The organism is Thermosipho atlanticus DSM 15807 (assembly GCF_900129985.1).
Taxonomy (GTDB): domain Bacteria; phylum Thermotogota; class Thermotogae; order Thermotogales; family Fervidobacteriaceae; genus Thermosipho_A; species Thermosipho_A atlanticus.
On record NZ_FQXN01000006.1, the window covers coordinates 1 to 57671 of the forward strand.

At 31.0% G+C, this 57671-nt stretch carries 52 protein-coding genes and 2 tRNA genes (1 of these 54 running past the window's edge); 19 read left to right on the forward strand and 35 right to left on the reverse strand.

The genetic code is table 11. The annotated features are described in order from the left end of the window. Position 1 precedes the first annotated feature (1 nt). The 3 genes from BUB65_RS07285 to BUB65_RS07295 form a co-directional block, all read right to left on the reverse strand. Complete coding sequence (locus BUB65_RS07285; RefSeq protein WP_073073020.1) at positions 2-568, reverse strand: hypothetical protein; 567 nt, start codon at positions 566-568, stop codon at positions 2-4. A 408-nt stretch (positions 569-976) separates the two neighbouring features. Continuing rightward, complete coding sequence (locus tag BUB65_RS07290; protein ID WP_073073692.1) at positions 977-1732, reverse strand: pseudouridine synthase; 756 nt, start codon at positions 1730-1732, stop codon at positions 977-979. 68 nt (positions 1733-1800) lie between these two features. After that, a complete protein-coding gene (locus BUB65_RS07295) occupies positions 1801-4176 on the reverse strand; it encodes an ATP-dependent Clp protease ATP-binding subunit (RefSeq protein WP_073073693.1) in 2376 nt (791 codons plus the stop codon). Between the two features lie 198 nt (positions 4177-4374). Between BUB65_RS07295 and BUB65_RS07300 the strand changes: the two genes are divergently transcribed. The 14 genes from BUB65_RS07300 to BUB65_RS07365 all read left to right on the forward strand — a co-directional run bounded on the left by BUB65_RS07300 (position 4375) and on the right by BUB65_RS07365 (position 19372). Continuing rightward, entirely contained in the window at positions 4375-5811 is a 1437-nt protein-coding gene (locus BUB65_RS07300; RefSeq protein WP_073073694.1) for a sensor domain-containing diguanylate cyclase, read from the forward strand. 149 nt (positions 5812-5960) lie between these two features. After that, positions 5961-6036: transfer RNA gene (locus tag BUB65_RS07305), tRNA-Asn, on the forward strand. Between the two features lie 1267 nt (positions 6037-7303). Continuing rightward, positions 7304-7489 (forward strand): hypothetical protein, encoded by a 186-nt coding sequence (locus BUB65_RS07310; RefSeq protein WP_073073695.1) that lies wholly within the window; start codon positions 7304-7306, stop codon positions 7487-7489. Between the two features lie 92 nt (positions 7490-7581). Continuing rightward, complete coding sequence (locus BUB65_RS07315) at positions 7582-8559, forward strand: DNA-methyltransferase (RefSeq protein ID WP_073073696.1); 978 nt, start codon at positions 7582-7584, stop codon at positions 8557-8559. Continuing rightward, positions 8556-9419: an HpyAIV family type II restriction enzyme gene (locus tag BUB65_RS07320; protein ID WP_073073697.1), complete on the forward strand. Its 864-nt coding sequence runs from the start codon at positions 8556-8558 to the stop codon at positions 9417-9419. The genes BUB65_RS07315 and BUB65_RS07320 overlap by 4 nt, the downstream gene beginning before the upstream one ends. 188 nt (positions 9420-9607) lie before the next feature. After that, positions 9608-10228 (forward strand): cobalamin B12-binding domain-containing protein, encoded by a 621-nt coding sequence (locus tag BUB65_RS07325; RefSeq protein ID WP_159429139.1) that lies wholly within the window; start codon positions 9608-9610, stop codon positions 10226-10228. Beyond that, positions 10225-11277, forward strand: a complete 1053-nt coding sequence (locus BUB65_RS07330) for a uroporphyrinogen decarboxylase family protein (protein ID WP_073073699.1) — start codon at positions 10225-10227, stop codon at positions 11275-11277. Before BUB65_RS07325 ends, BUB65_RS07330 begins: the two co-directional genes overlap by 4 nt. After that, positions 11270-12064, forward strand: coding sequence for a DUF1638 domain-containing protein (locus tag BUB65_RS07335; RefSeq protein ID WP_073073700.1), 795 nt, complete (start codon positions 11270-11272; stop codon positions 12062-12064). Before BUB65_RS07330 ends, BUB65_RS07335 begins: the two co-directional genes overlap by 8 nt. 147 nt (positions 12065-12211) lie before the next feature. After that, positions 12212-12730, forward strand: a complete 519-nt coding sequence (locus tag BUB65_RS07340) for a GGDEF domain-containing protein (RefSeq protein WP_073073701.1) — start codon at positions 12212-12214, stop codon at positions 12728-12730. Between the two features lie 806 nt (positions 12731-13536). Then, positions 13537-14184: a pyroglutamyl-peptidase I gene (gene pcp / locus BUB65_RS07345; protein WP_073073702.1), complete on the forward strand. Its 648-nt coding sequence runs from the start codon at positions 13537-13539 to the stop codon at positions 14182-14184. Between the two features lie 42 nt (positions 14185-14226). Beyond that, entirely contained in the window at positions 14227-15390 is a 1164-nt protein-coding gene (locus BUB65_RS07350; protein WP_073073703.1) for a vWA domain-containing protein, read from the forward strand. A 17-nt stretch (positions 15391-15407) separates the two neighbouring features. Next, complete coding sequence (locus BUB65_RS07355) at positions 15408-16505, forward strand: ABC transporter permease (RefSeq protein WP_073073704.1); 1098 nt, start codon at positions 15408-15410, stop codon at positions 16503-16505. Positions 16506-17093: 588 nt separating this feature from the next. Then, positions 17094-18812: a DUF2207 domain-containing protein gene (locus BUB65_RS07360; RefSeq protein ID WP_073073705.1), complete on the forward strand. Its 1719-nt coding sequence runs from the start codon at positions 17094-17096 to the stop codon at positions 18810-18812. Positions 18813-18832: 20 nt separating this feature from the next. Continuing rightward, positions 18833-19372 carry a LemA family protein gene (locus BUB65_RS07365; protein ID WP_073073706.1) on the forward strand — a complete coding sequence of 180 codons (540 nt, stop codon included), beginning with the start codon at positions 18833-18835 and terminating at the stop codon, positions 19370-19372. Between the two features lie 115 nt (positions 19373-19487). On the opposite strand, the gene BUB65_RS07370 is transcribed toward BUB65_RS07365, so the two are convergent. From BUB65_RS07370 to BUB65_RS07390, 5 genes are read right to left on the reverse strand one after another with little or no spacing between them, the layout of a single operon-like run. Next, a complete protein-coding gene (locus tag BUB65_RS07370; RefSeq protein ID WP_073073707.1) occupies positions 19488-21008 on the reverse strand; it encodes an FGGY-family carbohydrate kinase in 1521 nt (506 codons plus the stop codon). Between the two features lie 16 nt (positions 21009-21024). After that, complete coding sequence (locus tag BUB65_RS07375; protein WP_073073708.1) at positions 21025-21930, reverse strand: dihydrodipicolinate synthase family protein; 906 nt, start codon at positions 21928-21930, stop codon at positions 21025-21027. Positions 21931-21974: 44 nt separating this feature from the next. Further along, entirely contained in the window at positions 21975-23270 is a 1296-nt protein-coding gene (locus tag BUB65_RS07380) for a TRAP transporter large permease (RefSeq protein ID WP_073073709.1), read from the reverse strand. Beyond that, complete coding sequence (locus BUB65_RS07385) at positions 23270-23755, reverse strand: TRAP transporter small permease (protein ID WP_073073710.1); 486 nt, start codon at positions 23753-23755, stop codon at positions 23270-23272. Before BUB65_RS07385 ends, BUB65_RS07380 begins: the two co-directional genes overlap by 1 nt. A 48-nt stretch (positions 23756-23803) precedes the next feature. Continuing rightward, entirely contained in the window at positions 23804-24793 is a 990-nt protein-coding gene (locus BUB65_RS07390) for a sialic acid TRAP transporter substrate-binding protein SiaP (RefSeq protein WP_073073711.1), read from the reverse strand. 224 nt (positions 24794-25017) lie between these two features. On the opposite strand from BUB65_RS07390, the gene BUB65_RS07395 reads away from it, so the two are divergent. Further along, entirely contained in the window at positions 25018-26025 is a 1008-nt protein-coding gene (locus BUB65_RS07395) for a LacI family DNA-binding transcriptional regulator (RefSeq protein ID WP_159429140.1), read from the forward strand. Here BUB65_RS07395 and BUB65_RS07400 read toward each other — a convergent pair. From BUB65_RS07400 to dapA, 11 genes are all read right to left on the reverse strand, one after another. Beyond that, complete coding sequence (locus tag BUB65_RS07400) at positions 26022-27389, reverse strand: rhamnulokinase (RefSeq protein WP_073073712.1); 1368 nt, start codon at positions 27387-27389, stop codon at positions 26022-26024. The genes BUB65_RS07395 and BUB65_RS07400 overlap by 4 nt on opposite strands. Positions 27390-27392: 3 nt before the next feature. Next, a complete protein-coding gene (locus tag BUB65_RS07405; protein ID WP_073073713.1) occupies positions 27393-27992 on the reverse strand; it encodes a class II aldolase/adducin family protein in 600 nt (199 codons plus the stop codon). 14 nt (positions 27993-28006) lie between these two features. Next, positions 28007-28936, reverse strand: coding sequence for a carbohydrate kinase family protein (locus tag BUB65_RS07410; protein WP_073073714.1), 930 nt, complete (start codon positions 28934-28936; stop codon positions 28007-28009). Positions 28937-28938: 2 nt separating this feature from the next. Next, positions 28939-29559, reverse strand: a complete 621-nt coding sequence (locus BUB65_RS07415) for a transaldolase family protein (protein ID WP_073073716.1) — start codon at positions 29557-29559, stop codon at positions 28939-28941. Then, on the reverse strand, positions 29556-29978 hold the full coding sequence (locus BUB65_RS07420; protein ID WP_073073718.1) for an RbsD/FucU family protein: 423 nt from the start codon (positions 29976-29978) through the stop codon (positions 29556-29558). Before BUB65_RS07420 ends, BUB65_RS07415 begins: the two co-directional genes overlap by 4 nt. Before the next feature lie 10 nt (positions 29979-29988). Then, positions 29989-30927, reverse strand: a complete 939-nt coding sequence (locus BUB65_RS07425; RefSeq protein ID WP_200773545.1) for an ABC transporter permease — start codon at positions 30925-30927, stop codon at positions 29989-29991. Continuing rightward, positions 30924-32438 (reverse strand): sugar ABC transporter ATP-binding protein, encoded by a 1515-nt coding sequence (locus tag BUB65_RS07430; protein ID WP_073073720.1) that lies wholly within the window; start codon positions 32436-32438, stop codon positions 30924-30926. Before BUB65_RS07430 ends, BUB65_RS07425 begins: the two co-directional genes overlap by 4 nt. A 58-nt stretch (positions 32439-32496) precedes the next feature. Next, the gene (locus BUB65_RS07435) at positions 32497-33489 is read right to left on the reverse strand and encodes an ABC transporter substrate-binding protein (RefSeq protein ID WP_073073722.1); all 993 of its coding nucleotides are present in this window, start codon (positions 33487-33489) and stop codon (positions 32497-32499) included. Positions 33490-33530: 41 nt separating this feature from the next. After that, positions 33531-34601: a LacI family DNA-binding transcriptional regulator gene (locus BUB65_RS07440; protein WP_073073724.1), complete on the reverse strand. Its 1071-nt coding sequence runs from the start codon at positions 34599-34601 to the stop codon at positions 33531-33533. After that, a complete protein-coding gene (locus BUB65_RS07445) occupies positions 34582-35994 on the reverse strand; it encodes an L-fucose/L-arabinose isomerase family protein (RefSeq protein WP_073073726.1) in 1413 nt (470 codons plus the stop codon). Before BUB65_RS07445 ends, BUB65_RS07440 begins: the two co-directional genes overlap by 20 nt. Before the next feature lie 272 nt (positions 35995-36266). Next, complete coding sequence (gene dapA, locus BUB65_RS07450) at positions 36267-37196, reverse strand: 4-hydroxy-tetrahydrodipicolinate synthase (RefSeq protein ID WP_073073728.1); 930 nt, start codon at positions 37194-37196, stop codon at positions 36267-36269. Between the two features lie 563 nt (positions 37197-37759). Here dapA and dctP point away from each other — a divergent pair. From dctP to BUB65_RS07470, 4 genes are all read left to right on the forward strand, one after another. Then, a complete protein-coding gene (gene dctP, locus BUB65_RS08510) occupies positions 37760-38071 on the forward strand; it encodes a TRAP transporter substrate-binding protein DctP (RefSeq protein ID WP_073073730.1) in 312 nt (103 codons plus the stop codon). Between the two features lie 4 nt (positions 38072-38075). Continuing rightward, positions 38076-38486 (forward strand): TRAP transporter substrate-binding protein, encoded by a 411-nt coding sequence (locus BUB65_RS08515; RefSeq protein ID WP_268807476.1) that lies wholly within the window; start codon positions 38076-38078, stop codon positions 38484-38486. A 212-nt stretch (positions 38487-38698) separates the two neighbouring features. After that, positions 38699-39112 carry a TRAP transporter large permease subunit gene (locus BUB65_RS07465; protein WP_073073736.1) on the forward strand — a complete coding sequence of 138 codons (414 nt, stop codon included), beginning with the start codon at positions 38699-38701 and terminating at the stop codon, positions 39110-39112. Further along, on the forward strand, positions 39045-39536 hold the full coding sequence (locus BUB65_RS07470) for a TRAP transporter large permease subunit (RefSeq protein WP_143606731.1): 492 nt from the start codon (positions 39045-39047) through the stop codon (positions 39534-39536). The genes BUB65_RS07465 and BUB65_RS07470 overlap by 68 nt, the downstream gene beginning before the upstream one ends. 225 nt (positions 39537-39761) lie before the next feature. Here BUB65_RS07470 and ndk read toward each other — a convergent pair whose 3' ends face one another. The 16 genes from ndk to iadA form a co-directional block, all read right to left on the reverse strand. Beyond that, on the reverse strand, positions 39762-40205 hold the full coding sequence (ndk, locus tag BUB65_RS07475; protein WP_073073741.1) for a nucleoside-diphosphate kinase: 444 nt from the start codon (positions 40203-40205) through the stop codon (positions 39762-39764). Beyond that, positions 40181-40723, reverse strand: a complete 543-nt coding sequence (locus BUB65_RS07480) for an enolase-like domain-containing protein (protein WP_073073744.1) — start codon at positions 40721-40723, stop codon at positions 40181-40183. Before BUB65_RS07480 ends, ndk begins: the two co-directional genes overlap by 25 nt. Beyond that, entirely contained in the window at positions 40723-42633 is a 1911-nt protein-coding gene (locus BUB65_RS07485; RefSeq protein WP_073073747.1) for a transglycosylase domain-containing protein, read from the reverse strand. Before BUB65_RS07485 ends, BUB65_RS07480 begins: the two co-directional genes overlap by 1 nt. Next, entirely contained in the window at positions 42630-43211 is a 582-nt protein-coding gene (locus BUB65_RS07490) for an MBL fold metallo-hydrolase (RefSeq protein WP_073073749.1), read from the reverse strand. Before BUB65_RS07490 ends, BUB65_RS07485 begins: the two co-directional genes overlap by 4 nt. Positions 43212-43267: 56 nt before the next feature. Next, positions 43268-44389: an aspartate aminotransferase gene (gene aspC, locus BUB65_RS07495; RefSeq protein WP_073073752.1), complete on the reverse strand. Its 1122-nt coding sequence runs from the start codon at positions 44387-44389 to the stop codon at positions 43268-43270. A 12-nt stretch (positions 44390-44401) separates the two neighbouring features. Beyond that, positions 44402-45391 carry a polysaccharide deacetylase family protein gene (locus BUB65_RS07500; RefSeq protein WP_073073755.1) on the reverse strand — a complete coding sequence of 330 codons (990 nt, stop codon included), beginning with the start codon at positions 45389-45391 and terminating at the stop codon, positions 44402-44404. 88 nt (positions 45392-45479) lie between these two features. Beyond that, complete coding sequence (locus BUB65_RS07505) at positions 45480-46373, reverse strand: tRNA dihydrouridine synthase (RefSeq protein WP_073073757.1); 894 nt, start codon at positions 46371-46373, stop codon at positions 45480-45482. Then, positions 46360-46986, reverse strand: coding sequence for a nicotinate (nicotinamide) nucleotide adenylyltransferase (gene nadD, locus BUB65_RS07510; RefSeq protein ID WP_073073759.1), 627 nt, complete (start codon positions 46984-46986; stop codon positions 46360-46362). Before nadD ends, BUB65_RS07505 begins: the two co-directional genes overlap by 14 nt. Next, on the reverse strand, positions 46937-48244 hold the full coding sequence (gene obgE, locus BUB65_RS07515; protein WP_073073761.1) for a GTPase ObgE: 1308 nt from the start codon (positions 48242-48244) through the stop codon (positions 46937-46939). Before obgE ends, nadD begins: the two co-directional genes overlap by 50 nt. A gap of 55 nt (positions 48245-48299) precedes the next feature. Next, positions 48300-48375, reverse strand: a tRNA-Thr gene (locus BUB65_RS07520). Positions 48376-48422: 47 nt separating this feature from the next. Continuing rightward, positions 48423-49565: an alkaline phosphatase family protein gene (locus BUB65_RS07525; protein WP_407701163.1), complete on the reverse strand. Its 1143-nt coding sequence runs from the start codon at positions 49563-49565 to the stop codon at positions 48423-48425. Between the two features lie 47 nt (positions 49566-49612). After that, on the reverse strand, positions 49613-52030 hold the full coding sequence (locus tag BUB65_RS07530; RefSeq protein WP_073073766.1) for an ABC transporter permease subunit: 2418 nt from the start codon (positions 52028-52030) through the stop codon (positions 49613-49615). Beyond that, positions 52030-53736: an ABC transporter permease subunit gene (locus BUB65_RS08570; RefSeq protein ID WP_073073769.1), complete on the reverse strand. Its 1707-nt coding sequence runs from the start codon at positions 53734-53736 to the stop codon at positions 52030-52032. The genes BUB65_RS07530 and BUB65_RS08570 overlap by 1 nt, the downstream gene beginning before the upstream one ends. A gap of 70 nt (positions 53737-53806) precedes the next feature. Further along, complete coding sequence (locus tag BUB65_RS07540; RefSeq protein WP_073073771.1) at positions 53807-54979, reverse strand: sugar ABC transporter substrate-binding protein; 1173 nt, start codon at positions 54977-54979, stop codon at positions 53807-53809. Positions 54980-55066: 87 nt separating this feature from the next. Then, positions 55067-57274 (reverse strand): ATP-dependent Clp protease ATP-binding subunit, encoded by a 2208-nt coding sequence (locus tag BUB65_RS07545; protein ID WP_073073773.1) that lies wholly within the window; start codon positions 57272-57274, stop codon positions 55067-55069. A 20-nt stretch (positions 57275-57294) separates the two neighbouring features. Then, positions 57295-57671 carry the 3' end of a beta-aspartyl-peptidase gene (iadA, locus tag BUB65_RS07550; protein ID WP_073073775.1) on the reverse strand. It continues 784 nt past the right edge of the window, so 377 of the gene's 1161 nt are visible here — the last part of the coding sequence; the start codon falls outside the window, past its right edge; it ends in the stop codon at positions 57295-57297.

Here is a 57671-nt window from a genome sequence, read left to right on the forward strand (position 1 = left end):
TTTAATCAGCGTCATATACACATGTTCCCATTCCATAACCATATGCATGTTCTCTAACTTTGTTTTGTGGTCTGTTCATCATTCTACCTCTTACATTCCTTCTTTCCATTTCTGTATATGTATTTCCTCTGTTATTTTCCATTCCTCTTCTTGCAAATACTGGAAATCCGTTTTCTCTTACCACTATTTCTTTTCCATCTATTACTGCTTTGTCTACTACAATGTATGTTTCATCTTCTGTTGAAATTATTCTACCACTGATTTCTATATTTACTCCTACTTCTAAGCCATCATACAACCAAATTGGTCCTGTGTGTACTTCATATTCTTCTCCTTCAGCATCAATGATTACTTCCATCCCTTCTCCTGGTATCATTTCAATTTCCTTTACTGTACCTGATATGGTTGTTTCAGAAACTGTTGCTCCTTCAGGTAAATTTTGATAAAGTGGTTGTGTTCGACTTGTTGTGTTTGTCTGTACATAATTGCTCCTCCATGGTCCTACTGCAAATATACTTGCTGTTAACACTAATACTGTTAATAAAACTACACTAATCTTTTTAAACATAATTCCACCTCCTGGTTTTTTTGAATTTGGTTTTTTGTTTCTACACTTCTTGTGTTACTCGCTTTTGCTTAATAAATCCTTATAACTTCCTTAGAGTTCCCTTAGAAAAAACCAATAAACAAAGCAAAAAAAAATAAAAAATTTTTTAAATTAACAAGAAAGGAGATTCTCCTTTAAGCTAATTTTTTAACATATATAAATTGACACATTAGGAATCTATTTAACTTTTTGTACAGATAGGAAGAAAAATTAGGGAGTCAAATTAAAAAAAAGAGGTTGCAAAAAAGGTAACAGAAGAAAAATGTCTCGCGATTTTTAAATTTTCTTTGTGCGTTAATCATTTTTCTACTATTTTCTAAAAGATTTACACAAGAATAAAAAAACACAATTACTGATATTTCGATTAATCTATGTTATTTTGTTTTTTGAATTCTTTTTAGGTTTTGTATTTTTCAATTCTAACAACTTCTCAAGTATTTTACCTTCAATTTTTTCAAGTTGTCCTGGTCTAGGAACAAGCGAAATGTCTATAGGACCATGAGAAATTCTTTTAAGTTCTAAAACTTTATGACCTATATGTTTAAAAAGTCTCTTTACTTCATGTTTTTTCCCTTTTATCATCACTATTTTTAAAATAGTATAATCAAAACCCTTTTCCAGGATAGAAACATCTTTACAAATTAAAAATTCCCCATTATCTTCGAATCCTCTTTTCAATTTCTTTAGTTCTTCTTTTTTTACACTTCCCTTTACTTTGACAATATATATTTTTTCAATTCCATACTTTGCACTAGTTAATACGTTAATCAAATCTCCATCATTTGTAAGAATCAGAACACCAGTAACATCTTTATCCAATCTTCCAGCAGGTTTGAGAGGCTCTTTAATATTTTTCAACAAATTTTTCAGTGTTTTTTTCTCCTTTGGGTCATAAAGGCTGCTTACATAACCCTTAGGTTTATTAAGCACACAATACACATATTTTTTTCTGAATTTTACTATTCGTGATTTTCCATTGATTTTTATCTCATCCTTTTCTTTGACATCATACCATGGTTCTTTAATAATTTTACCGTTTACTTCTACCTTCCCATCGAAAACCATTTCGTCTGCTTTTCTTCTTGAATATCCCAATTGCTGTAAATACTTTTGAATTTTGATAATATCATCTCCTTATCAATGAATTATACACCAAATATATTATAAAAAAATAAGGGGCTTTTAAAAGCCCCTTATTTTACATTAGATAATTCTTTCTCTTTTTCAATTACCATTTTTCCATTTCTCACATCAACTAAAATTCTGTCGCCTTCAGTTATTTCTCCAGCTATTATTTTCTTCGATAATGGAGTTTCAATCTCCCTTTCAATTAATCTTCTCAACGGACGAGCTCCAAACGCTGGATCATAACCTTGTTCAGCAAGAAATTCTTTCGCATTATCTGTCAATGTTATTTTCAATCGTTTTTCACTTAACCTTTTTTCAAGTCTAGCCACAAGTTTTTCAACTATTTCTTTCATATGTGCTTTTGTTAAAGGCTTGAAAATCACAACATGATCAATTCTGTTTATAAATTCAGGTCTAAAATAGTGCTTGAGATCTTCTCTTACCGATTCTTCTATTTTCTCAAATTCAATTCCCGCCTCTACTTTTCTTAAAATCTTATCACTTGCAAGGTTACTTGTCATTATAATAATTGTATTTCTAAAATCAACCGTATTACCCTTTCCATCAGTAAGTCTTCCATCATCAAATACTTGCAGCAAAATATTGAATACTTCTGGATGAGCTTTTTCTATTTCATCAAGTAATATAACGCTATAAGGTTTTCTTCGTACCGCTTCAGTTAATTGGCCCCCTTGATCATATCCAACGTATCCTGGTGGTGCACCAATCAACCTAGCAACAGAATGTTTTTCCATATATTCACTCATATCAATTCTAATCAAAGCATTCTCAGAACCGAATAAGAGTTCCGCAATTGTTTTTGCAAGTTCAGTTTTTCCAACTCCACTTGGTCCTAAGAACAAAAATGTTCCAATAGGTCTGTTTGGATCTTTTATACCTGCACGAGCTTTCCTTATGGCATCTGCAACAACTTTCACAGCTTCCTCTTGATCAACCATTCTTTGATGTACAAACTTTTCAAAATTTAATAACTTTTCTTTTTCAGATTCCATCATCTTACTAGCTGGAATCCCTGTCCAAGACTCTACAACTTTTGCTACAGTATCAGCTGTAACTTTATCAGTACCGTACTTTTTTTCAAGCTCTTCATATTGACTTTGAAGTTTATACATTTGTTGCTTCATTTCGGCAGCTTCTTTGTATTGAGAATTAATAGTAAGTTCATCTATTTTTTCACTTAAAGATTTAATTTTTTCTTTTAATTCTGTAATCCTTGGATCACTAGATTTTAGACTTACCTTTGCTGCCGCTTCATCAATTAAGTCTATTGCTTTGTCAGGTAAAAATCTATCTTGGATGTATTTTGAAGAAAGCTTTGCAGCTGCCTCAATGGCTTCATCTGTAATTTGAATATTGTGGTGTTTTTCATATGTTTCTTTTAAACCTTTAAGAATTTCAATTGTTTCATCAACTGACGGCTCATTCACTAAAACAGGTTGAAACCTTCTCGCTAAAGCTTTATCTTTTTCAATGTATTTTCTAAATTCTTCTAAAGTAGTTGCACCAATTGCATGGAGTTCTCCTCTTGCAAGTGCTGGTTTCAGCATATTTGATGCATCCATCGCGCCTTCTGCAGCACCAGCACCTACAATTGTGTGAAGTTCATCGATAAAGAGGATAACATTCTCTTTCATCTTTTTTATTTCTTCCATCAATTTCTTTAATCTTTCCTCAAACTCTCCACGATATTTACTACCTGCTATCATCTTACCAAGATCTAACATTAAAACTTTTTTGTTTTTCAACTTATCAGGAACTTTTCCTTCAACAATTCTTTGAGCTAAACCTTCTACAATTGCTGTTTTTCCAACTCCTGGATCACCAACAAGAACTGGATTGTTTTTAGTTTTTCTAACCAAAATTTCAATGACTCTTTCAAGTTCTTTATCTCTTCCAATTACCGGTGAAAGTTTCCCCTCTTTTGCAAGTTTTGTGAGATCAACTGTATACTTTGCTAATACGTTTTTATCGTCGTCCCCAAGCTCGCCTGACTCTGCCAAATCTTTTACTACATTTAGAACTGTTTCGTATGATACTCCATACTTTGACAAAATAGCGGCACATTGTGTAGAAGCATCTTTGAGAACAGCAAGTAGAAAATGGAGAGGCGAAACTTTTGTTGAACCTAAAAGCTTTGCTTCTTTTTTTGAAAGTTCAAAAATTCTTGAAAGTTCGTTAGACATATAAACTTGCGAACCAGAACCATAATATACCCCATATTGACTTTCAATTAATTCTTCAAGCCTATCAATAACTTCTTCAACGTTCACTTTTAACGTTTCAAAAATTTTCTGCACAGTCTCCTCTTGAAGAACTTCATACATAACATGCTCTGGTTTCAATAAATTTTGTCTTTTTTGAGATAAATGTTCAGCTGCTTGTTGTACAAGTTCGTTCATTCTTTCATCTAAATATCTCATATATACCACCTCCAACATATTTTTTTCTCAATTGTTATCACTCACATATTTAGACTGCTAACCATATTCAGAGTTCGAATTTATTAGTTAATAAAAATTTACAATTTAGTAACAAATTAATTTTTATACGAATATCTTCTGTGGTATAATTAAAATAAAATTAATGCAGTAACATGTGTTCAATAAGGAGTGGCTAATGTGATTTACATCCTCACATTTTTTATATTTGTTTTAGCTTTTGTTATTATACTTTTATATCTAAAGAATACTAAACTCCTAAAAATTTTAAGAATTTTATCTGAAAAAAACAAGCAAATTTCTTTTGGAATTTGGAAAAGTGATAAATTGTTCTATTACACTCCTACTTTTGAAGAAAGTGCTAAAAAATTAAATATTAATTTCAATGAATTCAAAAAGGTTTCAAAAAACAAATTAAAATCACTTCTTGAAAAATATCCTACTTTACAGGAAATATTAGAAACGATTATTTTAAATTATCACGATGAAAATATTTCATTTGATATTGAATTACCAATTGGAAATGAATTTTTCTTTGTTAAGTTCTTCAGAACAAAAATAAACAATATTAAATATTCATTCGTTTATGTAATAAACTTATCCACCAATATCAAAAACTTCGCTGAAGATCTTCTCAAGCCTCTTTTGAACACTCCAAGTGAAGTCTTTCAGTGTGTTCTAGATGGAAAGTCAACACACATATTGGGCGAAAAAATTTTCCAATACTTGAATAAAATCAATATGGTTGATTCTTTTGTTCTGGGGGTTAAACAAAATGATGGTTCAGTTAAAATTCACTATGCTAACGTTGATGGAGAAGAACTAATAGATTTTATTATTCCTCCAGAACAGAAGTCTATAACTTCATATATTATTGATTTCAAGGTCAAACAATACTTTAAAAATTCTTTTGATATCAAACTTCCACCAGGGTATAAAAAGATACACGTTGGCGAAAATATTCCAAATTCAATATATGGGGTACCTTTGTCTTTTGATAACCAAACTTTCGGAGCTGTTTTGTTTGAAAAAAGAGGAATAGATCAGTTTACTTTTAAAGATTTCTATCTCTTTGATTTATTTGCATATATTATTTCTATAAACTACAAATTAAAAAATACTATACGGGAATTGAGAATAGAAAAAGAAAAAAATTATTTAAATTCAATAGTTGATCCTCTAACAAAAGCATTTAATAGGACATTTTTAAACCATTTTCTCGAAAAAACAATTGCATATTCTAAAAGGAACAAACAAGAAAATACTTTGGTATTTATTGATTTAGATAACTTTAAACATATAAATGATCAACATGGACATTTCTATGGAGATGAAATATTAAAAAATTTTGTTTCAGTAGCTAAAAAAACTCTGAGAAAAATGGATGTTATTGCAAGATACGGCGGTGACGAATTTATAATTGTTTTACCAAATACAAATATTAAAACCTCAAAAAAAGTTATCAATAGACTTCAAAAAGAAGCTTCAAAGCTTCAAACACCTATACGATTTTCATATGGCTTAATCAACATAGATCCCGAAAAAGATTTAGAAGAGACTCTTAGAACGGTAGATGAAAAAATGTATGAAATGAAAAAAATGCAAAAAGACAGTTGACAATCTTTTTGTATAAAATTTGATTACAGTATTGACTTTTCCATAAGTTATGATAATATTTTATTTGGAGTTTGAAATCAGCTTGCAAAAACAAGGATTATTGACAAAAAATGGGAAATATGGTATAATATAATATGAAATTGATAAGTTCCGGCGTAGCTCAATAGGCAGAGCGGGTGGCTGTTAACCACTAGGTTGGGGGTTCGAGTCCCTCCGCCGGAGCCAGCTTAGTTTCTAAGGAGGGGTGTGAGTCGGAAGGTGCTCCCCTTTTTTGTTTATTTTGACAATTATTTTTGAATTTCTCCAAAAGCATTTTACACCTTCTCCCTCAAGAAAAAGCTAGAAAAAATTGAAATTCTCTCTTTTTTCTGTTCTAAGTTGACAATAAAGTCCATCATTCCTCCTAAAGGAGAAAAATTTTTTAAAAATGGACGGGGAACGTTCTAAAAATAATAGAAAAATAATAATAGGTAACCCAAAACAAACTCAAAAATATATATAAAAATAAAAGCAACTAATATATCTTCAAAAAATGGCCAAAATTATCTTTACATATAACTTACAATATAAAGAAACTTTAATAATCCCGATATTCTTGTCATGTCTTCTCTACATGCATAAACATATTTTCCAGGTTTTGTTTTTACAATTCTAAATAATTCCTCATTTTTCTACATTCTTCATTCAATGGCCTCTCGCAAAATGAATTCCTTCTTTTATTACTACTTTCATATCTTGTAATCTCAAATATTTCTCAAACTAAAACACATCAGATAATTTGTTTGCTATAAATATGGTACCTTTTAACTTTATTTTTTAAGATGTTTTCAAGTAGTTTTATCCCACTTGAATATGTTTTCCCAATTTCTACGTATTGGAAGGACTTATATTTTTCTTTCGTTAATACTATTTCATGCATTATATGTTTCTCACATGATGTATTCACATATTTCTTATCCAGCTTAAGAAGTATGTTTTTCTAAATCTAATCCTATACCAGATATCAAACACTATATATATATTTTCTTCACATCAGCTCATATATTCATGGATATAATTGATATAATTAATAAAAGAATTCTATAATTTCTTTAATTAAAGAAGCTTATAATGAAAGTTTCTAAGTGACAGGCCTTTATTAATGTATAATGTCCTCATTTTCAATGTTTCTCTAAACAAAAAAATAAGCAGTTTTTTAAGAACTGCTAATAAATATACTTAAACAGAATATTTTTTAGTTCTATTATTGTTGGTAAACTTTTGAGAAAATTATGATAGAATATTAGTGTAAAACTTAAGTTTGAACGTTACTTTATTTTTGTTTTTCTTATACTAGGAAAGATTATATCATTTTCCCCTTTATTTTCAAAGTTTCATATACTATTTCTGAAACAAATCCAAATTAACTTGTCTTTTTATTTTTCTTTTCTATACATTACAATATTATGCTAAACAATGACAAATTTTGACTGACTTAAAAGAAGTTAAAACTATGATGGGAAGAAATTCTCCTATAATGGACCTTAAAAATACTGCAAAAAATTTAAAAATAGAAAAATTTGCTTCTTATAGGATAGGAAAGGAATATAAAATTTTTAGTGTGAAAATTAATAAAGGAAAAAACAGGAAGATTATTGTTGTTGGAATTGTACATAACAAAGAATTGATAGGTAAATAGATAAAGTAATGTAAAAGTCAAGAAAAAAATATATAAACAAGTTATCAAAAAATTCGCATCATGTCCTTAAAAATTAAAAGGAGGAATAAAATATGATGAATGAAAATGCAAAAACTCCTGGGGGGTTATTTAGGAATAATTTCTCAGGTAAAAACTTGAGAGAAAAATCTACAATTCAGACCAGCAATTTTGTAATTAAAGACACTCCAGAAATTCAGACATATTCATTACAAGAAGTATTGAATAAGGTAATCCTGGGAGATGCTTTAAAAGTACTAAAGAAATTACCGAAAGAATCAGTAGATATGATTTTTATGGATCCCCCCTATTTCCTTCAACTACCGAACAAAAAATTAAAACGGTGGACAGTTAAAACTGAAGTGAACGCAGTAGATGATGACTGGGATAAATTTGAATCTTTTGAAGAATATGATAACTTCATTAAAAATATACTCACGGAACTTAAAAGGGTTATGAAACCAAACGCTACAATATGGGTTATAGCAACATATCACAGTATTTTCAGGATCGGTAAAATTATGCAGGATTTAGGTTTTTGGATACTTAATGATGTTCATTGGGTCAAAACAAACCCTATGCCTAACTGGCTAGGTGTTAGATTTACAAACGCAACAGAAACCTTGATTTGGGCTGTAAAGGACAAAAAAGCCAAAAAATATACCTTTAATAAAGCTTTGGCTAAAGAATTCGGAATTGGTAAAGTCGGAGCTAATGTATGGGTTCTTCCGATATGTAATGGGAAAGAACGATTGAAAGATGAAAATAGTAAAAAATTACATTCTACTCAAAAACCAATTGAATTGTTAAAGAGAGTTATTTTGACAACCACTAAAGAAGGCGATGTTATTCTTGATCCTGTAGCGGGTGTAGGTACCACTGGATATGTAGCAAAAGCACTTAACAGGAATTTTATCATGATTGAAATCATTCCCAAATATGTGGAAGGTATTAAGAAAAGATTCCAAAAACCATTGAAGATCAGTTTAAATGGTTTTTCAAAAAATCAAAAGAAAATACAGGAATACTTGAACTTAAAGGTGAAAGAATGAATTATGAAAGATTCGTTGAATTATTGAATCAACACATTTTTGAAAAAGAAAAAAGAGATTTATTAAACAAGCTAGCAGAAAGACCAGAACGATTTATAGGGTTGTTTAGACCTACTAAACCCAGAGCAAAAATACTTCAACATTTACTTCAATCCCATGAAATAAGATTTGGAGATGCTATTGAAGAACTCACAACAGAAATTATAGCAGAACTAGGATATAGGAATCTTTCAAAAACTATTAAAAATAGTAATGATGAAGTTTTATCACTTGATCAGTATTTTACAGATGGCAATACATATTATTTTATTGAACAAAAAGTAAGAGATGATCACGATTCAACAAAAAAGAGAGGTCAAATAAATAATTTTGAAAAAAAGTTAGAAGTGCTCCATAACCTTCATAAAAATAATCTGGTAGGAATTATGTACTTTATTGATCCAGACTTAACTAAAAATAAAAATTTTTATGACAAGAAACTGCAATATTTTGCTAAATTTTATGGTTTAGAACTGAGGCTGTTTTATGGAAGAGAATTGTTTGAATACTTTAACGCACCTCAAATGTGGGACAATATAATCCAATGGCTAACTAAATGGAAAAATAATCTACCAGATTTACCTAAAATAAACTTTGATGAGAACCCAGAACAAAGCTTTGAAGAAATTAAAGAATTGGAAATCCGAAACTGGAGAAAATTACTTCAAAACGATAAATTATGGGAAGAAGGCATCATTTATGTACTTTTTAGAACTGGTGAAACTCTTCGATTAGTCCTAGAGTATTTTAGAAAACAAACCTCAACTCCATACATAAATCTCGAAAGGTTATTAAAAAAACGGTTAGAAGAGTATTATTGATTTCCTAATTGACATTTCTTCCGCCGGAGCCAATTAAATAGCCTTTCACATTATTAAATAAAACGTCCAGTAATTACACTGGACGTTTTTGTTTTATAGTCTTTCAACGTTATGAGTATTAATAAAAAGTTATTATAGAATATTAACACTTTCTGGTATAATTTAATAAAAAGACTATGAGGGCTAATATGGACAAAATTCTAAGAAAATTTACTGATGCTTTGCTGGATGGAAATAAAGTATACGCATCCCAAATAATCGAACAAAACATTTTCGAGTTTTTTTCTTTCGAAAAATTAATAGTAAATTCTTTAGAAAGAATAGGAAAGTTATGGGAAAATGGTGAAATATCTTTGGCCCAAGTATACATTAGCGGTATCATATGTGAAGAATTGATGGACAAATGGACTAAAATGTATCAATTTAACAACGAAACAAATTTAAATTTAGCAATAGTTGTCTTAGAAGATCATCACACTCTTGGAAAAAGAATTGTCCAATCAATCCTAAAATCGTCCGGGTATAAGGTTAAAGATTATGGCTTGGGTAAAACTGTAGATGAAACTATCGATTTAACAATAAGAGATAATATAGAAATATTATTAGTATCTACATTAATGCTACCAGCAGCTTTAAAAGTCAAAGATTTAAAAACAAAACTACAAGATATGGGTATAGATACCAAGATAATAGTAGGTGGAGCTCCTTTCAGAATTGACAAAACTTTATGGAAAGACGTTGGGGCAGATGCATACGCAGAACATGCTTCACAAATATTTGGTATATTGAAAAAGATGGTGAAAAAATGAAAGAAATGACCTCGGCAGAAAGAGTTTTTACTTCTATATCTTTCAAAGAACCTGATAGAGTTCCTTTATTTTTATGTCTTTCCTTTTATGGTGCTAAAGAACTGGGAATGTCAATAAAAGAATACTACTCTAATTATGAAAATGTTGTAGTTGCGCAGATCAAAATGAAAGAAAAGTATAACAACGACTGCTATAACAGTTTCTTTTATGCCTCTTTGGAAATAGAAGCATTTGGCGGAGGTACCATTTTTAGAGAGGACGGCCCTCCAAATGCCAAAGAACCTATTATAAAAAAATTAGAAGATATAGATAACTTAGAAGTTCCTGATGTTAAATTTTCAAAACCATTAGAACAAGTTTTCGAAGTTCAGAAAAGGCTAAAAGAAAAAAGCTTAGGTAGCGTTCCTATTGTTGGGATCATCATTTCACCATTTTCACTTCCCATTATGCAAATGGGATTTGATAAATATTTAGAATTAATCTATTTTCACTCCGATTATTTTTGGAAATTAATGAATAAAAATATGACTTTTTCAATATCTTGGGCTAACATGCAATTAAAAGCTGGTGCGGACGTGATAGTTTATTTTGATCCCATGCTTTCTACTGAAATGCTTCCCAAAGATATCATTTTAAAAACCGGATATAAGATAGCTAAAAAAACCTTATCATTAATAAATGGGCCCGTAGCAATCCATCTTGCTTCTGCAAAAACCGAAGGAATTGTAGAAGATTTAATAAAAACAAAAGCGATTGCATTAGGAATAAGTAAAAATGACAATTTAAAGTTTTTAAAAAGTAAAACATATGGAAAAATAAGCATTATTGGCAATCTAGATACTATATCAATGAGAAAATGGAGTTATAAAGAAGTGGAAGAAAATGTGAAAAAAGCAATTTTTGAAGGCGCAAAAGGTGGAGGTTTCATTCTTTCTGATAATCACGGTGAAATTCCTTGGCAAGTAAATGAAGAAATACTTTTCTTAATAGCTGAAGCAGTAAGAAAATATGGTCAATACCCTATTAGAGAGGAAAGTTACTATGGATGATAAGATTAAATTATTTGTATGCGAAAATTTTGAAAAAGAATTCAAAAATGTGGCAAAAACTCAAAAAGAAAATTTAAATATTTATTCATTTCCGTCATATTGCACAAGTTTAAAGTTAGACAAACAGGAAAAGTTTATTAAAGATAATCTCGAAAATTTAAAAAATTCTATTTGTATATGTGGGCGTTTTTGCGAATTATTAAACAAAATTCCAGAAAAAATCAAAAAAAATATGAAAATTTATCAATTAGATAACTGCTTCTATATTTTTGGAAAAAATAAAGTAAACAAATATCTAAATGAAAATTCATTCATTGTTACTCCGGAATGGTTAGAAAAATGGAAAGAAATTATGTCTAACTATGGATTTGACAAAAAAACTGCTCGAAAATTTTTTAACGAATCATTTAAGAAAATTGTTCTTTTTGATACTAAAATTAATGATAAGATCATAGATCAATTAATAGATTTCTCAAACTTTGTATCACTACCATACAATATTGAAGAAATAGAATTGGATTTTCTAGAAATTTTTGTTTCAAAAATTCTTAATGAATTCAAATTAAAGCAAGAACTTGAAAAAAAAGAAAAAAAGATTAAAGAATTAAACTCCGAAAAAAGTAATTATATTGCTGCTATGCACATGATAAAAGAGTTTTCAACAATTGAATCTTCCGAAGAAATTATTAAAGGCATAATAAACGAGCTAAAAATTTTGTTTGCACCTAAACAAATTCAATACGTTAAATATGATGGAAAAGATTTTTTAAATGGGAAAAAGTTTTAAACTATAAATAAAAATGAAGGTTTTATCATTAAAATCGAATATGAAAACAAAATTTTTGGCTATATAAAGTGTAAAGATTTTTTATTCCCAGAATATTTTTATGAATATCTAAACTTCATTGTAAATGTTTCTGAAGTATATGGTTTAATGCTTTCAAATGCTTACAAAATTGAACAAATAAAATTACTTTCTATAACCGATCATCTAACCGGTATATATAATAGAAGATATTTTGAAATTAGACTAAAAGAAGAAATAGAGAGAGCTAAAAGAAATAAAAGCGCTTTTTCCATAATATTATTTGATATAGACGACTTTAAGTTAATAAATGATAGTTACGGTCATGAAATTGGGGATAAAATACTAAAAAAGATTGTTGACCTGGTTAAAAGCCGCATACGAAGTACGGATTTATTTTTTAGATGGGGTGGAGATGAATTTATTATCTTATTACCTGATACAGATTTAAATAATGCAAAAGTTTTAGCTGAACAACTAAGGCAAAAGATATATGAAACTAATTTCGAGATTAATAACAATATCTCTGCAAGTTTTGGTATAACAAGTTATACCAAAGGTATTTCTTTAACAGAATTAATGAAAAAAATAGATTTCTTGATGTATGAAGCCAAAAAACTTGGAAAAAATAAGATTTGTTATTCATAAATTTTAAAAAGAATTTTTTTAAATCATTTTTTTAAACTAATAGAAAACAGAAAATCAAATTTTCTCCGTTGCCTATTCAAATCTGGAAAAAGTACGCTCACACCAACCCAAAAGCAAAGGACATGAGAATGTAAATCACCTGGATGAAAATTTAACCAAACAAAAATGATAAAACTATAAACTGTAATTTGGATTCTCTGTAATTAAAAATTGTTAAGGAAAACGTGCAAAGACATGCGGCAAATAAAATTTAAAGCAAAATCCACATATGTAAATTCAAGGAATATTTATTTTCCCTTAAAGTAAGAGATATGTTAGCGGGCATGGGCTTTTTTGATATTTTATACTTTGTTCCTATTGAATTCAATTAACAAGTTGGGTGTACTCATATAACACATTTGCTTATTGAGAAACATTGGATACGACTTGGAACATTGCACTAAACGACTACATGCAAAAAAAATCTTTATTTTTATAATAAATATCAAAAAGTCTCATATCCTCAAACTTTCGACTTTTTAAAAATAGATGTGAAAATAAAAAATTTACCTTTCCTTGCGGGTAAGAGCTTTTGCTATTTACTTACTCCCCACTATTACTTATTATTTTCTGTTTAGCTTTTTATAAAATTTGCATGGATATTCATATGAACTTTGTGTTTGAAGTTAATTGCTTTACCTTTTTTCATTGGCCCCTTGTTATTCTAGGAAACTTTTTGTTAGAATATACAGTATAAAAGGTAAAGATTCCCAATGTATGTAAAGATTTAAAAAATAAAATTGTTAACAATGAAATGAGGTGAAGTCATGAAAATTCTTTTAACAGGGTTTGATCCTTTTAACGGTGAAAAAATAAACCCTTCATGGGAAGCTATTAAAAGGTTCCCAAAGATGATTGGAGGAGCTAACATATTAAAAACTAAAATTCCAACAGTTTTTTATAAAAGTATACAAAAACTAGAAGAAATTATTGAAAAAGAAAGACCTAATATCGTAATTTGTGTAGGACAAGCTGGTGGAAGAACTGATATTACAGTTGAAAGAGTGGCAATAAATATTAATGATGCAAAAATCCCCGATAATGAGAAAAATCAACTAATTGATACACCAATTTTCGAAGATGGCAAGAATGCCTATTTTTCAAATCTCCCAATTAAAGCTATAGTTAAAGAGATTAGGAAAAATAACATACCCGCATCTATTTCAAATACTGCTGGAACATTTGTATGTAATCATTTAATGTATGGTCTTTTGTATTTAATTGATAAAAAATATCCCAACATTAAAGGCGGATTTATTCATGTCCCGTACATTCACAAACAAGTATTAAACAAACCAAATATCCCAAGTATGTCTCTGAAAGATATTATTAAAGGATTGAAAATAGCAGTTGTAACATCCATCAAGTTTTATAACAAGCAAGATATAGAGTTTTCTGACGGTAAAATTTCCTAAAATTCTAATTTTGCTTGTGATATAATCTTCAAGGGTGAAAAAATGATTAAGAAAGCTTTAGAAATATTAACAAAGGAAAATCCTTTCTATGCTTACCTTCTTCTTGGTGTACAATTAAAAAATGATAACAATGTACGAAATATGTCACTTAAGTTTTCCAAAAATGGTGATATAATTTTTCTTTATAATGACAAAATAAACAAAAAACCTCTTTGGTTTTTGAAAGCTATAATTCTCCATGAATTAATGCATATTATTAACCAACATTTTAGAATTAAGCCCAAAAACAGTAGAGAAAAGAAAATATGGGATCTAGCAATGGATGCAGCAATTAATCAATTCATTCCCGAACTCGATGCTAGAAGCATTCCACTAAATCTACTCATAGAAGAAGGCCATGGTGTTGATAATGAAGTTATGTTTGCAGGTCCTCCTCCTTTTATGATAAATGCTACAGCTGAAGAATATTTTGAATGGATGATGAAAGAATTTGAAAAAAAAGGTGATTTTGACATAGAATCTCTTCCGGATAGCTTAGATGATCATTCCAATATGTTTGATTCAGACATACCTGTTGAAATGATTATTGAACTTACACAAAACAAAGTAGGAAAAGCATTTAACTTATTTGGCAAAACTCTTGAAACAGGAGTTAAACAAATGATATCGCTCTCATTGCAAAAATCGACAATCGATTGGCAAACACTAATTAGGAGGTTTGCAGGTGTAACAATCAAAGGAGAAAAATATTTAACTCCTTTAAAACCCAACAGAAGATATGAAAATCAACCGGGATGGAGATACGAATACAAATCTAAACTCGCAGTAATAATGGACACAAGTGCAAGTATCATTGAAGAAGAATTGAATCAATTCATCTCAGAAATTGAAAAAATTTCAAAGTACGACGTTGACATTACTTTAATTCAAGTAGATGAATCAGTAACTCTTGTAACAGATTATAAATCAGGAAAATGGAAAGATCTTGAAATATATGGTGGTGGAGAAACTAATCTTCAACCTGCTGTTGATCTTGTCCAAAGTCAAACAAGAGTTGAAGGAATTATAATCTTTACTGATGGACATGTTGATGTTCCTGCAGTAAAAAGAAGAGTATTATTCGTTTTATCTTCTAAGCACAATCCAGAGTTTATAGAAGATGCAATTAAAATATACGGTAAAAATTCAGTTGTAATTCTAAAATAAATTGGAAGGAGATCGAAATGAGACTGGTTCTTGAATTAAAAAGAATTCTAAATAAACCAATAAACATTATTTTAATCATTTTGCTTCCACTGTTACTTACAATTGCAAGTATTGTTTTTTTCAATGGGTTTGGAATTGTAAATGTAAAATTAGGAGTATATAACATGGATAACTCTCCGTTATCTCAGTTTACCATAAAATTAGTAATGTCATTTTTCAAAGGTGGTACTCTGACATATGTAGATGAAAATTACACTAAAAAATTGGAAACGGGTGAGCTTAATGCTGTGCTAATAATTCCCGCCAATTTTACAAACGCTCTATACAAAGGTCAAAAAGTTAGTATTGATTTTATTCCAAGCCCCGTAGATTTACAATTATCCGTGGGAATTTTCAATGTTCTAAATTCAATATTTAAGGATTTAAGCGGCACTCCGTTTTTTGATCCAAAAGTTCTGAGATATCTTTTCGTAAGTGAGGGATCCCCAGCTCCTGAATTTACTCCAAAGGCGAAAAATTTCAGTACTGAATTTGGAGATTTATTTTCACCAGCCATTTTATTTCTATCAGTCGTTTTTTTAATTCTATCAATTGGTATTTTAAGTATTGTAAATGACAGAGAACTTGGTCTAATTTCCATTTTCAAAGTCAATAATGAAAAATGGTATAAATATGCGTTAATAAAATTTACTGTTTTATTTGTTTTAGGAATCATTATTTCTTTAGTTGTTTACTTTGCTGGACTTACCTTCGGAATTAATATCCCTATTAATATATTTTTACCTCTGGCACTACTTGGAGTTCTCTTTCATTCTTCTCTTTCACTTATTTTGTCTTCTCTATCCCCCAACAAAACTGTTGCAAATATACTGAGTATTTCATTTGCGATGTTTTTCTTCTTTTCAAGTGGCAGTATTACTCCTGTTTCATCGCTCCCGAAATTCATGTTCAAACTTGCTTCATATACTCCTGTGTATAAATTAACTTACGCCATTAGAAACTATCAATTAAATGGTGCAAGTATACTAGGTGAAATAAATTATCTCCTTATAATTTCGTTTATAACCTCGGCAATAATGATATTGACTGTAAAAAAAGAATTTGCTAAAAAATGATAATGCCAAAGTAATACATTAAACACTAGATAATTTTGACTTTTTAAAAGTGAATAATTGAATTATTTTGTAGTATATCTCACTGTGTAGATTTTTTTGTTGTAAAATTCTTCAAATTCTTTTTGCTTTTTCAACTAGTTCTTCATATTTTGCAGTGTCTCTTAGCCATACAATTTCCTTTTCGTATACTCAAAAATGCCTTCCCGTGTTTGCATTTCATCCTATATCCCCAATTATGTACGAGGATTTTACAAATAAGTTTTATTGCACCTATTGGAAAAATTCTTTCAAGTTCATAGTATAATCGAGTGAGCTCGTTCATTTTATAAATTCTCATTGGGTTTGAGACCGAAGAATCTCTGACTCGAGAAAAAAGTATACTTTCTTTTGAAATTTTAGAATTACTTTCTCACCTTTTAGTTTAAAGTAATATTGGAGTAATTCACTTTTTTTCATATGAACATTCGACTTTATTATTTTATTAACCCAAATTGAGCAATATCTTTATAGCTATTTACATTTGTATATGTTTTAGAGGCTTTTTAAAGCCTCTTTTTTAATGTTATAATTGATAGAGGGAGGGGTTAAATGAAAAAAGTAATTATTAGTATCTTTGGTTTAATTCTTGCGTACATTATATTTGTATTATTCATAAGTGGATATGTTAAATGGTTCTTTGGTGGAATGTACGAAATAGAGTCTGCCAATATAGAACAAGTAATGGATGAAAATGGAATTCTTCATGTGCATGAAATAATAACGTTCAAAATGAAAAAACCTTTTAGAGGTGTATATAGGGAAATACCACAAAGTAGAGCTGTAAATATAGAAAATGTAAAGCTTTGGATAGAAAATGTAGAAGGAGAATGGGTAGAATTTTTAGAAAAAGACTCAAGAGGTTTTAAAGCACGTGTTTGGATTTCAAAAACACCCATCTCACCAGAAAAACTCAATAAAATAATTTTACATGTTAAATACGATGCAAAGTATGTATATGAAAAAGGACAAGACATTGGCCAAGTTTTCAGGCAATTTTGGGGGGATAAATGGGATTCACCCGTTAGAAAGCTAACTGCACACTTCTCATTTCCACAAAATGTAAAAATCTTGAAAGTTTATTCCCATCCAAAAATAATGTTTCAAAAAAATGGAAATGAGTATATATTCAACATCAAAAATATACCTCCTAACACATTTGCAGAGGTCAGATTTTTAATTGATAACTTTACGGCAGAGTATCAATATAATAATCCTTCTTTGACCTTGAAAGAAGTAGAAAAAATTGAAAGCAATTACTCTAGAAAGTATGTATTTTCATTTGTTTTACCTCCCATAACGCTTTTTGTGATAATTGGTTTGTTGATTTTAACATTTAATTTCTTTGGAAAAGAAAAGAATATATCATATGAAGGTATCTATGAGAGAGAAATACCTTATCCTGATCCACCTGATATAGTAAATGCAATAGTAGTTAATCAATTGGAAAAGATAGATGAAAATGGAATCAATGCTGTTATTATGGATTTATACAGAAAAGGTTTTATAAAACTTGATAAAAAAAGTATAATAGTTTTGGAAAAAGAAGGGAACTTGAATTCGACAGAGAAGTATTTCTATGACTTTTTAAAAAAATATTCATCGGATGGCGTTTTTTCGTTTTCAGATTTGAAAAAATCACTTTCTAAAGATAAGAGACTTGCAAAAGAGTTTTTGGCCGATTTCAAAGCGTATAAATCTATAGTCTTAGATGAAGCAAAATCGAGAAATTATCTTTCTTTGAAAGGAACTTATATATCATATATAATAGGTATTTTCTCTATTTTATTTTCATTCCTCTATTTTGCAGTGTTTTTTAAATTAAATCTCCTCTACCAGGGAATTTTTTCTGGAATTTTATTTGTTTTAGGAGGTAGCATCTTTGCTTTTCCACGCGATGTTTTTGGAAGTTGGTCAAAAGAAGGAAGAAAATATTATCTAAAATGGGTTAACTTCATGAATTTCTTACAAGATTATTCTGCACTTTCTATGTACCCACCAGAATCTGTTATTTTGTGGGAAAATTATTTGGTTTATGCAACGGCACTTGGGATAGCAAATAAAGTGGAGAAATATTTGAAAAAAGTTGCTCCAAAAGAAATAGAGGAAAGTCGACTATACTATTATCCATATATGGGATTTGGGCGTCAATTTCTAATTATTTCATCTGTAGCAACAAGCACAGTTTCCGCCTCTTCTTCAGGGACTTTTTCAGGTGGAGCAGGTGGCATTGGTGGAGGCTCCGGAGGAGGTGGAGGCGGAGCATTTTAAAAACTAAGGAGGTGTTCTTCTTGATTTGGTTTATTGTTATTCTAGTTATATTCATTTATTTTGTTATAACTTACAATGGACTTGTTAAATTGAAAAAATTTGTGGAAAATGCTTGGAGTCAGATAGATGTCCAGCTAAAAAGAAGGCACGATTTGATACCTAATCTTGTTAATTCTGTAAAAGGGTATATGAAGTTTGAACAAGAAACTTTGGAAAAAGTTATGCAAGCTAGGGCAGCCGCTATTTCTAGCAAAGACATAACCAAAAAGATAGAAAGTGAAAATGAATTAACAGGTCTTTTGTCACGACTTTTGGCAGTTGTGGAAAATTATCCAGATCTGAAAGCAAGTGAAAATGTAAACCAGCTAATGGAAGAACTTAGAAAAACTGAGGATAAAATAGCGTATGCAAGACAATTTTACAACGACATAGTTATGAAATACAATACTAAAATTTCTGTATTTCCAACCAATATTGTGGCAAAAATATTCAATTTTAAGGAAAAACCGTTTTTCAACATTGAAAAAGAGGAAAAAGAGGTGCCGAAAGTTAAAATATGATCAAATTATTAAATTAAATATTTTATAACGAAAAAGACATCACTTTTGCAATTTTCTGTGCCAAATACTTCTTAAAAACTATGTGTTTGTTTATCTTTACCACTATTTTTTTAAACTATAACTTCTTAAACAATTCTTTGTTTTTTTGATAAAGTTCTATGTAAATCTCATAATATCTATCATAAATTTCCTTAACTCCAAAATCAGGAACTATTGGTTCAGAATATTTTACCCACTCCTTAATCTTCGTTGGGGAATTAATAACACCAACTCCAAGTGCTGCTAAAAAAGCATCTCCATATGGAGCTTCTACTTGGTTTGAAACTCTTTTCATTTTATAACCTGTAACATCTGCAAAAATTTTAGTCCAAACCGAAGATTTTGCCACTCCTCCAACCAAATAACACTCTTCATTTATTTTTAGACCAGCTTTTTTACCCTCTTCTATATTATGTCTAAGAGCATATGCTCCGGCTTCCATTAATGCTCTATAGATATGTTCTCTTTTATGATACAAACTTAATCCAAAAATTAAGCCTCTTGCATATGGATCCCATATTGGTGATCTTTCTCCCATAAAATAAGGTAAAATAACCAAACCTTCACTGCCAGGCTTAATTTTACTAACCTCATCATCAAAAATTTCATAAGGAGATTTAGATAACCTTTTTCCTACCAAAGTTTCAACCTCTCCAAATTCTTCTTTAAACCACTTTGCGAGTGCTCCAGTTGTTGCAGAGCCACCAAATGTGTATATTTTTTCTAAATCGTCAATAACATACGGAAAATTTACTAACCCAAAAACTGGTTTTTCCTTTTTGTTAATCGTTCCCCAACACATGGAAGTACCAACCATCGCCACATGTTCTCCTTCAAACATGGCTCCGGCAGATAATTGGGCAACTGGAGCATCTATTCCTCCCGCTACGACTGGAGTACCTTCTAAAAGTCCGCAATTTTGCGAAGCTTCTCTAGAAACGAAACCAACAATTTCAGAAGATCTCACAATTTTCTCAGGTAAGTAACTTATTGGAATACCAAATTCATTACATAACTCTTCAGACCAATATAATTTGTTTAAATCAAAAATCCCACCTATGTTTCCAGCCGAAGAGTAATCAATAACTACTTTTCCGGTTAAATGATAAATTACGTAATCTTTTGGAGTAACAAATTTATATATCCTTTTCCAAATATCTGGCTCTTTGTTCTTTATCCAAAGCATCTTTGTGAACCCATAATATGAATCAACATAATTTCCCGTTATCTTAAAAAGTGTTTGTTTATCCACCTTATTTTTTACCCATTCAGTTTCTTCAACAGCCCTCCGGTCCATCCATATCAAACAAGGTCTTAAAGGATTTAAATTTTTGTCAACCGGGATGCCAGACCCTCCATACAATCCACTTAAAGAAATCCCTCCAATTTCAGCTTTATTAACATTAGATTTCTCGATTAATTCTTTAATAATCTCTAAACTTGCCTTCAACCACACATCCGGCCATTGTTCAGCCCAATTCGATTTTGGAGTTAAAACATCATACTCTCTATATGCTTCATTGATTATCTTTCCTTCCAAATCTACTAATATACCTTTTGCTCCTTGAGTACCAATATCTAAACCTATTAGATACACTTTTTACATACCTCCTTTAAAAGATCTTCAGAGAAAACGAATATTTTTCACTTAACTTTATTAATTCATTTTCAACTTTTTCCAACTTTCGAGAATCTGGCAACGAAAACGGAAATCTCATACCACCAAATTTTAGTCCTCTAAGTCTCATAACGGCCTTTAACAACGGAATATCTGCCCCATTACCAATTGTTAATGACAATTCGGTTAATTTTTCTTGAACTCTCTGTGCTTCTTTTATATTACCTTCCTCAAACAAATTCCATACTTGAACGAAAAATTCAGGAAAAACCCCGGCCGGGCCTGAAACACAACCCTTTGCTCCCATAACCAATGAAGGTAAAAAAGCTTCATCATAACCGACCAAAACATCTAAATCTGTCTTTATCAGTGACAAAATATGTTTAAAACTACCACTACTGTCTTTTACTCCAACAAAATTATCAAAACTCTTCTTTAAAGTTTTTAAAACATCGGGGGTTACCCAATTGTTTGTTAATCCCGGTATATTATATGCAAAAACTGGCAAACTTTCCGCTTGTTTACAAACTTCACGATAAAAATTTATTATCTCATCTTTAGAAAACTTATAATAAAATGGTGTAACTACTGCTATAGCATCAACATCTATGCTTTTTGAGAATTGTATCAATGCTTTAATCTCAGAAAAATTAAGTGAACCACAATGTGAAATTATTTTTAACTTTCCTTCCGAATATTTTTTAAACTCATACAATATTTTTTTCTTTTCATCAAGTTCTAATAACAAACCTTCTCCTGTAGTACCATTAACAAATACACCATTTACACCTTTTTGATATAAAAAATCAACATAGTCTTTTATTAAAACTAAATCCACATTCTCACCATATTTATCCAGTGGAGTCAAACTTGCAACTATTACGCCTTTTATAGTACTCATACTATCACCTCACCATAATTCAAACAAAAAGTTGATTACAACCTTTAACCTTTATAGCCAAATAACCTTGGTATCAATAAGACAAAATCAGGCCAATAAGTAATTATCAAAAGAGCAAGTAGCTCAATAGGAATCCAATATTTAATCATCTCCTTAAAAACATCCTTTACAGGAGTTCCACTAATAGCACTTGTTATATAACCAGTTTGCCCATATGGTGGAGTATCTAGTGCCATCATTAAATTGACAGTTGTAATAACTCCAAAATGAACTAGATCTATTCCTGCTTGCTGAACAAGTGGCAAAATCATTGGAATAACTACTAACTGAATAACCGAAACGTCAATAAACATTCCAAGGACGAAATACAAAAGATTTATTCCAAATAGCAAAAGAACTTTACTCGAAAGCATACCAGACTTTATGAAGGCTGATGTTATAGCTGCGGGAACTTGTTCGCGAGCCATAATATAAGAAACCATATATGCAGCTGCGACAATAATACTTATAAAACCTATGGATTGAACAGTCAGAACGAAAATCCTATAAAGTCTTCTTAATCCTAAAGTTCTATACACAATAATGCTTATAATAATAACATATAACCCGACTACAGCTGCAGCTTCTGTGGCAGTAAAAGCTCCTCCATATATTCCCACTAACAAAAGTATCGGTGCAAGCAAAGCAGGGAAAGATTTCAAAAATGACCTAAACAAAATTGGAATTGGATATTTTTCACCAAGCGGATAATTTCTCTTTTTTGATAAATAGAAAACCATCAACATTTCCAAAGCTCCTAATAATAATCCTGGCAAAAATCCTGCTAAAAACAAATATCCTAATGATGCTCCAGTGAGCATAGAATAAATTACCATAGGTATACTTGGCGGTATTATAGGTCCAATTGTTGCAGAAGCAGAAGTAACAGCACAAGAAAATGGTCCATCATATCCTGCATCCTGCATTGCTTTAATTTCTATTGCTCCAATCCCTGCAACATCGGCAATTTCTGAGCCACTCATACCAGCAAAAATGATACTTGCCAAAATATTAGCATATCCAAGTCCTCCTCGTATTCTTCCCATCGCTTTTACAATAAAGTCAAACATAATTTCCGTTACTTTACATTCATTCATAACATTTGCTGTAAATATAAATAATGGAACTGCAATCAATACTGTTTGAGAAGAAAAGTGTATAACAAGCATATCAATAAGTCCTGAAAGACTTAAACCAGAAAACAACATGTATAAAATTCCACTCGCAATCATAGCAAGAGCCAAAGGATAACCAAATAAAAACATCAAGCCAAATGTTAGAAAAAATGTAGTTAAAGCCATTATTTCTCCCCCAGTTGCTTGAATTCTTTGATTTTTTCGATAATCGATTCTATGTTATGAATTATCAATAAAATCATAAACAACGGAAGGCAGATAATAAGATAAGTCCATGGAATTCTTAAAACTTGAGATTTTATTATCTTATACCATATAGATTGACTAATTACTGGATATAATGATATTGAAAAAGTAAAAATAACAATTATATCAAAAATTATTTCAATAACTATCTGTTTCTTTCGAGAAAACTTTTCTACCAATATATTAAATCTTATATGTTTGTTAAGTCTCTTAGCATATGCTGCGCTTAATAACGTTACCCACACAAAACTGTATGAAGAAATTTCATATAAAGCAGGTGAAGGATTATTTAGTATATATCTCATTACCACTTGACCTATCATACTCACAAATAAAAGTAAAAAGAAAATAACCGAAAAATGTACCTCAATGACATCTATTATCATCTTATAAAATTTTTTCATTCAATCACCCCTTTAGAAAATGTGGAAGCCGCAGGGCTTCCACATCCTTTACATATTTTGGATCTTCTTATACATGCCTTTTCCCCAAAGTTTATCGAATTGAGGTTGGCTATAATATTCCAAAGCACGTTTCATAAATGCTTCTTTATTAGGAATAACAATTTCCATACCATAGTCTTTAACGAATGTGTTTAACAATTCTGCTTCTTGTTGAGTTACAAGATAGTTCATATAATATCTTGCAACTTCCATAGCCTTTTTAATATAAACTTTGTACTCTTCAGGCATTGATTCCCATAATTTTTCATTAATTACAGGATTTAAAATACCAATAAGATGATCTGTCAAGACAATATATTTCGTTACTTCTACAAATTTTGCAGCTAAATCAGTTGGAAGAGGATTATCTTGCCCATCAATTGCGCCAGTTTTTAATCCAAGATAAACATCAGTAAAATCCATCGGTGTTGGTTGTGCTCCAAGAGCACGTCCCATATCTAAATAGACCTTACTGTTGGGCATTCTTAGTTTAACACCTTTCAAATCTTCTGGAGTTTTTACTGGCCCTACTTTCGAAGTTAAATTTAATTCTCTTGTCCCTAAATACCAGGTATCAAGTACTCTAAGATTTGTTTTTTTGGCAAGTTGATTAAACATATCTTGGACCATTTTACTTGTCATAACTCTATACATATGATCTAAATCCTTGAAAACATATGCAGCGTTGAAGACTCCAAATTCTGGCATACCACCAATATCCGCAAACCAAGCTGGCCCAGTATCACAAAGCATATCCAAATCTCCGCGCATAACAGCTAAAATCATTGAACGTTGATCTCCTAACTGTCCAGAATGAAAGATTTGCACTTCAATATTTCCACCACTAAGTTCTTTAACAACTTCTGCAAATTTTTCCATAGCTTTTACCTGAGGCTGAGTTGGAGCTGCAACTGTTCCAAATTTAAGAATATACTTTGGAGCAGCTATTGCAAAAATTGAGAACACAAGAATCAAAAAAACAAATAATACCTTTTTCATACTATCCCTCCTTTAGAAAAGTTTACAAATATACGCAAACGTTTGCACACACATTGTCAATTATATAATAACCTGATTTATGATTACAAATCTAGTATTTGTCTTCTATTTGCCATTACATGTGTTTACGTTTAATTATCTGACAAATTCTTTACTGGACTTTTGATTTATATTATGTTACAATTAACATGAAATTTTACTCAAACTTTTGCGTGGTGGTTAAATTGAGTATTACAAAAATTGCAAAAGACTTAGGTGTTCATCCTTCAACGGTTTCAAGAGCACTTTCTGGAAAATCGGGTGTTAGTGACAAACTCAGAAAAAAAATTATTGAATATGCTGAACAAATCGGGTTTTACCCTGACGCACGAGCTAGTTCGTTACGACGCAAAGGGAAAACTGGAACGTTGGGAATTGTTGTTCCTGACGTTGGAAATCCTTTTTATGCCGAAGCTATAAAATCTATGGAAGATGTTTTTTATTCTCATAATTTCAACTTTTTTCTATGTGTGTCAGATGAAAATCCAGACAAAGAAAATTTTCATCTGAAAAATCTTATTTCTCACAGGGTCGATGGAATAATTGCTGCGCCAACTTTAGACAAAAAAACCGAAACTTTTTACAAGAAAATCGCAGAATTAAAAAAACCGATTGTATTTTTCGACAGATATATACCTTCACTTGACATTCCTTATGTAGTCACAAACAACAAAAACGGGATCATCAAGCTGTTGAAATATCTGCTTAAACTTGGACATAAGACACTTGGGATTGTTTCGTTATCTCCTGAATCCATAACAGGAAAAATAAGATTAGAAAGTGCTTTAGAATTCTCGAAAAAATTTGAAATTGAAATTAAACCAAACTGGATTCAAGGATTCGATTCAACACAGGAATCTGGCTACTTATCTATGAAAAAAATATTACAACTAAAAAATAAACCTTCAGCTGTATTAATTTTAAACGATTTAACAACTCTTGGTGCTTTAAAGGCAATTAAAGAAATGAAAGTTAAAATTCCTAACGATATCTCAATAGTTAGTTTTGATGATACATTCTGGAATCAAATTTTCGATCCTCCAATAACCTGCGTTAAACAAGAACCAAAAGAGATGGGAATTTTAGCAGCAAAGATGTTAATCAACTTGCTAAATCACAAGAACAATTTGAATAAACGTATATATCTCGAGACTAAACTCATTATTCGAAATTCAGTAAAAAAATTACTCTAAACTATTTTTGTTAATTCAAATGAATTTTTAATTATTGTTTTTAAATCTTTTATACTTTTCATTTTCTCTTGAATGTAAATCTGACTCAAAATGTTTCCAATTGCAGAACTTTCAGAAACTCCTGTAAAAACAGGTATTTTTAATTTTTCAGATAATAATTTACAAAACAATCTATTTTTCACTCCTCCTCCAACCAAATAAACCCTATTCAATCCCCCTACAATACTTTTTAGAAACCTAAAAACAATATCAACTTCATTAACCACGCTATTTAATGCAACTCTTATTACGTCATTTATATTTCTTATTTCTTTTATTTCATTTTTCAATTTAGAAATAATATTTCCTGGTGTTTGGAAATCTACTTTTTTAAGACTTACGTAATAATCATCTAAGGTTGACGTTGATGCTAGTTTAAGCATCATATCATAATCAACTCTCTTACCTTTATAATTTAACTCCCTTAAAATTTCTTCCAAAATCCAAAAACCCGGTGTATTAGAGACTAACCTAAATTTTCCTTCGAACGTTCCTTCATTAGAAAACTGTCTTTTGTAAACATCTTCGTTTAAAATAGGTTTATCTACTTTTACGCCTATCACGTTCCAACTTCCTGAACTAATTATTAAAGTTTCTTCATCTTCAAAAGGAAGAGTGTTAAACGCACAAGCAGTATCATGTGATGAAATGTTAATAATGTCAACTCCATTAAATTGTCCAGCAATTCCTGCAGGAATTCTTATCGCTCCCATATTTTCTTTTTTTATTCCTAAAAATCCTAAAATTTCTTCATCCCAATCTTTATTTTCAATTGAATATAATTGTGTTGTTGTAGCCAAAGTATATTCTGCAAATTCTTTATTGCCCAATAAATAAATTAACAATTGAGGAATATTCAAAATTAAAAAATGTTTATAAAAAATTCTCGGCTCCAATGTTTTTAAAAGTTCAATTTGAAATAATGTGTTATAAGGATGTGGAAAAACCCCTGTTTTTTTGAAAAGAAAATATCCACCTCCTAACTCCTTTATTGTCTTATTCACAATATCTGTATGCTCAAACATATTTCGATAATGGAAAGGGAATATTAAAAAAGGAGAATTCTTAAAAACTATTCCAAAATCAACTCCCCATGAATCTATTGCAAAAGACAATATATTATATTTTTCTTTTGCCCAATCAACGGCATGAAAAACAATATCAACAAAACTCCCCAAGTTCCACAAGTAAAATGAATTATTTTTAAGATATTCGTTATTATACCTTTTTCTCTCTAAAATTTTTACTCTAGCCCCATCAAATTCACCAACAACAGCTTTCACACTAGAAGCTCCAAAATCAATTGCTAAGTATCTTTTTGACATTGTTTATACTACCTCCAAATTTTCATCATAAACATAGAAATTCCTTGGGTTCTTCAACAAGAATCCCAATTTACAAATAAATTCTAGCATTTCCAGTTTTGCAAACGCCATTTCTATGTTTTCTGCAATCACAGTTACTCCATGGTTTTTTAATATGAATATGTCTGCTCCATTTTTTAAACCCGAGAGTAACTTTTGTGCAAATCTATCAGTTCCAGGAGTTTCGTAAGTCGTGTAATAAATTTTTTTAAGATAAATTTGAGATTCAGGTGTTAAATAAATTGGTATTTCCTCACCATTTATAGCAAACAAAGTAGAATAAGGTGGATGAGCATGAATAACAGAGTTTATCTCTGGCCTTGTTTTATAAATTAAAGCATGCATTCTCCACTCAGATGAAGGTTTCCTAGAACCTTCAATTACTTTTCCATTGACGTCTATTGTTACTATATCTTTTTTTTCTATTAGTGTTTTTAGAAAAGTAGTAGGGGTAATATAAATCCTATCATTAAACCTTATACTAAAATTCCCTCCTATACTCTCAGTTAATTTTCTATCCCAAATGAGTTTTGAAAAATAAACCAATTTCTCAACCAAATCCATTAAAAACAACCTCCTTAAAATGCTACTTCTTCTTTCATTGGCATGGATGATGCTCCACCATATTTCGATGCTACAATTCCTGCAATGTGAGAAGCAAAATTCATAATTTCATGTATATCTTCATACTTCAGAGTATTTCTTTTTTTATTTATCATATATAAAACAGCAGCCATATATGCATCACCACAACCGGTTGTATCAACTACTTTGCCTTTTTTCATCGCTCTAACTTTAAAATCCTTTCCTCTATAAATGGCTTTTGAACCTTTTTCTCCCATTGTTAAAATAGTTAACTTATCTTCTCTTTTTAAATCTTTCACAAAGGATTCAAAAGTACCATTTGGCACAAAAAAATTCATATCTTCAACGCTTAATTTTAAAACGTCTGCAAATTTCATCATTTTAATTAACCTTTTTCTATATTCATCTACATCAAAAATTAAATTACTTCGTACATTTGGATCTAATGATACTATTTTTCCCTTTTCTTTTGCTTTAAAAAATAATTTTGTTAGATTCTTTGCTGTTTCACCTCCTATTAAGGAAATTGAACCAAAGTGAAAAATTTCAAATTTTTCAATATCGATCTCTTTTATTTCACCTTCAGTTATATATAAATCTGCTGTGTTTTGTCTATAAAAATCATATTCAGGAACTTTATTTTGAGAAAGGGCGATAAATGCTAAAGGTGTTTTTTGATTAAGGCTTTTAAAAACGTATTTTATTTCAACTTTCTCGTTTATCAAAAATTCTTCGATCTTTGTCCCAAAATAATCTTCACCTATTTTAGTTAAAAAGGCTACTCTTGTCCCCAATCTTGCAAGACCTACAACTGTGTTCAAAGGCGAACCGCCAACTCTTGGCCTAAAAGAATCACTATTTTTTATTCCTTTTCTTTTTTGTCCTATCATATCAATTAGTGCTTCACCAGCGCATAAAATCATCTTTAGTCCTCCTTAAAATCATTTTCAAATTTTTCGAAATCGTTTTCTGGAAAACTAATATCAAAATACTTTTTTGCTACTTTTTCATCAATTGTAAAATTTTTAAATCCCATTTTAATGACTTTGTTTATATCATCTTTACTTTTCAAACTAGCTACTAGAAATTTTTCTGGATATTGAAAAACTTTCAATAAATCTTGAATATAATTACTTGAATATTCGTTTCTTAACATTCTAGAATAATAAATGGCTAAAAAATCTACATCCATTTCTAATGCACTAATTATTTGACTATATTCATATATTGCTGTTGCACAAATTTTATAATTTTTTTCTTGAAGTTGTTCAACAAAACTTGTAACTTTAAAAGGAATCCAGGGTATTTTCACAATGAATTTTTCACTAAGCTTCGGCCTCTCGATCAAATATTCAAAATATTTTTTGTCCTTTAAACTTATTTGGATAAAGTGAAGTCCTCTAGTTTTTAACAAAACTTGGATTGCATCATAAAAATTTAAATTATTCTTCTTTAAAATAGTTGGATTGGTTGTTAAGCCTTTGAAAAAAGAATGCTTATTCACCAAATTAATAGCTTCAGAAGATATTGAATCAATAAAGATCATTTAATTACAACCCCTTTTTTTAAAATTACATTTGCATACAATGCTGTTTCACTTGTGGCAACAATTGCAAAAACATTTTTACATCTTTCGTAAAATTTAAATCTTTCTAAAGGTTCGTAACTATACTTTTCACCAGAACTTTCTAAAATTTTCACATATTCATTCCAAATTTTCGGCTTTTCCTCTAAACCATTATCCATTAAAAATACATTTGTTTTAACAAACGTATCCAAAGGCAAAAACTTCAAAATCGCTTCCATAAGTTCAGGTATTCCTAATCCATCTGCTCGAATAACTTTTTTGTCATATGAATGCGCTGGAAAATTCCCATCAGCGAGTAAAATTTCATCTCCATGCCCCATTTCCATTAATGTTTTCATTAAATCTGGCGAAATTTGAACAGGAATTTTTTTTAACATAATATCACTCCTAATCATTTGATTTCTTTTTCCTAAACTGATCGATAGCAACAATCACAACCAAAATTATACCTACAATTATTCTTTGCCAAAAAGGATTTATATTCAGTAAAACTGCTCCATTGTAGATTGTTATCATAACAAGTGCTCCAAAAAATGCCCCTAAAGCACTACCTTCTGCACCAAATAAACTCGCTCCACCCAGCACTGCCGCTGCTATTGCATCCAATTCATATCCAGTACCTGTCGTTGGGACTCCCATCCACAATCTTGTTGTTTCAAGAATTCCGCCAATTCCCCATAAAAAACCTGCCAGAGCATATACACCATAAGTTACTATCCGTAAATCCACTCCAGAAAGTCTTGCAGCTTCTGGATTACTCCCTAACGCATAGACATATTTTCCAAATCTAGTTTTTCTAAGAATTAGTTCCATCACAATTACTGTAATAATTAAAAACCAAAATAAAGTAGGAATTCCCAAAAAATCAGAAGAAGCAAAATTTGCAACACTTCTTGGTAAACCAAATACGTTGCTTCCTCCTGAGATCAGTAACGTTGCCCCCCTTGCTATCGTCATCATCGCAAGTGTTGCAATAAAAGCGGGAACCCCAAAATCATATATTACTATCCCATTTATTAAACCTACTCCCGTAGAAATAATCAAGACAATGAAAATGGCAAGTGAAATTGAAACATGTCCGGCTAACATCTTTGATAACATTATATTCACTAACGCAACAACTGAACCAACTGAAAGATCAATTCCAGCGGTGATTATTACTACCACCATTCCGACTGCCAAAACTCCCTGAATTGCCATTTGTCTCATAATATTTCTTATATTAGAATATGTTAAAAAATATTCACTTGAAACAGCAAGAAATATCCATAATGCTATCACAACCAAAAATAGTATCATCTGAGTATTAAATTTAACTTTTTTCACTTTGAATCTACCTCCTCAACAATTGAAGATTTGATTGCATATGCTAAAATTTTCTCTTCATTAAATTCTTCTCTTGGAATATTGGCAACTATTTTTCCTGAATTCATGACCAAAATCCTATCACAAATTCCCATTAATTCAGGCATATATGAGGAAATAAATAAAATCGAAGCCCCGTTCTTGGCAAGCTCATTCATTATGGAATATATTTCTTCTTTAGCACCTACATCTATTCCATTAGTTGGCTCATCCATTATAAATACTTTTGCATTACTCGCAAGCCATTTTGCAATTACAACTTTTTGTTGATTTCCTCCACTCAAATTCTTAACCGTTTTATAGATATCAGGTGTCTTTATATTTAATTTTTCAACAAAATCCTGTGCAATTTGTTTTTCCTTTTTCGAATTAACAAATCCAAACCTTGAAATTTTTCTATAAATAGGTAAATTGATATTTTCTTTAACCGAAAGTTTTAATGCAAGCCCCTGGTTCCTTCTATCTTCAGGTATAAGTGCTAATTTATTATTAATACCTTTTAAAGTATTGGTTATATACTTCAAACTACCATTAATGTAGATATTTCCTCTGTCAATTTTATCTGCTCCAAAAATTGCTCTTACTAATTCTGTTCTACCTGAGCCAACTAATCCGTACAATCCAACTATCTCACCTTCAAGGAGATTAAAACTACAGTTTTTGAGTTTTCTATTCTCTAAATTTTCCACTTTTAATATTTCTTTTCCCTTTTTTCTTAATACATAGAAATCTTTCCTCAATTTTCTTCCTACCATATAAGATATAAGTTCATCTTCATTTGTCTCTTTTATGTCTTTTTCAATTACAAACTGTCCATCTTTCAAGACATAAGCTTTGTCACATATTTCAAAGATTTCTTCCAACCTGTGCGAAATGTAAATCACCGATACTCCCTCTTTTTTTAATTCTCTAATTATTCGAAATAATTCATCCGTCTCTTTGCTAGTCAATACAGCTGTAGGTTCATCAAATATTACTATTTTTGCATTCTTTGAAATTGCCCTTCCTATTGCAACTATTCCTTGATGCGCTACTGATAGATTTTTAACTTTTTCTCTCGGATCAATTATGTGATCGTATTCTAACTTTTTTAAAACTTCTTTAGCCATTTGGTTTAAAACATTTTCACTAACAAAACTTAGTTTAGAAGGTAAATCGTTGAGAAAAATGTTTTCTGCCACAGTCAAATGCGGTGCTAAAACGAGATTTTGATATACAGCGGAAATCCCTAATTTTTCTGAAATTATTGGAGTCATCCTTTCTATTCTTTTTCCAAAAATATAAATCTCTCCCTCATCAGCAAAATAGGCTCCTGTAAGTATTTTTATTAATGTGGATTTTCCCGCTCCATTTTCTCCTATTAAAGCTTTTATTTCTCCTCTCTCTAATCTGAAATCCACATTTTTTAATGCTTGAACACCTGGGAAATATTTAGAAATACCTTTTAATTCTATAGCATAAATATTTTGCACATCTTCACCCCCATTAAAAAAGGGGGAGGGCACCTCCCCCTAAATGATTTTATTTACATTACCAATCTTTATGATAATTAATAGGATCTAATACTTCATCTGCCGCTCCTGATTTAAGCATCTCAGGAGTTACAACTACTATTCCTGTATCAATATTTTTTCCAAGTGGGACACCATTTCTTGCCATAATTGCATATGCGACACCGGCATACCCCATTATCCAAGGTCTTTGTACCAGAATGGCATCAAGATATCCATTTTTTAACCCCCAAACTTCTTGAGCACCACTGTCTACTGCCACTGTTGCTAAATCTTTTCTTCCCATCATATCTAATGCTCTAACCATTTCATCACCTGTATACTGGTTACTTGCATAAATTCCATCTAAATTTGGAAAGGCAGTCAATAAATCTTGTGTGATCCCTATTGTATTTCCTTGCTTTCCTTGTGCATCTCTAACCGCAACAAGTTTAATTTTCGGATATTTCTCCTTCAATCTATCAATGAAACCAGCTTTCCTTTGTTCTAGTGAACCAACACCTGACATGAAAGTAATAAGTGCAACTTCACCCTTAGGCTCACCATTTTTTTCAGCTAGCAGTTCTGCCATTTTATCTGCAGCAGCTTGACCTATTTTATAATTATTTGAAGCAAGAAAACTTACATACATATCGGTATTAGCTGCTGAATCTATGATTATTACTGGTATCCCCATTTTCATAGCATGTTCAATACCTGGAACTAAAGCATCTGCAACAGTTGGAGCAATTACAATCGCATCTGGATGAGTTGAGATTGCTGTTTCCAAAATTGCTACTTGTTTTGAAACATCTGCTTCGGTTGTAGGCTCCTGGTGAATCAAAGTTACTCCAAAATGTTTAGCAGCTTTTTCTGCTCCATTTAAAACTATCTGCCAATATTCCGATTCACTTGCTTTCACTATGAAAAACACTTTCATCTGTTTTGTCGAAACAGCCTTTTCAGCAAATACATTCAAAGACATTGAAATAACAAATAAACCTAAAAATACCAACAACAAAATCTTTTTCATAATTTCCCCACCTCCTGGTTATTTTTGGGGTTCACCCCAAATCATAATTTTTGCACGGAGTTTCTTATTATTAATTCCGTATTTAAAACTATATTTTGTGGGATAACATCTTCACCATCCAACCTTCCCATCATAATAGTTGCTGCATTTTTACCAATTAAAAGTACAGGTTGTTTTATTGTTGTTATTGGTACCTCATATAATTCATTTTCTATATTGTCATCAAATGCAATTAATGATAAATCAGAAGGAATTTTTCTGTTATATCTTTTTGCAGCTTTCAAAATTTGTTGAGTAATATAATGATTGGTTGCAATAATCGCAGTTGGACCTGTTTTATCAAAAATTGCTTTCAACCTTTTCATGTTTTCTCTTTCATTATTTGAAAGGACAATAATCCATTCGTTTTTATATTTCACGTTAAACAAATTACAACCATCGATAAAACCTTTATATCTTTCTTTTAGTGTATAAACCATTGGCTCAATCAAGCAAAGACCAAGGTTTTTGTGCCCCATATCTCTGACTAAATATTTAATTGCACTTACAATCGCATGATAGTTATTAATAGTTACTGTATCAAATTCACTTTCAGCCTCTTCAATTTTTCTATCGTATAAAACCACAGGTATTCCACTTTTCTTTATACGTCTTAAAAGATTTAAATTATTTTTATTATTCTTTCCAATTGTTGGTGCTATAATAATTCCATCAACTCCATGTTCTAAAAACCACTTTAAATATGTCTTTTCTTTTTCTAAATCTTCGTTAGAAGTCGCAAGCAACATTTTGTATTTTCTTGGAAAAAATATTTTTTCAACCCCATCCAAAAAATCCAAGAAAAATGGATTTTTTATGTCAGACAAAATTATTCCAATTGTCATGGTTTTTTTTGTCCTTAAAGACTTTGCTTGAAACGATAAAATATATCCTAATTCTTCTGCCTTTTCTTTTATTTTTTTCTTTAATTCAAGATTTACTCCAGGTTTATCATTCAAAGCTCTGGAAACCGTTGAAGGATTTACTCCTAATTCCTTGGCAATATCTTTAATAGTTATTCTTCTTTTTATAATCTCACCCCTTTTTTCAAAGTTATAAAACAGTGTAATCAATATTCTTCATTGTACAGAACTTTATTAATTCATCCATATAATCTCCATAAACACCATGAGTATGATTGCAGGGATAAAGTTCTAAAAATCTTTCTTTTGATGTATGTAGTTTCACATAAACATGCGGCCATTCTTCTTGGACTTCTTTGGATAATTTCTCTTTAAGTTCTTCACTTATATCAACAACTTCTCCCTTAAAAATTGTCATATGATATTTTCCATTTTTCCTGGTTAATCTTGCAAAAGTCATTTCACCGGGTGCTGCAAAGTGTTTCACTGCTGCACCACCTGCCGGGAAGTAAAAAGTCTCAGGATAGAAAACAACATTTTTCAAATTTTCTTTTGGATTCTTTGATCTTGCCGCAAAATATGTAGCATGAGTTCCAGAATTACACAGATCAAGCAATCCTTCATTTTCAAAATAATGTCTTACATCTGCAAATAACACTGGTTCACCAGAAATATGTTTTAAAATTTCCATTGTAAGTGCCCCATCCATATCTGTTTCAGTAGCAGCAACAATAGGATCCTTGGGACCATCCCAATCGTACGGATCGTTTAAGAAAGCTTCTGCAACATCTAAAGTAGCATAATTATTTGTCATTTCTGGTTGACCTTTAAACCCTACAAAATCTAGTTCATATTCATCTATTAACTCTCTTGCCGCATAATACAATGCTATTTGTTTTTCAAATTTTTCCGGAGTCAATTGTTTACCATCATATAGTACATTAGAATACTGTTCAAGCCACTCTCTAGCTTTTGTTACTTTGTTTTTATCAACTTTTTCCGCTCTAAGTACCAATTCGTATTGGTCAATTTGCTCAACATCTATTCCAAACTCTTTCATCCATTGATCTCCATTTGCTGCAGCTGTATACATACCCATTGGCCTTCCACCAAATTGACCATATCGTTCCCCTTTCAATCTATTCACCGCTGAAGCAGCCCTTACAAATTTTAAAACTTTCTCGATTACTTCCTCATTTTCAGGTTCGCCGTATACTCTAAAAGGATATTTACCTATTTGTTCCAACGCTCCAGCTGCCGCTAATAATCCAACCATACCTGGATATTTTGGATTTATCTGCCCATATAACAAATATGGACCAGGTGCATATAAAGAAGCTATAACTGTAAGATGCGGCCAACACCAAATAGAATAATTAAATATAGTTGCCTCTACTTCTGCCTTCATCAGTTCCTTACCCGCTTTTTTAGCTAAAGAAGGCTTCCAAACGATTTCACTTGCTTTTACTACCTCAACCTCTCCCGTTGCTTCTAAAGCCTTAATCAACCTCTCTTCAAATTTTTTATTCATATTCAGTAATTCTTCATGCACAAATTTCCTTCCGTCTGAAAACGTTATTATTCCTACTCTTTTCTTTTTCATTTTATCCCCTCCAATGCAATATATCGGCAATCGTTTGCAGTCATTTTTCAGTATACCAGATTTTACATTCGAAATTTAAATTCAAAAATCCACAAACTCACACTCCTGTATCGCAATATTTTCAATAAGCGCAATAATACTTTGAATTTTTCATGTTTTTATTGTTTTTTCTAAGTTATAATAATATCCATAAAAAAAGCCCTCTTAAGAGGGATTTAAAAAAACTGTTTAACAGATTTTTTTAATATCATCCTGTACATCAAGAAAATAATTTATTCTAATTCACTGTAGGCCTTTCTGGCTTTTTCTAAAATTTCTTTTATAAAGTTTCTATCTTCTTCCGAGTAAGTTAAAAGCGGCAACCGAGTTCTTGACACAGGTAACCCACTTTCTATTTCCAAAGCCATTTTTACTCCTGGAGTTGGATTGACACGAGTGTCTGAGATACCAAAAAAGCTTTTAAATACATCATAAAGCAGTTGAAATAATTTTATTGACCTTTCCGTTTTACCAGTTAAAAATGAATCAATCATATCCCTAATTATATCACCAACAACATGCGCCCCACCACTAACCACCCCAACTCCTCCTTGAGATAAAACTTGTAACACCATTACATCGTCACCTGAATATACAGATAACCTTCCCTTGGATTTTTTAATAAATTCAGACGTTTGAAGAGGATTTAAACCTGCTTCATCCTTCACTGCTACTATATTGTCTATTTCAGATAACCTTCCAACTGTTTCAGGTGCAATACTCATATTTACAAACAAAGGAATGTTATAAATAATCAAAGGCAACGATGTTTTTTTTGCGATTTCTTTAAAATGCTGATAAATTCCTTCTTGTGTTGGATGACAATAATACGGCACCACTATCATTGCTGCATCATATCCTAATTTTTCAGCTTCTTTCGTTAATTCTATTGTTTCTTTTGTTGTTACTGCCCCTGTTCCTGCAATTAATGGTACTTTGTCACCAACTTCATCTTTTATTTCTTCAAAAAGTTTAACCCTTTCTTCAAAAGAAATAGAGTGAAATTCTCCAGTTGTACCTGCTACAATCAAAGTATCACAATAATTTTTTTCCACTAAATAACTCGCAACTTTTCTAGCAATCTCATAATTAACGGAAAAATCTTCGTTAAAAGGAGTAATCATAGGCAAAAGAATTCTACCAAACTTCTTTACTATATCCATAAAAATACCTCCTCTTGTACAATTTAAAAACTAACTTCAAAACCTAAATTATGCTCTTAGAATTTTTTGGAATTTTACTAATACTGACACAACATAATAGCAAACGTTTGCATGAAAACTAGTATACCAGAATTACTTAACCTAAATAAAATCTTTCCGCGACTGTTTTTTTGGATGTTTTTAGATATTATCACCAAAAATTGAAATAATTCTTTTGCTTATTCAATATATCGCAATATCACATTCCCATACAAGCGATTCAAAACTAAAACAATTATTAAGAAAGAAAATTTTAAATATTTAATAATAAGATTCCAACGTTGGCTGTAATTTACTCTTATTATCTTTGTTGACATAATAAAAAATCTACTATATTACCAATAACACAAAGTTTGCATATAGATTTCCGAGATTTAATTAGACTATCAATACTTTATTTGAACTTTTAAATAAAAACAACAATTTTGAATTATTTGGCCATATTTTTAAATGTTTTTTAAAAGCAAATTTTCTTAAACCCTACGTTTATTTTTATTACTTTTCATTCTGTAGTTTTAAAACACTTGGACGAAAATGAAGTAGAACGACTCACAGGTAGAAGAATTAAAGTAGAACTTTACCCATCGGGACAACTTGGTGACCAACGCTCAGCTATAGAACAAGTAAGAAGAGGAACAATAGAGACTTATAACATTAGTTCCGGAGTTTTAGCTTCTGCATATTATCCCCCTTTAGAAGTATTGGACATGCCATTTTTATTTTCCTCCAATGAACATATCTTACTATTTGGAAATAGTGATTTTATAAAACAACTTATAGAAGATTGGGCAAAAAACTGGTATCAGAATCCTTTCAATACAGTCTTTTGGTTTTAGACATATATTTAATAGCAAAAGACCTATAAAAGTACCTAATGATTTAAAAGGTTTAAAAATAAGAACTATGGAAATTGTTCCACATATGAAACTTATTAAAGCAGCAGGCGGTACTCCTGTCCCTATGCTAATGTTAGAACTTTACACCGCTTTACAAACAAAAGTGGTTGATGGAGCTGAAAATACTATTTCAAACATCTTGGCACAAAAATATTATCAAGTTCAAAAATACTTAACCTTAACGGGAAATGTTATGGGAATAGGAGTAACTATAATAAATGAAAAATGGTTTCAATCACTCCCAGATGACTTAAAAGGTGCTCTCATAGAAGCCGAAAGAACTGCTTTGCTAGTATATGCAAGAATATCTCAACTTGTTTCTGATGTCAAACTTGATGATTTGAAAAAAAGATGAAAGTATATATTTCAACGCCCGAAGAAATTAAACTATGGAAAGAAACAACTCAACCTTATGTTAAAGAATACCTCATAAAAAAACTTGGTAAAGATCTTGTTAATAATTTCCTCAATGCCATTGAATAACCAAGACAACAAATGCTTTCAGAAGCCAGAAATTTAGGCAAATGACCGTTTAACCTTTCACGGAGGGAACCATTTTTTACCGTGATGGAAATAGCTTTGTCTTTTACTATGTTTTTAAGCTCCATCTTATATTTTCTCGTTAAAGGAGTACCACTTTATTTGGTCGTCCACACTTTTTTTCATAGGTTTAGATTTTTTAACCCTTTTGGCAATTCCTTTTTTCATTTTGGCAGGAAAATTAATAGCATATTCTGGAACTATAAATATGGAATCATAAATAAAATATCTGAATTTTTAAATTTATTGGTTGGTAAATATAGAGGAGGATTGGCTTATGTAAACGTTTTAGCCAGCATGCTTTTCGGAGGAGTTTCAGGATCTGATATTGCGGATGTTGGTGGTATAGGACGTTTAATAGTGGATTTAATGGTTGAAGCTGGTTATGATAACTTCAACTGCTATTCTAATGCTTACAGGTACTTCAAGTATATTTGCTAGAATTTTAGCAGTAGAAAAAATCCCAGATGTTCTCACAAATTTTCTTCAATCAACAATAGGAGATAATAAATATTTATTCTTATTGTTTGTGAATGTTTTTCTTTTACTTTTTGGTATGGTCATGGATGCTATGCCAGCTCTATTAGTTCTTGCTCCTACATTTTTACCAGTCGCAGTTAATAATTATGGACTAAATCCCGTTCATTTCGGCGTTGTAATGGGTTTTAATTTAATAATTGGTCTTATGACACCTCCATATGGCCCCGCTTTATTTACAGGAGCCGCTGTAAGCAGTTTGCCTATTGGGAAAACATCAAAAGAAATGATCCCATTTATACTTGCTTCAATTGCTATCTTACTTTTAGTAACATTCTTACCGGATATTGTATTATATCTTCCAAAAATATTTGGGGTCTCTGAGTAAATGAAAAAACTAGAATCATAAAAATATTTTACTACTTTAATTATTTGATTATAATTGATTATTTTTCCATAAAAAGTCTTTTTATTATTATTTCTCCTATTTCTAATTCACTTACAGTTTTTAAAACTTCTCAGCTTTTTTATAATTGAATTAACTAAACAACAGATTTTTCACTTTATTTTACTTTTCACTTAGAGTCTTATTCAAATTAAATTATTCATTTAATTATATGTCATCTTGTACATCAAGAAAATAATTTACTATTTCTTCCTCATTAAAAAATATCTTATATTCTCTTTCATAACTTTCTAGTGAATCACTAGCATGAATAAGGTTTTTAGTAATTGTCAAAGCAAATTCTCCTCTGATCGTTCCAGTGCCTGCTTTTAAAGGATCAGTTTTTCCAATTATATGCCTAACCATATCTATTACACGTGGAGCCTCTACAATCATCGCAACAACTGGTCCGCCTGTTACAAATTCAATTAATTCTTCATAAAAATCTTTTCCTTTATGTATTTCATACAATTGTTCTGCTTGCTCTCTTGTCATCCAGAATAGTTTTAACGCAACAATTTTTATCCCTCTTTGTTCAAATCTTTTGATTATTTCTCCTACTAGTCCTCGTCTAACAGCATTTGGTTTTAAATAGATAAACGTTCTTTCCATGTAAGCACCTCCACATATTCAAAATTAGTTGAAAGGGCTTTTAAGACCTCCCACATTTCATTATTGGGATATTTAGTAAGGACAAAAGTAAAATCTTCATCAAAGATCTTTGGTAAAGATTTTATAACATCTATTTGACCAATGTATTCTGGAAAAACTTTTTTTGCACTTTTGTTTTCTATACACTCTTGCTGTATATCCCTGCCAATTAATTTTTTCAACGATATATTTTTAGATTTTGAGTACAATTCTTTGAACGCTGCGTCAATTGCAAACACCACTTTTGGATGGCCTGGAAAAATTCTTTCCAATTTTTCCGAAATACAAAATGCATCTTCTATTGTTGATAACTCAACCGTATATCTAAATTCTTCAATAACCCCCATTATAGTTTTATAATTTTCTCCCCTACTTTTTTCAGGAACAATAGCACCGGTACCAACATTTACATCGTCAGTTACTTCAACAACAACATATTCTCCTATCTCTGACCTCTTTAAATTGTAGAAAAATTTCATTAATCTCCACCCCCTAGTAGACTCCAAAGCTGCAATGTTAAATCTTGAGAAATTGAATTCATAAATGATAAAAACTCAAATAACGATTCATCATCAAAGGTTTTTAAAATTCGAACTAGAGTATCAATTGTCATTTTCCCTTCTTGTATCATTTGATATATATATTGATAATCAATATATTTTAATGGATTTATCTTTATTACACTAAGTTTTCTATAAATTGATGAAATATTAAACGGCGTTTTTCCAATATCGATTTTCGATGCTATTGCTTTCCACAACGGCGCAACATCTCTTCCACCCAATAGGTCTTTTCCATCTTGCGAAATAATCATCAATTTTTCCCCGTCAGCTCCCATAAACCAAGCATATTGTTCTGCAGTTCCCGTCTTACCAACAATATATCTTCCTGGAATTCTCGCTCTTACACCTGTTCCTCTTCGTACGACTTCTTTTAATAAATTAATCAACAAGTAACTAGCCTCAATTTGTGACCTTCTTGAGCCTTTAATAACATTCTCAACTGTTGTTTTGGATTTATAATAAACAATTCCATCATAACTTATAACTTCATCAACAATATGTGGTTTAACAACCACTCCTCCGTTTAAAAGGCCAGAAAAACCTTTAGCTAATTCTTCATGGGAAGTTTCAAGCGTTCCAAGGGCTAATGTTAAATCATTCGGGTAAAATCCACCAATTTTAAGTTGTTTTTGCAAAAATGTCCTTACATTATTATCGCCCAACATTAAATAAAGATTTAATGAAGGTACATTTCTAGAATGAACTAAAGCTTCTTCTAACGTAGTTTGACCATGAAAATCCTTTTCAAAATTCTCAGGTGTCCAATCACCAATTTTTATCGGTAGATCAAACAATTTTGAGTCTAAATTATAACCTTCTAATAATGCTTTATAGTAATAAAATGGCTTGATTAATGATCCCGTTTGTCTTCTACCTGAATGAACTCCTTTTCCATAGTAACCCAAAATCTCGCCTGTCACGTAATCAAAAATTAGTGCAGCATTATTTTCAGACAAGGTTTTTGCTAAAATTTCATTATATTCTTTTACTAAAGTTGTTTTTACTCTAAACCCTTTTCTTAATATATCCAAACTAAAACCTAATTCTTTTAGTTCTTCAATTATCCTCCAGAAAATTTCTTCATCGTATTTTTCCTCAACTACCTTATGCGATTTTACTTTCAAAAGCTCTTGACTATATTTCTTATATTCTTCCGTTGTAATTACTTCTTCATTTAATAGCCTTTTCAGTACAATAACAGCCTTTTTGTAATTTCCCTTCAAATCTTGAGGATTGTAATATTCAGGTGATTTGACAGTATTCACAAGTAGTGCTATCTCTGGAAGAGTTAAATCTTTCGGTTCCTTTCCAAAATAGTATTTTGAGGCTGTTCCAAAACCATATATCCCATTCCCCATGTAAACGGTGTTTAAATACAATTCAAGAATTTCTTCTTTTGTTCTCATTTTTTCAAGATAAAAAGAAATAAAAATTTCTTTTATCTTTCGTTTTATAGTCCGTTCTTGAGTAAGATACAAGCTTCTAGCAAGTTGTTGGGTTAAAGTACTTCCACCTTGTATATCCTTTTTGATAAAAGTATTATACAAACCTCTTAAAATTCCTAATACATCTATACCAATATGAACAAAAAAATCTTCGTCTTCAGAAATAATTAATGCATTTATTAACTTTTCAGGATAGTCATCTAGATTAAACCAAAGGGCACGCGGAAAATAAAAGGGACTTCCATCGGAATATTCAACAACTAAACTAGATGGGATTACAGTTTCGGGCTCAGGTAAATCTTTTGTAAATGTAATATACAAATAGAATAACGAGAAAAAAGCGAGAAAAAAACCTATTAAAAAAATTATCAATCTTTTCATACTATACCTCTCTTAAAAAAGGGATTTATCTTAAATAATTCAGAAACTTTACATATATTCTCGTGACCGGGTAGAATTAACATATCTTCTAAAAATTCCAAAAATTTCTTGTTTAATTTTTTGATTGTTTCATTCATTAGCTTTTTTGAACCCCCTAAATCACTTCTTCCTATTGTCGAACAAAATATTGTGTCACCCGTAAAGATTAAATTACCATGAATTACTATTCTCGAACCAAGAGTATGTCCGGGGGCTTTAATAGTATCGAAAAGTTCATCAATATTTTTTGTATCTCCTTCAAAAATAAACTTTTGTCCAAAAAGATAAGAAAAATTTTTTTCAGCATCATATAGCATTTCTTTATCTTCATCTGAAATGTAAACATCAATAAGATTTAGTTCTGGAAGCCCAGCAATATGGTCAAAATGTCCGTGAGTTAATAACGCAATTACAGGTTTATCTTTCAAATAATTTCCTATTCCATAACCGGGATCAACAACGTAAGTTATTCCATCTTTTTCGAAAATATAAGTATTTGTTGCCAAAAATCCTGAAGTTTTAATTAATTTAAAATTCAAGCTCAATCACCTTGACTTTAATATCAAAATTATACCATCTATCCTCATTTAGTTTTTTATTTTACAAACTCCTTGATTCTCTGAAAAGCTCCGCTAAGATTTTTCATTGAATTTGCAAAGGAAAGTCTTACAAATCCTTTTGCATCAAAAGCACTACCAGGTACAAGTGCTACAAGTTTTTCTTCAAGTAACTTTTTGCAAAAAGTTTCATCATCGTTCAATGGAGATTTAAAAAACAAATAAAACGCGCCATTAGGATTAACAAATTCCAAACCTATCTTTCGTGCTTCTTCAACCGTAAAATCTCTTCTTTTCTTAAATTCATCTATCATATATTTATTATCTACTTTATCTGCTTCAACTGCAGCGAATTGAGCTATAGAATTGACAGAAGACGTAGTATGCCCTTGTATTTTTGATATTCTATTATAAATAACTCTATTTTTTGTTGCACAATAACCTAGTCTCCACCCCGTCATTGCATAAGCCTTAGAAAACGCATTAATATATATTAACTGCTGTGGGTTAACAAAGTTATATAATGAAACAAAAGGTTTATCATATACAAGCGAATCATAGACCTCATCCGCAATAACATATAATCCTTTCTTATTTGCTATTTCTGCAATACCTTTAATAACACTCTCTGAATAAACAACACCTGTAGGATTATTCGGAGAATTTACCAAAATTGCCTTAGTTTTAGAAGTAATATTTTTTTCTATCTCATTAACATTTGGTAGAAATCCTTCTTCGAATGTAGTTCTAATTATTACAGGCTTAGCTCCAGCCAATAAAATCATAGGCACATAACTAACCCAGAGCGGTGAAAACAAAATCACTTCATCGTCTTTATCTAAAATAGCTAATAATGCGTTATAAATGGCTTGCTTTCCTCCATTTGTTACTATTATTTCGTCTGCCGTATATTCAATTCCCTTCTTGGAAAGTAATTTTGAAATAGTCATTCGTAGCTCAAAAATTCCCTTACTGTTAGTATATTTTGTAAAATCCTTATCGAGAGCTTCCTTTGCTTTCTCTTTTATTCGTTCGGGAGTTGGAAAATCAGGTTCTCCAGTTGTTAAGTTAATCACATCTTTCCCTTCATTCATAAGCTTTGTCGCAATTGCGTTAATTTCTAATGTTTTTGAAGCAGGAATTTCATCAATGATTTTCATATAAGTTCCTCCTCATTTTATTATCAAATAATATTTTACATATTCTTTTTTGTTTTCTCCTCTAACACTTATCATTAAACTATTGTATTCATTACTGAGAACAAAAGGTCCTGCATATAGTATCCCGTTTTTTATATAGCTTTTTACTATGCCTTTTTCTCTTATGTAAACAACAGGATTTTCGTAATTTTGGGGTACTTTAATCCTAGCTTTTACATAAAGTTTTTCATTTTTCCAATAAAAGGGTATGTTGTCTGTAATTAAGGCTTCTCTTGATAAAACGTATCTTACGTGCGATTCTGTAGCCCAATCTTCAAGCAAAGCTTCTCTTGGAATTTCAAAAGGTGAAATTTCCTTATTATATGGTCCTGAAAGTTGGATAAAAGCTAGTTTAAAGCCGTTTTTTTTCAATACTTCAATCATCTCTTTATTATAATATCCATAAGGGTAGGCATAGTATTTTAAAGAAGTTCCCATGTGCTTATACCATATATCTAAACCTTTCTTCAAATCACTTTCGAAATATTTGATAAATTCTTCTTTATTCATATTTTTGTACACACTTGGAAATTTATCATGACTATAAGAATGATGCCCAAAAACCACTCCCCATTCTGACATTTCTTTAACCATTTCCCACGTTAAATACTCCTTACTTTTCCCTACTCCCTTAAAATAAAGAAACACTGAAAAAGGAATGTTATATTTTTTAAAAATTGGAAAAGCATTTGTGTAAACAGTTTTGTAACCATCATCAATAGTAAAAATAACTGCATTTTCCTCTTCTTTTTTCCCATATACATACTCTTCGAGGTCTTTTAAAGTCCATATTTTATACCCTAATTTTTTAACAAGATTAATATGTAATTCTAATTCACTGGTCCATGTATTTGTTGTTGGATATCTCTCATCGTCAAACCTATGATAGACAAAAACAATTATATTAGAAAAACTAAGAAAACATACTACAAATGTAAATAATAAAACCAAATATTTCTTCATAAATTCACCTCAACTACTATTTTAAACTATTCAGTAAAATTCTCCACTAATAAAAAAATTTAAAATAACCTGTAATCAAAAGAATACTTTAATTCTCTAGCGATAAGAAATATTTTCTAAATAAATCTTTTAATTCTTCAAAATCCTCTATTTTCATTACTTGCGCTCTAAATTCTCTAGAGTTCTTTAACCCTTTAGTATAACCTGTAACAAACTTTCTAAATTCTACTACCGCTCTGTTTCCCACTTCTTTATATAAAAAATCTAAATGATTTAAAATAATATTTAACTTTTCTGCTAAACTTGGATTTCCATTTGAAAAAATCCAAGGATTACCAATAGCCCCTCTTCCAATTAAAACTCCTTCAGCTCCAGAAATCTCCATAGCCTTTTTTGCATCTTCCAAAGAATTTATATCACCATTTATATAAAAAGGAATATATCCCTTATTCCTAACATTCCAAGTCGCTTTTCCCAAATACATTTGTTTAGCTGTTCTGCCATGAACAGCTATCATATCTGCTCCAGCTTCAACTACTGTGTCATATATTTTGTCAAATTCATTTTTTTCAAAACCTAATCTTACTTTCACTGAAACTTTACAACTAACAATCTTCTTTATTTCTTCAATAATCTTTTTTAACTTTCTTAAATCTTTCAAAAGCGCACTACCAGCACCCTTTCTTATCACCTTTTTCACAGGACATCCAGCATTTATATCAATCCAAGCTCCCTTGGTTTCAAGCATCTTTGCAGCTTGAGCCATAACAAATGGATCTGAACCAAATATTTGAATAGCCACTTTTTCTTTTTCATCATCATGTGGAAAATATAACTCATTAACTTTAACGTTTCTAATTACACTCTCCGCACTTATCATTTCAGTATATGCAAATTCTGCTCCAAAGGTAAAACAGATTGTTCTGAAACTGTAATTTGTAATCCCAGCCATCGGTGCAAGGCCAACTTTACCTATCACCATAAACCTCCTCAATATATGGTATTAATTCATCAGGAACAAATCCATATATACTTTGTTTATTTTTTACTCTTTCTCGTATCATTGTGGAAGAAATCTGAATCAAAGGAAGATCTAATATATAAACTGAATTTGCTAAATTACCTAAAATATTTTCGGCTCTCTCTACAATCTTTATATCTTTATATCTTGGATATACTATCATCTTTATTTTTTTCAAAAGCTCGTCATATTTGTACCATTTTTCAATTGTTAACAAAGCATCTTCGCCTACTAGATAAAAAATGTTGTTGTACATCTTCTTGTAGTATGCCACAGTGTTTATTGCATAACTTATTCCTCCAAGTTTATTTTCAATATCACTTACAAGCAAACCCGTTTTCTTAAATGCAATTTTGGTTAACTCAAATCTTATACCAAAAGGAACATCTACTTCTTTATGTGGAGGAATTGAATTTGTAACAACATGCATATCAACAGAATTGCCAAACATTTCTCTAACAAGTTGTGCTATTATGATATGACCATTATGTGGGGGATTAAATGAACCACCAAAAATTACTATACTATTCTTTGTATTCAAAAGCTCTTCCGGCAATCCAAACTGTATCCCCATTTTTCACACCAGCCTTTCTAAGTTTTTCTTCTAGGCCGTTTTTATTCAATAACTCCATAAATCTTTTAAATCCATCCCTTTGATTTAAATTTAATCTTTTAGCCCATTGTTCAACATAAGTTCCCGTAACTATATATTCACCATCTTCATCTCTTTCAATTTCAATCGGAAATCTTTCAGGTAATCTTATCCATACAGGCTTTGGCCTCTTGATTTTTTCATTAATAATCTCTTTATTTTCGTAAAGTTTTTTACTCTCTTTGATTTTTTCATACAATGTGTACATTACTTTTTTTATACCTTCGCCTGTTAACGTACTGATAGGAAATATTTCTTTTCCAATAGCATGCTCTAATTTTTTGATCTTTTCATTTAGCTCTTTTTCATCTATTAAATCTATTTTGTTAGCTATTACTATTTCTTCTTTTTTTGCCAATTCTTTACTAAAAAACTCCAATTCATTCCTAATATCAAAGTAATCTTGAACAGGGTCACGACCTTCTATTCCTGAAATGTCAATAATATGTGCTATAACGCTGCAACGTTCTACATGTCTTAAAAAGATGTTACCTAATCCTACACCCTTATGCGCCCCTTTTATTAATCCTGGAATATCAGCTATAACAAATTGTGTATCATTAACCGTAACAACACCTAAATTAGGAATTAATGTGGTAAAAGGATATTCAGCTATCTTTGGACGTGCATTGCTCACCTTTGAAATAAAGGAACTCTTACCAACATTAGGATAACCAACTAAGGCTACATCTGCGAGAAGCTTCAGCTCTAGTATTAGCTTTCGTTCTTCACCATCTGACCCTCTTTCAGCTATTTTAGGAGTCCTCATGGTTGGGGATTTAAAATGTACATTCCCTCTTCCACCTCTACCACCTCGCGCTACACAAACAACCATACCCGGTTTATCTAAATCCGCTATAAGCTCTCCTGTTTCTAAATCTTTTACTACTGTTCCTACAGGTACATCAATTATAATATCTTCACCATTTTTCCCATGTTTTTTGCCCCCCATACCATTTTCACCATTTTGTGCTATATATTTTTTCTTCTCTGAAACACTTAATAAGGTAGAAAGATTGGGATTTGCTCTCAAAAAAACAAAACCACCGTCGCCTCCGTCACCTCCATCAGGTCCACCTTTTGGTACATATTTTTCATGTCTAAAACTTGCAGAGCCATCTCCGCCTTTACCACCTTTTACATAAATTATTACACGATCAATAAAGTCTGCTTTTTTCATACATATCACCTCAATAATATTTTACCAAAACAAAAAATCCCCCTAAAAGGGGGTGTGGAGCCAACGGAGGGACTCGAACCCTCAACCTACGCATTACGAATGCGCCGCTCTACCGATTGAGCTACGTTGGCCTGTCACCTAGTCTTATTTTATCAAACGCAAATTAAATGTCAATATTTTACAAAACAATCAAGGGAACATAAAGTTCTTCTTCGGTCAGCGCACCATGCATCCCTTCAAGTTTGTCTTCTCCACCGGTATAGAGATATGTAAATGCGTAATTTTCTTTGGTTACAAGAACCAAATCGCCAATTCTATTTAATGTTTCCGGATGAAGTTTCCCGATGCCAAAATAACCTTCTGCTAGCGCTTCTTTCGATGAAATTAATTCAAAACGATTTTTAAAATTGTCATTAAAATAATCTACTAGTTGTTGTTTTTTACCCACTTTTGTGTACAAATACATCATTCGCATTTCTCCTGTTGGAGGTATTCTCAAAAACTTTCTTAATTCATCCCCTAAAAATACATTTTTATTCCTTGGTATCTGAACCATTCCATGATCAGCTGTAATAAATACTCTTGTGTTTTTACCTTTTTGCAATTCTATAATTCTCTTTAACTCACGCAATATATATTCTGCTTCTGTCTCATACGAATAGCTATCCGGACCTTTTTTGTGACCTAAACCATCAAGCATTCCATAGTATACATAAACTAAACCCTTAAATTCTTTTTGAAATAATTTTGATATCGTTGCAAACATATCTCCCAAAGTATAATACGTCAAAACATTTGCATCTTTTTGAATCAAGAACGAAAGGCCAGAATTTGCAATGTTAGAACCAGTTAATATACCTGCATAATAACCTTCTTTCTTTATTTTTTGAAAAACATTTGGTAATCTCTTAATTTTTCTTTTTATTAATGTATCAAAACTAGTACTAGACATTCCAGGATAACTGAAATCAATCATATTCAAAATTGTACCTAATTCCCGCAAAAACTGGATATATCCTAATAATCCATGTTCTTGTGGGGTGAGTCCTGTCATATAACTTGTTATTGCAGAAACAGTAGTGGTAGGAAATACACTACTTAATTTGTAATACTTTTCAAACTTTAATTTTTCATTTAGTGTTAAAAATTTATTATACCCTAAACTATCGATAATCAACACAATTATTTTATCTGCTCCCTCAAGCTCAGGAGCTAAAAGATCCTTCATATCATTAAATTCTTCATGAATAACTTCTGATTTAAACTTACTCAATAATACATTAACAAAAGCTACTATACTATTTTTGTAATCTGGCTTCAACATATTATCCTCCAAAAATAGAACTATAAACTAACAGATATGTTTCTTTAACCCTTTACCGATCCTTTTGTTAAGCCACCAACAAGATATTTTTGCATTGAAAGGAACAAGATAACCATTGGCGCCATCCCTATTAATGCTGCAGCTGAGAATAATCCCCACTCTGTCTCGTACGGACCAGTTGAAAAAGTCCAAAGCCCAACAGCATAAGTATATTTTTCAACATCTTGCAAAATGATTCTAGCTAACACAAATTCATTAAACGTGCCCATAAAAGACAAGATTACAACCACAGCCAATATTGGTGAAGCAAGCGGAAGAACAATTCTCCAGAATGTTTGCCATCGAGTTGCTCCATCAATCATCGCAGCTTCTTCAAGAGAACTTGGAATTGTGTCATAAAAACCTTTAATTAAATACATATTAAATGCTATACCACCTAAATATACAAATATCAAACCTCCAAGTGTATTCAAACCAAGAACCGGAATATATCTTCCCAAGAAACTCAAAAATCCATATAATGCAACCATATACATAATTGCTGGGAACATCTGGATAAGAAGTAATGACATTATACCATATCTTCTACCTCTAAATCTCATTCTACTAAATGGATAGGCTGCCAGTGCGTTAACTAAAGTAGTAATAATTGCAACAAGACCTGCTACAATTACACTGTTTATAATCCACCTAATTAAATGATGTTCCGTTTTCTCTTTCCAAATTTGATCAATTCTAAACAAACTTTGATCTATTATCTTTAACTCTGAATTTGCTCCTTTAAGAGGTAACAAATCAATTAAATCTGTGGAACCCTTTGAAGATAAACTTAAATTTGAACCTATTCTTGCAGGATAATCTGACTGAATTTTTGGAAATAATTGTGCAAGTGCTGATATTCGAATCTTTAAACCGTTTTTTGCAGACCGAATTGCGTTAGGCCCTATTTCCTCTATATTACTAACATGTTTATCAAATTCATCCAAAAAAGCTTTCATATCTTTTGAAAACGTCTCATATCTTTTTTTGAAATTTTTATACGTTTCTACCCAATCCATGCTTCTTAGATAGGACCTTAATTCCTTTCGCTCAGTGTCATCATCTACATAAGATAGATAATTATTTAAATTTGTTCTTAAAATTCTTATCGCAAGATAAGCCTTGTTTATATCCTTAGGAAGTTTATATTTTTTCACTTTATTAATAAATGAATCAATTTTATCACTCAATATTACGCTAAAAACATATTTTTCAGCAGGTTGAAGTTCCTTTAATTTTGAATCATATTCAGCTGTTAATTCAGACAATTCAGATTTACTCTTTACCAATTCCATATTTACTGACTCAAGTAAGTTTGAAAGCTCAACATACTTATCAACTATTCCAGAAAAATTAACCAACAATCCAACGCTTTCCTTTAACTGTTTTGAAGCTTTTAAATTAAAAAGCCTTATAGTAGATAAGAAATCTGCATATCTACTTGTCGATTTCCCAGGATAATTTTTCCACTTTTCTAAAATTTCATCTGCAAGATTATTTAATTTCTGTATTTTTTTAGAAAATTCAGAAAACTCATCAGTAAATTTTAGTGTTGCCAATTCTTGCAGATAATTTCTAATTTTTTCAAATTCTTCCATTTCATTTGTTTCGGTTACTAACGCTTTCACAGAATTATCAAAATTGTTTAAAATATCCAATGCTACAATCAATGTATCCTCAAAACTTAAAAATCTTGGAAAAATAGATTCCTTAATAATTCCTGAAATTCTAGTATATTCTCTTTGATAAACATCTAAGCTTTTTTTCAATGAATTAATTTGAGCCTCTAAACTTTTTATACTTTCTTTTTTCTTCTCTATATTATTGATTAAATCGGAGTATAAACTTTCCCATTCTTTATAGTATGACTCAACCTTATTCATATCAAAATACTTTTTTATATCTCTTTCTTTTACTTTAGATTCTTTCAAAAGAACATTTATCGCAATATACAACTCTCTTTCTTGAGGAACTGTTTCTTTGGATTTTTCTTTCATAAGTTTTGCATTATTTACCAAATTTGAAACTAATTCATCAGAGTTGTCCATAATAAATTGTTGTATAGCTTCATATTTTTCATCTGACTTCTCAATCAATGATCTAGTTTCTATTGAATAATTTTTTAACCTCTCAATATCTTTGTTAAATTTTGCAATGAGGGCATCGTAAGTTTTTTCCGTATATGGTGATGAATTAGTCGTAATTGATTCTATGTCTTTAAGCAGTCTTAAAACGTTTTGTTCAGGAAATAGTAAATCTTTATAATTTTGTATACTTAGTCTAGAAGAAAATAATTTGGTTGAAAAAGCAGCGTTATCTCGTCTAAGTGAGGTAGAGACAACCCAAACTATAGGAAAAAGTATTAATATAATTAAGACAATTAAAATAAAATGTGTCAAAAAATTTCTTCTTTTTACAACCATTATCTATTCACCTCTTCAAAAGAACCTGAAATTCTAAAGTTTACAAAGCTTATTCCTGCCACAATAAAGAATATTAAAATTGAAATAGCACTTGCAAAACCAAAATCTTGTCCCCTACCCGCTTCAAATGCAAGTTTGTATGTATAAGATATCAAAATATCAGTTGCACCAGCAGGTGTAGATGTATTCGGTATAGCCGGGCCTCCTCCTGTTAAAAGATAAATATTTACAAAGTTATTGAAATTAAATGCAAAACTACCAACTAAAAGTGGAGCAACTGTAGTCATTAAAAGTGGAAAAGTAATTTTCCAAAATCTTTGCGACTTTGAGGCACCATCAATTGACGCCGCTTCGTATAATTCATCAGGTATACTTTGAAGAGCTCCCAAACTAACAGTCATCATGTATGGAAAACCAAGCCAAGTATTAACTATTAAAACAGCTACTTTAGCCCAAAACGGATTTGTCATCCATTGAATTGATTCTTTGTTTAACAATCCGTTTAAAATGAATTTGTTAATTATTCCATATGTCTCATTGAAAAATCCATTTTTCCATATGAGCACCGAAATAAATGCAGGAATAGCCCAGGGAATAATTAATAATGTTCTATATACAGATCTTCCTCCAAGAGTATTGTTGTTCAACACTAATGCGAAAACTAACCCTATTACAAACGTAAATAACACACTTAGAGCAGCATATGTGAAATTCCATAAAAATATTTTCAAAAATGGACCTGAGATAGTTGGGTTGGTAAAAATTTGAATAAAATTTTCTGGACCAACGTAAGAAATGTAACCCATTATCGGTACTTTCTCACCATTTTTATCAAAATCATAAAAGGTTCCATTCTCTTCCAATAAAGGCTTATTTGTCATATCATTTACCAAAACAGTTTTCACAACATTTCTTCCATTTTCTATTACTTCCGCTAATGCCAGTCTATATAAATGTCGAATAGTTTTCAATCGTAAAGTCCCATCTTCACTAAATCTCATTGATAACCTGTTTCCTTCTTTGTCAACAATTTCAACCTTACTTAGTAAAGGAAATCCTATATGAGATTTAAAAAACGTCTCATTAATTGCTGTATCTTTATCATCTGGAGAATAAAAATAATTGTATGTTTTGCCATTCTCTAAGATGGCCATTATTCTCCCGTTTTCTCTAATTAAGTCAAATCCTTCAATATCTTTCAATTCTGCTTCCCCAAGCAACATTTTTCCCGATTGAACTCTTATACTCTTTATATCACCCATTATATATTCTTTTCCATCTTGAGAAATTACCAATAATTTGAAATCTTCCGTGGGATTGATCCCATCAAATCTTACAAATACTTCATAGTTATATTCTTTGGAATTTTCAGGAATGTACGTAAACACAGGATCAGTCAAAAGTCTATCTACAACTTCCTGTCGAGTCATTATATGTCCAGTTCCATAATTTGTAAATGCAGTTTTTATCGTAAAAGCAATTGGATATAAAACCAATATAAACAACAAAATAATCGCAGGAATCATATATCTAAAAGGATATGAATTTTTATTAAAGATAAAATAATCAATCAATACTATTAATACAAAAAATGTGACCGATAATTCATAAAATCCTTTTTGAAATAAAAACAACGCTCCCCAAATAGAAAAAGCGTTAAACAAAGCAAGTGAAAGCCAACCCATCAATTTCCAAAATTTTTTCATCACATCTCCTCCCGCTTATTTTAAAAAGGGGGGAATTACAATTCCCCCCTAGCAATATATCACTTTAAAATTATTTTATACCTGCCAATATTGTATCAACAGCTTCTTTCAAAGCTTGTTCAACGGGAATTCCTTGATCAAGTGCTTTAGAAATTGCATCTCCCATTGCTCCCCATACACCAGCCATTTCAGGTACATTTGGCATTGGAAGACCATAGTTTCCTAAGAATTCTGCAAATGCCTTTGTTACATCATCAACCAATGGTAATAAATCTTTTCTTGAAGGTACCCTTGGATCAGCAAGGTAAATCCTGTACATTACATCTTTTGTTGCAATAAATTTGGTTAAAAATTCAATTGCATAAAGTTTATTTGGGCTCTTTGCGTTAACCATAAATCCTTGTGCACCAAAGAATGGTTTCGGATTAACTCCAGGTTCAAGTTGAGGAATTGGAGCTACTCCAAAATCAATTCCTGCTTCTCTCCAACCAGGAACTGCCCATGGACCATTGATTATCATAGCTGCTTGCCCATCTTTGAAAAGTCCGTCCATAACATTGTAATTATCTCCAGATTCAAGAATTCCTTCATCAACAAGCTTTTTAATCAATGACAATCCTTTAATTGCTCCTTCATTAGCAAGTCCTATATCTTTTACATTAACTTTACCATCTTTTTCTCCAAACACATATCCGCCATATCCAAAAATAGCGAAACTACTGAAATAGAAGTTTTTAAAATCGTAAACAAATCCTCTTACTTCCCCTTCGTATTCATCTTGAATTTGCTTTGCAAGTTCAATAAGTTCATCAAATGTTTTTGGTGGTTCTTCAACATAATCTTTGTTGTAAACCAATGCGGGCCCATCAAATGCATATGGGATTCCATAAAGTTTCCCGTTAAATGTAAAAGCTTTAAGTGGTGTTGGCAAGTATTGATCTTTTTCAGGAAGTACAGGAATTGGTTCAAGAAGTCCATTTGCTACAAGTTCACCAACCCAGTCGTGAGCTCCGACAATAATGTCTGCACCCTCACCCGCTGGAGCAGCTGTTAAAAATTTTGATTTTATATCACCAAAATTAACTTGTACAACTTCTACATCAATACCGTATATTGACTTGAACTCATCACCTAATTTTGTAAGAATAGGAGCTTGGGCTTCAGAAGTCCAAATAGTGATTTTTACAGCAAAAGCACTAATAATAACTACCATTAATAAAATGGTAACAAGCCACTTTTTCATAAACTTCCCCTCCTTTTTTAATGTGGGTTTGCTCTAATATTATACTACATTTACCTCAAAAACGTTTTATTTTGGAACAGTTTCCAATTATTCAATTTCATAAACAATATTATTATTTATAGCCTTAAATATAATCTTATTCCCACTTTTTATTTTTTCATTTATTATCAAATCTGAAATTGTAAATTCTATTGTATTTTCAAATAGCCGTCGCAATGGTCTTGCGCCCATTGTTGGAACATAACCAAATTCGGCAAGATATTTTTTGGCCGTTTCATCTACCAAAACTGTTATACCCTGTCCTTTGAGTTTACTATTTAATTCCTTGACATAAATATCAACAATCTCCTCAATATGTTCCTTTTTAAGGGGTTTAAAAATAACTATAGCATCAAGTCTATTTAAAAATTCTGGTTTTAGCTTTTCCTTTACCGCATTTTCTATAAGGACAGGGATATTTGTATCCTCATTTTCTTCAATAGCTTTTGTAATCAGTTCACTTCCTACATTACTTGTCATTATTATTATTGTATTTCTAAAATCAACTGTGTTTCCTTTTCCATCTGTGAGTCTACCATCATCAAAAACTTGAAGCAAAATGTTAAATATTTCAGAGTTTGCTTTTTCAATTTCATCTAATAAAACAACACTATAAGGTCTCCTTCTAACTGCTTCAGTTAATTGACCTCCTTCTTCATGACCTACGTATCCTGGTGGTGCTCCTATAAGTCTTGACACCGAATGTTTTTCCATATATTCACTCATATCAATTCTTACTAAAGTGTTCTCAGAACCAAATAAAATATCTGCCAATCTTTTTGCAAGCTCAGTTTTACCAACTCCAGTTGGTCCTAAAAACAAAAATACACCTGCTGGCCTTTTTTCATTTCGTATACCTGTTCGTGACATTCTAATAGCACTTGCAACAATTTTAACTGCTTCTTCCTGATCAACAAACTTTTCATGGATTAGTTTTTCAAGGTTTCTTAATTTTTCTTTTTCCGTTTCTAAAATTTTTCCGGTCGGTATACCAGTCCACATTTCAACAGTCTTAGCAATATCCTCATCTGTGACTACCTCACCACCTAATATCTTCACTCTCGAGGCTGATTCATCAATCAAATCCACAGCTTTATCTGGCAAAAATCTATCTGTAATGTATCTTGCAGCTAACTTTGCAGCAGATTCTATTGCCTTTTCTCCTATCTTCACTTTATGAAATTCTTCAAAAGAACTTTTCAAACCCTTCAAAATATTTATAGTTTCCTCAACACTTGGTTCATTAACATATATAGGTTGGAATCTTCTTTCAAGGGCTTTGTCTTTTTCAATATACCTTCTATATTCTTCCACCGTAGTTGCTCCAATACACCTTAACTCCCCTCTTGCTAATTCCGGTTTCAAAATATTTGCAGCATCTACTGAACCTTCGGAGGCACCTGCACCAACAACGGTATGAATTTCATCTATGAAAAGAATTATATCCGGTGACTTTTTGACCACATCTACTATTTTTTTTAATCTTTCTTCAAATTCCCCCCTAAATTTTGTGCCTGCAATCACCCTTGCTAAATCGAGTTTTAATATTCTCTTATCCTTTAAAAACTCTGGAACATCTTCTTTTACAATTTTCTGTGCAAGTCCTTCAACAATAGCAGTTTTACCAACACCAGGATCACCTATAACTACCGGATTGTTCTTTAATTTTCTTCCTAAAATTTCCATCATCCTAAAAATCTCTTTTTCCCTGCCAACAACAGGTAACAGCTTTTTTTTACGTGCAAGTTCTGTTAAATCCTCCGTAAATTTAGCTATAACATCAGCATTTTCATCCTCAGAAATTTCACCCGAGGTTCTTAATTCCTTTATAGCCTGGTAAATCCTATCTTGCGTAACTCCATATCTAGACAATATTCTAAAAGTCATACTCTCTGGTAAAAGTGTCATTGCTAAAAGAAGATGATCGGTCCCTATTTTCTCATCCCCCATTCTTTTAGCTTCTTTTTTTGCTTCTTCTATTACATGCCTCGCATCAGGTGTTATAAATATTTGTCCAGTAGGGGCTGCTGCTTTTACTCCATATCTTGAAATAAAAGTTTCTATTTCAGATTTTAATTCACTTAAATCAATTTTTAAATACTTTAAAATGTCTTTCGCAGCGTTTTCGTCATCTTCTAAAATCGCTAGAAGAATATGCTCTGACGACATTTGATTTTGTTTATATCTTTTCAAAATGTCAGAAACAGACATTAATACTCTTTGACCATTTTCAGTATAATCGTTCAAATCAAACAAATAGAACACCTCCTTTTTTATTAAGTCTCAAAAGTACCTCTTTTTAATAGCTTTTTTTCATACATTAAAAAATTACCTCGACTTATAACACCATCTATTTCAAAATCTTTATCCAAAATCACCAAGTCCGCATCAAAATTTCTCTCAACTTTTCCTTTTGTTTTTAACTTCAACACTTTTGAAGGGTTAAGTGTAATTGTTTTTAATGCTTCTTCTAAAGGCAAATAGCTTTTTTCAACACTTGTTTTTACTATATCAAATAAAGAAGTAACTTCACCTATTTTTAATCCTACGAATTTCCCTTCTTCATCAAATTTAGGTAGACTACCTTGACCGTCCGATGTTAATGTTACTTTGTCTATAACCCTATTTTCATAACATTCCTTTAGAAATTTTA

Bases quoted from the DNA above. Each gene is read 5' to 3' on its own strand.
- BUB65_RS07380 (WP_073073709.1), bottom strand. From the start codon at position 23,270: ATGGCTTTAACTACATTTTTTCTAACATTTGGCTTGATGTTTTTATTT.
- BUB65_RS07285 (WP_073073020.1), bottom strand. From the start codon at position 568: ATGTTTAAAAAGATTAGTGTAGTTTTATTAACAGTATTAGTGTTAACA.
- BUB65_RS07530 (WP_073073766.1), bottom strand. From the start codon at position 52,030: ATGGTTGTAAAAAGAAGAAATTTTTTGACACATTTTATTTTAATTGTC.
- BUB65_RS07325 (WP_159429139.1), top strand. From the start codon at position 9,608: ATGGACAAAATTCTAAGAAAATTTACTGATGCTTTGCTGGATGGAAAT.
- dapA (WP_073073728.1), bottom strand. From the start codon at position 37,196: ATGGATATAGTAAAGAAGTTTGGTAGAATTCTTTTGCCTATGATTACT.
- BUB65_RS07320 (WP_073073697.1), top strand. From the start codon at position 8,556: ATGAATTATGAAAGATTCGTTGAATTATTGAATCAACACATTTTTGAA.
- BUB65_RS07330 (WP_073073699.1), top strand. From the start codon at position 10,225: ATGAAAGAAATGACCTCGGCAGAAAGAGTTTTTACTTCTATATCTTTC.
- BUB65_RS07335 (WP_073073700.1), top strand. From the start codon at position 11,270: ATGGATGATAAGATTAAATTATTTGTATGCGAAAATTTTGAAAAAGAA.
- obgE (WP_073073761.1), bottom strand. From the start codon at position 48,244: ATGAAAAAAGCAGACTTTATTGATCGTGTAATAATTTATGTAAAAGGT.
- BUB65_RS07295 (WP_073073693.1), bottom strand. From the start codon at position 4,176: ATGAGATATTTAGATGAAAGAATGAACGAACTTGTACAACAAGCAGCT.
- BUB65_RS07400 (WP_073073712.1), bottom strand. From the start codon at position 27,389: ATGTCAAAAAGATACTTAGCAATTGATTTTGGAGCTTCTAGTGTGAAA.
- BUB65_RS07350 (WP_073073703.1), top strand. From the start codon at position 14,227: ATGATTAAGAAAGCTTTAGAAATATTAACAAAGGAAAATCCTTTCTAT.
- BUB65_RS07415 (WP_073073716.1), bottom strand. From the start codon at position 29,559: ATGATCTTTATTGATTCAATATCTTCTGAAGCTATTAATTTGGTGAAT.
- pcp (WP_073073702.1), top strand. From the start codon at position 13,537: ATGAAAATTCTTTTAACAGGGTTTGATCCTTTTAACGGTGAAAAAATA.
- BUB65_RS07435 (WP_073073722.1), bottom strand. From the start codon at position 33,489: ATGAAAAAGATTTTGTTGTTGGTATTTTTAGGTTTATTTGTTATTTCA.
- BUB65_RS07420 (WP_073073718.1), bottom strand. From the start codon at position 29,978: ATGTTAAAAAAAATTCCTGTTCAAATTTCGCCAGATTTAATGAAAACA.
- aspC (WP_073073752.1), bottom strand. From the start codon at position 44,389: ATGAAAATCATTGATGAAATTCCTGCTTCAAAAACATTAGAAATTAAC.
- BUB65_RS07505 (WP_073073757.1), bottom strand. From the start codon at position 46,373: ATGGTGATAGGTAAAGTTGGCCTTGCACCGATGGCTGGGATTACAAAT.
- BUB65_RS08570 (WP_073073769.1), bottom strand. From the start codon at position 53,736: ATGAAAAAATTTTGGAAATTGATGGGTTGGCTTTCACTTGCTTTGTTT.
- BUB65_RS07405 (WP_073073713.1), bottom strand. From the start codon at position 27,992: ATGGATTTGGTTGAGAAATTGGTTTATTTTTCAAAACTCATTTGGGAT.
- BUB65_RS07500 (WP_073073755.1), bottom strand. From the start codon at position 45,391: ATGAAGAAATATTTGGTTTTATTATTTACATTTGTAGTATGTTTTCTT.
- nadD (WP_073073759.1), bottom strand. From the start codon at position 46,986: ATGGGGATACAGTTTGGATTGCCGGAAGAGCTTTTGAATACAAAGAAT.
- BUB65_RS07540 (WP_073073771.1), bottom strand. From the start codon at position 54,979: ATGAAAAAGTGGCTTGTTACCATTTTATTAATGGTAGTTATTATTAGT.
- BUB65_RS07375 (WP_073073708.1), bottom strand. From the start codon at position 21,930: ATGAGTACTATAAAAGGCGTAATAGTTGCAAGTTTGACTCCACTGGAT.
- BUB65_RS07385 (WP_073073710.1), bottom strand. From the start codon at position 23,755: ATGAAAAAATTTTATAAGATGATAATAGATGTCATTGAGGTACATTTT.
- ndk (WP_073073741.1), bottom strand. From the start codon at position 40,205: ATGGAAAGAACGTTTATCTATTTAAAACCAAATGCTGTTAGACGAGGA.
- BUB65_RS07355 (WP_073073704.1), top strand. From the start codon at position 15,408: ATGAGACTGGTTCTTGAATTAAAAAGAATTCTAAATAAACCAATAAAC.
- BUB65_RS07390 (WP_073073711.1), bottom strand. From the start codon at position 24,793: ATGAAAAAGGTATTATTTGTTTTTTTGATTCTTGTGTTCTCAATTTTT.
- BUB65_RS07315 (WP_073073696.1), top strand. From the start codon at position 7,582: ATGATGAATGAAAATGCAAAAACTCCTGGGGGGTTATTTAGGAATAAT.
- BUB65_RS07340 (WP_073073701.1), top strand. From the start codon at position 12,212: ATGCTTTCAAATGCTTACAAAATTGAACAAATAAAATTACTTTCTATA.
- BUB65_RS07310 (WP_073073695.1), top strand. From the start codon at position 7,304: ATGATGGGAAGAAATTCTCCTATAATGGACCTTAAAAATACTGCAAAA.
- BUB65_RS07445 (WP_073073726.1), bottom strand. From the start codon at position 35,994: ATGAAAAAGAAAAGAGTAGGAATAATAACGTTTTCAGACGGAAGGAAA.
- BUB65_RS07410 (WP_073073714.1), bottom strand. From the start codon at position 28,936: ATGATTTTATGCGCTGGTGAAGCACTAATTGATATGATAGGACAAAAA.
- BUB65_RS07465 (WP_073073736.1), top strand. From the start codon at position 38,699: ATGGAAATAGCTTTGTCTTTTACTATGTTTTTAAGCTCCATCTTATAT.
- BUB65_RS07360 (WP_073073705.1), top strand. From the start codon at position 17,094: ATGAAAAAAGTAATTATTAGTATCTTTGGTTTAATTCTTGCGTACATT.
- BUB65_RS07485 (WP_073073747.1), bottom strand. From the start codon at position 42,633: ATGAAAAGATTGATAATTTTTTTAATAGGTTTTTTTCTCGCTTTTTTC.
- BUB65_RS07480 (WP_073073744.1), bottom strand. From the start codon at position 40,723: ATGAAATTTTTCTACAATTTAAAGAGGTCAGAGATAGGAGAATATGTT.